We start from the raw sequence: 56,712 nt of genomic DNA, 5'->3' as shown, positions 1-56,712 counted from the left end.
CAGGCGTACCAGACGCTGGGCCATGACCCCCAGCAAGGTGGCTTTGATCAAATAATGAGCAATCCCCAGCTCCTGCAAGCGGCTGATGGCGCTGGGCGCGTCGTTGGTGTGCAGGGTCGACAGCACGAGGTGCCCGGTAAGCGCGGCCTGGATCGCCATTTCGGCGGTTTCCTGGTCGCGTATCTCGCCGATCATGATGATGTCCGGGTCCTGGCGCAGCAGGGCGCGAATGCCGCTGGCGAAGGTCAGGTCGATATTGTGCTGCACCTGCATCTGGTTGAACGCCGGCTCGACCATTTCGACCGGGTCCTCCACCGTGCACAGGTTGACCTCGCGGGTCGCCAGTCGCTTGAGCGTGGTGTAGAGGGTGCTGGTCTTGCCGGAACCGGTCGGTCCGGTGACCAGGATGATGCCATGGGCCTTGCTGGTCATGGCGTGCCAGCGCCGCTGGTCTTCGGGTGACAGGCCGAGCTGGTCGAAGTCCTTGAGCAGCACCTGGGGGTCGAAAATCCGCATCACCAGTTTCTCGCCAAAGGCCGTGGGCAAGGTCGACAGACGCAACTCCACCTCGGCGCCCGCAGGGCTTCTGGTCTTGAGGCGGCCGTCCTGGGGTTTGCGTTTTTCCGCCACGTTCATCCGGCCCAGGCTTTTCAGGCGGCTGACCACTGCCATCGTGACCTGGGGCGGGAATTGATAGACATCATGCAGCAGCCCATCGATGCGAAAGCGCACGCGGCCCTGGTCCATGCAAGGTTCGATGTGGATATCGCTGGCACGCTGGCCGAAGGCGTACTGCAACAGCCAGTCGACGATCGTGACGATATGCGCGTCGTTGGCATCCGGCTCCTGATCGCTGCCGCCGAGGTTGAGCAGTTCGACATTGGCAGGCGCCGCGATTTTCTGATCCGCGCCGCGCACCGACTTCGCCACGCGGTAGAACTCGCCCATGCAGTGCTCGATTGCCTGGGGGTTGGCGACCACGCGCTTTATCGAGCGTTTGAGCACCTGCGCCAGGCCGGCTTCCCACTCGGTGACATAAGGCTGGGCACTGGCGACGGTGACGGTGTGTGCATCCACGGCCACAGCGAGGATCGCGTGACGTTGGGCGAATGCGTGGGACATCAGCGGCACCACCGTCGCCACGTCGATCTTCAGCGGGTCGATGCGCAGATAAGGTTGTCCGGCCTGCCGGGCGAGCCATTGCGTCAGCGCTTCCAGGTCGGCGCCCTGGGCCGCGATGAGTTCCAGCGGATGCCGGTTGCCGGCGGGCGATGTCGACAGGCGCTGTGCGACGTCGGCTGCGACCAGCCCGGCCTCGACCAGAGGCGGCAGCAACGCGTGCAATTGCAAACGGTGATCAACAGACATGCAGATTTACCTGAGAAGCGCTGGACGTCTCCTCAGGCTAGTCAGGTGCTGTATTTTTGCCTCTCAGGGTGTATTGCAGGCTTTTACGCTGAACAACGCTAAGGCCCCCACATCCCCGTGGCGAGCGGGCTTGCCCTAATGCCGTTCAGTTAAGCGCAGATTCCCTGTGGCGAGCAGGCTTGTCCTGCGTTGGGCTGCACAGCAGCCCCAAAGCCAGGCGCTGAGCCGTATCAGGTACACCGCGTTTTGCTCGATTGGGGGCGCTTCGCACCCCAACGGGGGGCAAGCCCGCTCGCCACAGGGCCGTGGTTTGGTATTACAGACGCAGCAACGTTTTCCATGCCCGGTTCTGATACACCGCAATCGCCTGATGCATCCGCGCGTCCAGCGACTCATCGGTGATCGGCTGGTTGGCCAGTTGCACCAACTTGTTCAGCTCGCCGTACAGGCGGTCCAGCTCGGCAATGTCCACCACCTGACGTGCGTGATGCAGCCAGGCCTGGATGCGCTCGATGCGCGGCAGCTGCTCGGCCAGGTCTTCGGGTTGCTGCTGGTAGCGCGGCAGTTGCAGGGCGACGGCATCGTCGGCCAGCAGGCGCGGCAGCCAGTTGGTGAGTTGCGCTGCGCCCTGGCGGTTGCCGCGCACGGTGCGCTCGGCGGTCCAGGTGCGGGCCAGCAGCCAGCGCGAGGTGTTCAATGAGAACAGGCCCCAGCGCACGTCTTCGAGCTCTTCGGCGAATTGCTCCGGCGCGGCTTTGCGAATGTCTTCGTCGTCGTCACCGGCCTGTACCAGCGGGCGCCAGTCTTCGAGCAGGGCATCGAGTGCGCTGCGCAGTTCGCTGGTGGACTGGCGTGGCGCCGCCTGACCAAGGCTGCCGATCAGGGCGCGCAGTTCGCCGAGGTGATCGACCCAGTCCTGCAACAGGCGCCAATGGCCGTTGAACCGGTATTGCTCGGCCAGACGCTGGCTGCTGCCCAGCAGGTGCCACATGATCGCGGCGAAGGCGTCGTCCAGCGGCATTTCGGCGTGGATCTGCGGCGCCGGCAGGCTCAGAGAGTAGCTGCCGGCGTCGTACAGGCGGTAGCCGCGCTCGGCCTTGCTGATGTCACACGGCATCAGCGCCAGCGTGGCGGCCAGCTCGGCGGCGAGTTCCAGCAGGGCCGCCGGTTCGCCTTCGCGCAGCTCCAGTTCCAGCTCGCAGATTTCTTCTTTCTGCTTGCCGACCACCACGTGGCCCAGGTCCAGGGCGGCTTCGATCACCACCTTGGCTTTGCCACGGCCCCAGGCGATTTCGGCGCGCTCGCGCACAAAATCGGTAGTGAAGATCGGCTTGAGGGTCTTTTTGTCCAGCTCGGCCAGTTGCTCGGGCCAGCATTCGCCGTCGAGTTTCTTCACGTCGAGCTTGGCTTTGGGCAGGTTCCAGTTGTACTCGTTGCGTTCCGACAGGCCGGCGATGCTTTGGCCACGGGTCTTGAGGGTCTGGATAATCTCGTCACCGTCCTTGCGCAGGCGCAGGGCAACCTTGGCCTGGGCCAGGTCGCGCTCGGGGGTGTCGAAATACTGGTTCATCAACTCACGGCGTTCCCAGCCACTTTTGTTGCGTTTTTTCAGTAGCGGGTGCTCACGCAGCGCAGCGAGGGTTTCGCGGCTGACGCGGAGCTTGATTTCGGTTTCTTTCTGCATGGCCGGAAAATCCAGGATCGGGAGCGCAGCCGGGGAAAAGAGTGGCTGCCAAGGCCGTGCAGTGTACAGGACTGAGCCCGGCAACGCGCCGCAACGGTTTATTGTGTCGTGCAGATGGCTCTATAGTGGGCCCAATCCGTGAAGTCGAGAGGCCGAGCATGCCGTTACCTACCCTGAAAGAGCAATTCGCCGCGCTGATTGCCGCGCCATCGGTCAGTTGCACGCAGGCGTCTCTGGATCAGACCAACCGCCCGGTGATCGATCTGCTCGCCAGTTGGCTGGGCGATCTGGGCTTTGCCATCGACATCCAGCAGGTCAGCCCCGGCAAGTTCAACCTGCTGGCCACCTTCGGCAGCGGTCCCGGCGGGCTGGTGCTGGCCGGGCACAGCGACACGGTGCCGTATGATGACGCCTTGTGGCAGACCGATCCGCTCAAGCTGACGGAAGTTGACGGCCGCTGGGTAGGATTGGGCAGCTGCGACATGAAGGGTTTTTTCGCCCTGGCCATCGAAGCGGTGTTGCCGCTGCTCGACCAGCCGTTCAAACAGCCGTTGCTGATTCTCGCCACGTGCGATGAAGAGAGCTCCATGTCCGGCGCCCGGGCGTTGGCCGCAGCGGGCCGTCCGCTGGGCCGCGCAGCGGTGATCGGCGAGCCCACTGGCCTGAGGCCGATCCGCCTGCACAAGGGCGTGATGATGGAGCGCATCGACATCCTCGGCCGCAGCGGCCATTCGTCGGACCCGAGCCTGGGGCACAGCGCCCTTGAAGCCATGCACGATGCCATCGGCGAACTGCGCGGCCTGCGCCTGGCCTGGCAGCGCGAATACCGCAACCCGCAATTCAGCGTGCCGCAGCCCACCCTGAACCTGGGCTGCATCCACGGCGGCGACAACCCCAACCGCATTTGCGGCCAGTGTTCCCTGGAGTTCGATCTGCGGCCATTGCCGGGCATGGACCCTGAAGTGCTGCGTGCCGCTATCCGGCAGAAACTCGCACCTCTGGCCGAGCGCCATCACGTCCAAATCGACTACGCGCCGCTGTTTCCCGAAGTGCCACCGTTCGAACAGCCCGAAGACGCCGAACTGGTGCGGGTTGCGGAGCGTTTGACCGGCCATCGTGCCGAAGCAGTGGCGTTTGGCACCGAAGCGCCTTATCTTCAGCGCCTTGGTTGCGAAACCCTGGTGCTCGGCCCTGGTGATATCGCCTGTGCGCACCAGCCGGGCGAGTACCTCGAAATGTCACGCTTGACGCCTACAGTGCAGTTATTGCGCGAACTGATCGAACATTACTGCCTCAAACCTGCATAAATTAACCCCTGCCTGTACGTCCATAGAAGGAGAGTGAGCGTGTCGCCAAGCCTGTTCCGACGATAACCATCAGCCCGCCGTGCGCTTCCACGATCCTTCCTTTTTCGGCTGCTTTTTATTACAGGCCCAGGTGTTATGCCCGAATACGTCAATTGGCTTCGTCACGCTTCCCCTTACATCAACGCCCACCGCGATTGCACCTTTGTGGTCATGTTGCCTGGCGACGGTGTGGACCACCCCAACTTCGGCAATATCGTCCACGACCTGGTGCTGCTGCACAGCCTGGGTGTGCGGCTGGTGCTGGTGCATGGCTCGCGTCCGCAAATTGAAACCCGCCTTGAGGCGCGTGGCCTTACGTCGGCTTATCACGAAGGCATGCGCATCACCGATGCTGCCACCCTGGAATGTGTGATCGATGCGGTCGGGCACTTGCGCATCGCCATCGAGGCGCGCCTGTCCATGGACATGGCCTCATCGCCCATGCAGGGTTCACGCCTGCGCGTGGCCAGTGGCAATCTGGTCACCGCGCGGCCCATCGGCGTGCTCGACGGCGTGGACTATCACCACACCGGCGAAGTGCGCCGGGTCGACCGCAAGGGCATCAATCGCCTGCTCGACGAACGCTCCATCGTGCTGCTGTCGCCGCTGGGGTACTCGCCCACCGGCGAGATCTTCAACCTGGCCTGTGAAGATGTGGCCACCCGCGCCGCCATCGACCTGGCTGCCGACAAACTGCTGCTGTTTGGCGCCGACCTTGGTCTGATCGACGAAAATGGTCGCCTGGTGCGTGAGTTGCGTCCACAGCAAGTGCCAGCGCACCTGCAGCGGTTGGGCAGCAATTATCAGGCTGAACTGCTCGACGCTGCCGCCCAGGCTTGCCGCGGCGGCGTGGGGCGCAGCCATATCGTCAGCTACGCCGAGAACGGCGCTTTGCTCACCGAGCTGTTTACCCGCGACGGCGGCGGCACGCTGGTGGCCCAGGAGCAATTCGAACTGGTACGCGAGGCGGCAATTGAAGACGTCGGCGGTTTGCTTGACCTGATCAGCCCGCTGGAAGAGCAGGGCATTCTGGTACGCCGTTCGCGGGAAGTGCTGGAGCGCGAGATCGAGCAGTTCAGCGTGGTGGAACGCGAAGGCATGATCATCGCCTGCGCCGCGCTGTACCAGATCGCCGATTCCGACGCCGGTGAGCTGGCCTGCCTGGCGGTGAACCCGGAATACCGCCATGGCGCGCGCGGTGATGTGTTGCTCGAGCGTATCGAGGGCCGTGCCAGGGCCCAGGGCTTGAAGACCTTGTTCGTGCTTACGACGCGCACCGCGCACTGGTTCCGCGAGCGCGGCTTTGAACCCAGCAGCGTAGACCGCCTGCCTTCGGCGCGGGCGTCGCTGTACAACTATCAGCGCAATTCCAAGATCTTCGAAAAGGCGCTGTAAAAGACAGCACACATCAAAAATGTGGGAGGGGGCTTGCTCCCGATAGCCTTAGTTCAGTCACTGACGTGTTGACTGATCGAATGCCGTCGGGAGCAAGCTCCCTCCCACATTTGTTTCAATACTTCAGAACCGTGAAAGCGCGCCGATACAACAATTGCCGGCGATCAAATCGGCCGCTTGGACAACCAAAGAAATTATTAGTGACACAAAAACTGTAACAAATTGACGCCAGGATAGCGCTTAGCCATGATGGCGCCGCCTTTCTGGTCGTGAATGACGTCTGCAGTGTCCTAAACGATCTAAAAAAGCTCTGAATAATACCCTTTAGGAATTAGGTTGCGCGGCAACTCGTCTACTCTGACCGGTTCGCTGCCCTGCAAAGTCTTATTCCTGAATCGTATGAAAAAGGATGAAATAATTCTTTTTGGGTGTATGAGAAACTCATTACCCTGCACGGACCAAATCAACTGTGATTAGACGAAGGTAGTAGACACACAAGGTTACGATTGACTTGTCAGTCACTAACCGGTGCTAATCGCGCATCTGTGGATCGAGGGCGTCAGACCCGCGACCAAAGAAACACAAAAATTAGAAACGAGAGGAGCGGTACATGAAGAAGTCCACCTTGGCTGTGGCTGTAGCTTTGGGCGCAATCGCCCAGCAAGCAGGCGCTGCCGGTTTCATCGATGACAGTAAAGTAACGCTGGGTGTGCGTAACTTTTACATCAACACCGACAACCGCGACGCGGCTGCCGGCAGTGCTGCCAACAAGGCCGCTGGTGTACAGAGCAAGCAGGAAGAATGGGGCCAGGGCTTCGATCTGCGCTTCATCTCCGGCTACACCCAAGGCACCGTAGGCTTCGGTCTTGATGCCATCGGCCTGCTGGGCATTCGCCTGGATTCGGGCGGCGGCACCAACGGCGCGAGCCCGGCGACCGCTACCAGCCCTGGTTCGTACGGCGGCACCGTGTTCCCGAGCAAGTCCAATGGCGAAGCCGTTGATAACTACTCGAGCCTGGGCCTGACTGCCAAAGCCAAGATCTCCCAGACCGAACTGAAGCTGGGTACGCTGCAACCCAAGCTGCCGGTTATCGTGACCAACGACGGTCGTCTGCTGCCGCAGACCTTCCAGGGTGGCCAGATCACCACCAATGACATCAAGGACCTGACGCTGGTTGCCGGTCAGATCGAAAAGGCCAAGGGTCGTAACTCCAGCAACGTCGACAACCTGTCGATCGCTGGTGCCAACACCCGTGGCGTGAACTGGCGTGACAGCAACAAGTTCTACTACGCCGGTGGTGACTACAAGATCACCAAAGACCTGACTGCCCAGTACTACTACGGCAACCTGGAAGATTTCTACAAGCAGCACTTCCTGGGTCTGACCCACAACTGGGCAATCGGCCCGGGCGTATTGAAGTCTGACCTGCGTTACTTCCACAGCTCCGATGACGGCAAGAACGGCAGCGAAGCGGCCTACTTCTCGTCGGGCAACTACAGCGGCGTGAACTCCGGTCGTGGCAAGGTTGACAACAACCTGTACAGCGGCCTGTTCCTGTACACCATTGCCGGCCACACCTTCGGTGGTGGTTATCAGGTCAGCAACGGTAACAGCGACTTCCCTTGGTTGAACCAAGGCGACGGTTCGTCGGCTTACCTGACCACTGACATGCAGATCGCCAAGTTCGCCCGTGCTGGCGAACGTACCTGGCAGGCTCGCTACGCGTATGACTTCGCCAAGGTTGGCGTGCCTGGCCTGACCGCCGGTATCGTCTACCTCAAAGGTACTGACATCGATACCGTCAACGGCAGCCGTGCCGAGTTCACCGGTCAGTCCGAGTGGGAACGAGACATCACTGTTGCCTACGTGATCCCGGAAGGCCCGCTGAAAAACCTCGGCGTCGCCTGGAAAAACGCCATGTGGCGCAACGATGTTGCCGCAGCGCGCGATCAGGACGAAAACCGTGTAATCGTCAGCTACAGCTACGCATTCAAGTAACAGCGTAAAGCCTTGCCCGGCGCAATGCCGGGCAAGGTGTGTTGCTTCAAGTCGGGCTCAACCCCCGCAAGCCCTTCCTGAATCCCTCTTTGCAGCGTCTCAAGGCCTTCTCGAACCTTGAAATCGATGTTGATCCCCGCGTGCCTCAGCGTCCAGTGAACAGATTTTTAATATTCTTTTATCGTCTGGATAAATCGTTATTTATTCTTTTTAAATAAATGCCGAAGCATGCACAGTGGGCGCCATAAGCACTCACCAGGAGCCATGCCATGAGCCTCAGACTGGGCGATATCGCCCCCGATTTCGAACAGGATTCCAGCGCCGGTAACATTCATTTCCATGAATGGCTGGGCGACAGCTGGGGTGTGTTGTTCTCGCATCCGGCCGACTTCACGCCAGTGTGCACCACTGAGCTGGGCTTAACCGCCAAGCTCAAGGACGAATTCGCCAAGCGCGGCGTCAAGGCCATTGCCCTGTCCGTAGACCCGGTGGACTCCCACCACAAGTGGATCGAAGACATCAACGAAACCCAGCACACCGTGGTCAACTTCCCGATCCTGGCCGACGCCGACCGCAAGGTCTCGGACCTCTACGACCTGATCCACCCGAATGCCAGCGATACCCTCACCGTGCGCTCGCTGTTCGTGATCGACCCGAACAAGAAAATCCGCCTGACCATTACTTATCCGGCCAGCACCGGCCGCAATTTCCATGAAATCCTGCGGGTCATCGACTCGTTGCAGCTGACCGACAACCACAAGGTCGCCACCCCGGCCAACTGGCAGGATGGTGATGAAGTGGTGATCGTGCCGTCGCTCAAGGATGAGGAAGAGATCCAGAAGCGCTTTCCCAAGGGCTACCGCGCCGTGAAACCATACCTGCGCCTGACCCCGCAACCCAACCGCTGACACACAACCCAATGTGGGAGGGAGCAAGCCCCCTCCCACAGTTTTTGCCGCATTTCACAGCTCACAAAGCAGGGGTTTTTCAGGCCGTTTCGACGGCCTTTTTTTTCGCCTGTCTTTCCATAAATTGCATATGTATTTATGGAATAAACAAATGAAAAAATAAGATTTATAGATATATAAATCTGCTGCTAAGGTCTGTCCCATCTTGGCGCCATCGCCACACAGCGAACGCCGGCACTTGCTCAAAGGAATTCCTGCATGTTGGTCGTAACACTCGGAGGCAGTCCCAGTCAGCGTTCCCGCTCCGGGGTGCTGCTGGAAAAAACCCGTCAGTGGTTGCAAGACAAAGGCGTCGAAGTGGTGAGTTACCAGGTACGGGACTTCCCGGCCGAAGACTTGCTGCATGCGCGCTTCGACAGCCCCAAGGTGATCGACCTGTTGCAACAGGTGGCCAATGCCGACGGCCTGGTGATCGCCACGCCGGTGTACAAGGCCTCGTTCTCCGGCGCGCTGAAAACCGTGCTCGACCTGCTGCCCGAACGCGCCCTGGCGCACAAGGTAGTACTGCCGATGGCCACCGGCGGCAGCATCGCCCACATGCTGGCGGTGGACTACGCCTTGAAGCCGGTGCTGTCGGCGCTCAAGGCTCAGGAATTGCTGCACGGCATTTTCGCTGAGGACAGCCAGATCGCCTACGGCGAGGGCAGTGTCCAGGCACAACTGGTGCCGGTGCTTGAGGCGCGATTGCGCGAAGCCGTTGAGCAGCTCTACAGCGCCATGGCCCGCCGCCCAAAACCGCTGGATCCGGACGTGTTGAATGACCGTTTGTTGAGTGCTCGCTGGAGCATTTAAGCCTTACCCCGACATCCGGTAACACTCACCTTACTCAGCCGCCAACGGCCAAGCAGGTGCAGCCAACCCCCTCATCGCACTATTTGGAGAGAGCGCCATGCGCACTGTCATCTTGCGTCGTGGTCTGGTCGCACTGTTTGCTGCGGCTGTGTCCTTCGGCGTCATTGTTAACGCCCAGGCCGCCGAAACTTTGCGGATCGGCTATCAGAAATACGGCACCCTGGTACTGCTCAAGGCCAAGGGCAGCCTGGAAAAACGCCTGGCTGCCCAAGGCGTGCAGGTGCAATGGACGGAATTTCCCGGCGGTCCGCAGCTGCTTGAAGGCCTGAATGTCGGCGCCATCGACTTCGGCGTTACCGGCGAAACCCCGCCAGTGTTCGCCCAGGCGGCCGGTGCCGATCTGCTCTACGTGGCCTACGAGCCGCCGGCGCCTACCAGCGAAGCGATCCTGGTGCCCAAGGATTCCACGATCAAGTCGGTGGCCGAGCTCAAGGGCAAAAAAGTCGTGCTCAACAAAGGCTCCAACGTGCACTACCTGCTGGTGCGTGCCCTGGAAGATGCCGGGCTCAAATACACCGATGTGCAGACCGTATTCCTGCCGCCCGCCGATGCCCGCGCGGCGTTCGAGCGGGGCAGTGTCGACGCCTGGGTCATCTGGGATCCGTACCAGGCCGCCGCCGAGAAACAGCTGCAGGCGCGCACCCTGCGTGACGGCACCGGCATCGCCGACAACCACCAGTTCTACCTCGCCACCAAACCCTACGCGCAACAGCACCCGGAGGTGATCAAGGCGCTGGTGGAAGAAGTGCGCGCAGTCGGCGAATGGTCCAAGGCCAATCCGCAGGAAGTCACCGCTCAGGTGGCGCCGCTGCTTGGCCTGCCGGCCGACATCACCCTGACCTCGGTGAAACGCCAGGGCTACGGTGCGCTGTTCCTGACCCCGGAAGTGGTCGCCGCCCAGCAGAAAATCGCCGACACCTTCTACCAGCTCAAATTGATTCCCAAGCCCTTGAGCATCAAGGACGTGATCTGGACACCGCCCGCCACCGTGGCCACAGCGCCGTAATTCGATTTCTTCAGGAGACAACTCCATGAGCCTCAATATTTTCTGGTTCCTGCCTACCCACGGCGACGGCCATTACCTTGGCACCGCCGAAGGCGCGCGTGCCGTCGACCACGGCTACCTGCAGCAAGTCGCCCAGGCTGCTGACCGCCTCGGGTTCGGCGGGGTGCTTATTCCCACCGGACGTTCCTGCGAAGACTCATGGCTGGTAGCCGCCTCGCTGATCCCGGTGACCCAGCGCTTGAAATTTCTCGTCGCTCTGCGCCCCGGCATCATTTCGCCGACGGTGGCCGCGCGTCAGGCCGCAACCCTGGATCGTCTGTCCGGCGGCCGTGCGTTGTTCAACCTGGTGACCGGTGGCGACCCGGAGGAGCTGGCCGGCGACGGCCTGTTCTTGAGCCACGCAGAGCGCTACCAGGCCTCGGTGGAGTTCACTCGCATCTGGCGCCGTGTGCTGGAAGGCGAAACCGTGGATTACGACGGCGAGCACATCAGCGTCAAAGGCGCCAAGCTGCTCTACCCGCCGATCCAGCAACCGCGCCCGCCGCTGTACTTCGGCGGGTCTTCCGAAGCCGCCCAGGACTTGGCCGCCGAACAGGTGGAGATGGTGCTGACCTGGGGCGAGCCGCCGGCCGCAGTGGCAGAAAAGATCGAGCAAGTTCGCGCCAAGGCCGCCAAGCACGGGCGCACCGTGCGCTTCGGCATTCGCCTGCATGTGATCGTGCGCGAAACCAACGAAGAGGCGTGGAAAGCCGCCGACAAACTGATCTCCCACCTGGACGACGCAACCATCGCCCGCGCCCAGGCCTCCCTGGCGCGCTTCGACTCGGTGGGGCAGCAGCGCATGGCCGCCTTGCACGGTGGCAGCCGCGACAACCTCGAAGTCAGCCCCAACCTGTGGGCCGGCGTCGGCCTGGTGCGTGGCGGTGCGGGCACTGCGCTGGTGGGCGATGGCCCGACGGTTGCGGCGCGGGTCAAGGAATACGCGGACCTGGGCATCGACACCTTTATCTTCTCCGGGTACCCGCACCTGGAAGAGTCGTATCGCGTGGCTGAGCTGCTGTTCCCGCACCTGGATATCGAACGGGCCGAGCAGCCGAAAAGCACCGGCTATGTCAGCCCGTTCGGCGAAATGGTCGCCAACGACATTCTTCCCAAAGCCGCATCACAGAGCTGAGGGGACGCCATGAATGTTGAAAAATTGAGCCATCGCGTGGCGCCGTGGGTGCTGCCGATTCTGTTGCTGGCGGTGTGGCAGTTGTCGGTGTCGGCGGGCTGGTTGTCGACGCGCATTCTGCCGGCGCCCAGCGCAGTGATTGAGGCCGGGGTCAACCTGGTGCGCAGCGGCGAAATCTGGACGCACCTGGCCATCAGTGGCTGGCGGGCCGGCCTGGGCTTCGTGATCGGCGGCGGCATCGGCCTGGCGCTGGGCTTTATCACCGGTCTGTCGACCTGGGGCGAGCGTTTGCTGGACAGCTCGGTGCAGATGATCCGCAACGTGCCGCACCTGGCGCTGATTCCGTTGGTGATCCTGTGGTTCGGCATTGATGAGACGGCGAAGATTTTCCTGGTCGCCCTCGGCACGCTGTTCCCGATCTACCTCAACACCTATCACGGCATCCGCAACGTCGACCCGGCACTGGTGGAAATGTCGCGCAGCTATGGCTTGTCCGGTTTCAGCCTGTTCTGGCAGGTGATTCTGCCTGGCGCGTTGCCGTCGATCCTGGTGGGCGTGCGGTTTGCCCTGGGCTTCATGTGGTTGACGCTGATCGTGGCGGAAACCATCTCGGCCAGCTCCGGCATCGGCTACCTGGCGATGAACGCGCGGGAATTTCTACAAACCGACGTGGTGGTGCTGGCCATCGTGTTGTACGCGATCCTCGGCAAACTGGCCGACCTGGCCGCGCGTGGCCTGGAACGGGTCTGGTTGCGCTGGCACCCGGCCTATCAAGTGCATAAGGGAGGTGCGGCATGACTGCTCAACAACCTCCGCGCCTGCTCAAGGGCATCCCGCTCGCGGTGCGCAAATTGCGCAAGTCCTTTGGTGCGCGGGAAGTACTCAAAGAGATCGATCTGCATATCCCTGCCGGTCAGTTCGTCGCCGTGGTCGGTCGCAGTGGCTGCGGTAAAAGCACCTTGCTGCGCCTGCTGGCGGGCCTGGATAAAGCCAGCGGCGGCCAGTTGCTGGCCGGGTCTGCGCCGCTCGACGAGGCGATCGAAGACACGCGGCTGATGTTTCAGGAAGCGCGCCTGCTGCCGTGGAAAAAGATCATCGACAACGTGGGCCTGGGCCTCAAGGGCAACTGGCGCCCCCGGGCGTTGGACGCGCTGGAGGCGGTGGGCCTGGCCGAGCGTGCCGATGAATGGCCGGCGGCGTTGTCCGGCGGGCAGAAGCAACGGGTGGCGCTGGCCCGCGCGCTGATCCACCAACCGCGCCTGCTGCTGCTCGACGAGCCCCTGGGCGCACTGGATGCCCTGACCCGTATCGAGATGCAGCAACTGATCGAAAACCTCTGGCAAAAGCACGGCTTCACCGTGTTGCTGGTCACCCACGACGTCAGCGAAGCCGTGGCGATTGCCGACCGGGTGATCCTGATCGAAGACGGCGAAATCGGCCTGGACCTCACCGTCGACCTGCCGCGCCCGCGTGCCCGTGGTTCACATCGTCTGGCCGCACTGGAAGCCGAAGTGCTCAACCGCGTGCTGTCCTTGCCCGGCGTGCCGCCGGAACCCGAACCTGTTTCACCGCTGCCGACGCAATTGCGTTGGGCTCAATAACCCACACAGGAAAAACACCATGACTATCAAAGCCATCAACGTGCGCAACCAGTTCAAGGGCACCATCAAGGAAATCGTGGTCGGCGACGTTTTGTCGGAGATCGACGTGCAGACCGCCTCGGGCATCGTCACGTCGGTGATCACCACGCGCTCGGTCAAAGAGCTGGAACTGGTGATCGGCAGTGAAGTGATCGCCTTTGTCAAATCCACTGAGGTGTCGATTGCCAAGTTGTGAGTGCTCTTGAGGCCGTCATCGGGGGCAAGCCTCCTCCCACATTTTGAATGTGTTCACAGGTCAACGTGTGGGAGGGGGCTTGCCCCCGATGAGGCGCGCCCAGCCACCCTTACCGCTTGGGCAAGTACGCCGGCAAGTAGAGCCCCACATACGCATCAAATACCCGCATCCCTTCCTCCGCCATGCGCGGCGTAATCCGCCCATGCTGATGCACCGAGCGCGCATACACGCGGTCGCTCAACTCCAGCGCCAATGCAAACACGTCCACATCGTTGGGTAGCGTCGGCACCTCGAAGTGGCGGTTGAACACGGCCAGCATCAAATCCCCCAACTCCAGATCATGCTGACGGTCGGCCTGGGTCACTTCAGTGAGCCCGTGCTGGGTGAGGATCAACTGGCGCGCGACAGCATCATGCGCGTAGATGCTAAGCATGCGCTGCTCGACGACAGCGGACAGGTCGCGCCATTGCTTGAGCGAGTCATGCTCGATGGGGGCCTCGATGGCCGCACGGAAGGCCGCGTGCACATCCGCCGTCAACGCTTGCAGCAACGCCGGCACGCTGGCAAAAAAGTGGTACACCGACGCCGCCGGAATCTGCGCGCGCTTGGCCACACTGTAGATCGACAAACCGGCCACGCCTTCGGCGGCCAGCAACGCGCGGGCGGCATCCAGGATCGTGTCGATCCGCGCCTGGCTGCGGGCGCGGGGTTTGCGAGTGACGGTGGGGCGGGTGGACATGGAAGTCTCCTACAAGGCAGCAGGCATTGTATGAGTAGGAAGGTGTGTTGTCTGCCAGACCGCTATCGGGGGCAAGCCCCCTCCCACATTTTGAATGTGGTCACAGATCCAGTATGGGAGGGGGCTTGCCCCCGATGAATCCACCTAGGTCTCCCCGAATAAACCCAAAAAAAACGCCACTGACCGAAGTCAGCAGCGTCTTTTCAACTACCGCAACCGCTTAAACGGTATGCAGGTACCAGTTGTACTCAAGGTCGGAGATGGAGTGTTCAAACTCTTCCAGCTCGCTTTCCTTGCAGGCGACGAAAATATCGATGTATTTGGGATCGATGTACCGCGCCATCACTTCACTGTCGTCCAGCTCGCGCAAGGCATCGCGCAGGTTGTTCGGCAGGCTTTGTTCGTTCTGCTCGTAGCTGTTGCCTTCCACCGGTGCATTCGGCTCGATCTTGTTGGTCAGACCGTGGTGCACGCCCGCCAGGACCGAAGCCATCAGCAGGTAAGGGTTGGCATCGGCGCCGGCCACGCGGTGTTCGATACGCACGGCATCGGACGAACCGGTGGGCACGCGAATCGCCACGGTGCGGTTGTCCAGGCCCCAGCACGGCGAGTTCGGCACGTAGAACTGTGCGCCGAAACGACGGTAGGAGTTGACGTTCGGGCACAGGAACGCCATCTGGGCGGGCAGGGTCTCGAGCACACCGCCGATCGCGTGACGCAATGCGGCGTTCTGCTCGGGATCCTCGCTGGCAAAGATGTTCTTGCCGTCTTTGTCCAGGATCGAAATGTGTACGTGCAAACCGTTGCCAGCCTGGCCCGGGTAGGGCTTGGCCATGAAGGTGGTGTCCATCTCATGGTCGTAGGCGATGTTCTTGATCAGTCGCTTGAGCAGTACCGCGTAGTCGCAGGCCTTGATTGGGTCGGCAACGTGGTGCAGGTTCACTTCGAACTGCGCCGGGGCACTTTCCTTGACGATGGCGTCGGCCGGGATGCCTTGCTCTTTGGCACCTTCCAGAATGTCCTGGAGGCAGTCGACGTACTCGTCGAGGTCGTCGATCAGGTAGACCTGTGTCGAGTGCGGACGTTTGCCGGAGATCGGCGAGCGGGGCGGTTGGGGGCGGCCGTTCACGTTCTCCTGGTCGATCAGGTAGAACTCAAGCTCGAAGGCGGCGCAGATGGTCAGGCCAAGATCGTCGAACTTGCTTACCACCTGGCGCAGCACTTCGCGAGGATCGGCGAAGAAAGGTTCACCTTCCAGTTCGTGCATGGTCATCAGCAATTGCGCGGTCGGGCGCTTTTGCCAGGGTTCATTGCACAGGGTGTCGGGGATCGGATAACAGATTCGGTCAGCATCACCGATGTCCAGACCCAGGCCGGTGCTTTCCACCGTCGAGCCGTTGATATCCAGGGCAAATAAAGAGGCAGGCAGGTTAATGCCCTTCTCGTAAACCTTGTGGAGGCTGGTGCGTTCGATGCGCTTGCCGCGCACCACACCATTCATATCCGCAATTAGAAGGTCTACGTACAGAACCTCAGGATGATCCTTAAGGAACGCGTTCGCTTCGTTAAGCTGAACGGCACGCGGGGGTACCGACATGATGCAACACCTTTGTTGTTAAAAATATCAATCATTGATCTTTTCTGGTTTCAGTCAACCCGAACGGCATGCCGAAGTCAAGCGAGGCCTTTTTTGCCCTGAAAAAGCGCCGCGTGGCCTTTTTTGGGGCTTTTTGCGGCGCTTTTTTGGGTTTGCGCGGCTGGGGAGTCGCAGCCTAAAGCGGGCCGTGTTGTATTTTTTACGGGGGTGTTGTGTAAAAAAATGAACAAGGCTAAGCTCGATTCAAACCCATAACAGCAATAATACCGGGGTGCTTCATGTCTCGCCTTCCGCCAGTTGGCGTCTTGACCTGTATCAGACAAGTCCTGTCATCTCTCCATTTATTCCTCGCCAAGCACCGCGCACCGGCCAATATTCTTGACGCCCGGGTCTTCCTCTTTTTTGCCTCCTCGATTGCGATCACGCCGCAGATGACCGCCGCGCCGATCAAAAATTACGCACAAGGTTGGCCTGAGGAATGCAACGTTGCAGCAAATGGCAGGTAAGCTCCTACCCTGAACGAAAAAACGACGCGGATGCTGCGTCAACCAACGCCTGGCCTTTAATGGACGCCAGGAAACCCAGCCCAGAGGCATTTATGAGTAACAACCTCGACCAGCTCACCGATTGGTTGAAAGACCACAAGATCACAGAAGTCGAATGCATGATTGGCGACCTCACCGGTATCACCCGAGGCAAGATCTCGCCGACCAACAAGTTCATCGCCGAAAAAGGCATGCGCCTGCCCGAGAGCGTGCTGTTGCAGACCGTGACCGGCGACTATGTCGAAGACGACATCTATTACGAACTGCTCGACCCGGCCGACATCGACATGATCTGCCGCCCCGACCAGAACGCCGTGTTCCTCGTGCCCTGGGCCATCGAGCCCACCGCCCAGGTGATCCACGACACCTACGACAAGCAAGGCAACCCCATCGAGCTGTCGCCGCGCAACGTGCTCAAGAAAGTCCTCAAGCTCTACGCCGACAAAGGCTGGCAGCCCATCGTGGCGCCGGAGATGGAGTTCTACCTGACCAAACGCTGCGAAGACCCGGACTTCCCGCTGCAACCGCCAATTGGCCGTTCCGGGCGCCCGGAGACCGGTCGCCAGTCCTTCTCCATCGAAGCGGCCAACGAATTCGACCCGCTGTTCGAAGACGTCTACGACTGGTGCGAATTGCAGGAGCTGGACCTCGACACCCTGATCCACGAAGACGGCACCGCGCAGATGGAAATCAACTTCCGTCACGGCGACGCGCTGTCCCTGGCCGACCAGATTCTGGTGTTCAAACGCACCATGCGCGAAGCCGCGCTCAAGCACAACGTGGCCGCCACCTTCATGGCCAAACCCATGACCGGCGAGCCGGGCAGCGCGATGCACCTGCACCAGAGCATCATCGACATCGCCACCGGCAAGAACGTCTTCTCCAACGAAGACGGGACCATGAGCCAGCTGTTCCTCAATCACATCGGCGGCCTGCAGAAATTCATCCCCGAACTGCTGCCGCTGTTTGCGCCCAACGTGAACTCGTTCCGCCGCTTCCTGCCCGACACCTCGGCGCCGGTGAACGTGGAGTGGGGCGAAGAGAACCGCACCGTCGGCCTGCGTGTACCGGATGCCGGCCCGCAGAACCGTCGTGTCGAAAACCGCCTGCCAGGCGCCGACGCCAACCCGTACCTGGCGATTGCCGCCAGCCTGCTGTGTGGCTACATCGGCATGGTCGAGCAGCACAACCCCAGTGCGCCAGTGGTGGGCCGAGGCTACGAGCGACGCAACCTGCGCCTGCCGTTGACCATCGAAGACGCTCTGGAACGGATGGAAAACAGCAAGACCATCGAGAAATACCTCGGGCAGAAATTCATCACCGGCTACGTCGCGGTCAAGCGGGCCGAGCATGAAAACTTCAAGCGCGTGATCAGTTCGTGGGAGCGGGAATTCCTGCTCTTCGCCGTCTGATGCGCCGGGCGCGCTGTGCAGACGGCGCGCCCTTCACCGAACCAGGAGACCTGTATGTCCAGCAACAACCCGCAAACCCGTGAATGGCAAGCCTTGAGCAACGATCACCACCTGGCGCCGTTCAGCGACTTCAAGCAATTGAAAGAGAAAGGCCCGAGGATCATCACCAAGGCCCACGGTGTTTACCTGTGGGACAGCGAAGGCAACAAGATCCTCGACGGCATGGCCGGCCTGTGGTGCGTGGCCATCGGCTACGGCCGCGATGAGCTGGCCGACGCCGCCGCCAAACAGATGAAAGCCCTGCCGTACTACAACCTGTTCTTCCAGACCGCCCACCCGCCGGCCCTGGAATTGGCCAAGGCTATCGCCGACGTCGCGCCCGCCGGCATGAATCACGTGTTCTTCGCCGGCTCCGGCTCCGAAGGCAACGACACCATGTTGCGCATGGTCCGCCACTATTGGGCGATCAAAGGCCAGCCGAACAAGAAAACCATCATCAGCCGCAAAAATGGCTACCACGGCTCCACCGTGGCCGGCGCCAGCCTGGGCGGCATGACTTATATGCACGAGCAGGGCGACCTGCCGATCCCTGGCATTACCCACATCGCTCAGCCGTACTGGTTTGGCGAAGGCGGCGACATGAGCCCGGAGGCGTTCGGCGTGTGGGCCGCCGACCAGCTGGAAGCCAAGATCCTGGAACTGGGCGTGGACAACGTCGGCGCCTTTATTGCCGAGCCGATCCAGGGCGCGGGTGGCGTGATCGTGCCGCCTGCGACCTACTGGCCGCGCATCAAGGAAATTCTTGCGAAGTACGACATTCTGTTTGTCGCCGACGAAGTGATCTGCGGCTTCGGCCGAACCGGTGAGTGGTTCGGCAGCGACTTCTACGGGCTCAAGCCGCACATGATGACCATCGCCAAGGGCCTGACCTCGGGCTACATCCCCATGGGCGGGCTGATCGTGCACGACGACGTGGTGGCCGTGCTCAATGAAGGCGGTGATTTCAACCACGGCTTCACCTACTCCGGGCATCCGGTGGCGGCGGCGGTGGCGCTGGAAAACATCCGTATTCTGCGCGACGAGAAAATCATCCAGCGTGTGCAGGATGAAGCGGCACCCTATTTGCAGAAACGTCTGCGCGAGCTTGCGGATCATCCGTTGGTGGGCGAAGTACGCGGTGTTGGCTTGCTGGGTGCGATTGAGCTGGTGCAGGACAAGGCCACGCGCAAGCGTTATGAAGGCCGTGGCGCAGGCATGATCTGTCGTAACTTTTGCTTCAACAACGGCCTGATCATGCGTGCCGTGGGCGATACCATGATCATTTCTCCGCCGCTTGTGATCAGCCACGCGGAAATTGACGAACTGGTGACCAAGGCGCGTACCTGCCTGGACCTGACCTTGGCCCAATTGCAGGGCTAAGTGCTAGTCTCAGCACGCATCAAATAACGCAGGCTGTGGCTAATAAAGAAAAAATCGGAGCATCACCATAATGAAGGCATCAGGTTTGAAAAACGCTGGCAAGACCCTCCTCGCCTTGTCCCTGATGGGCGCAATGGCGGGCGCGGCCCAGGCAGACAGTAAAGTGCTGCACGTGTACAACTGGTCCGACTACATTGCACCGGACACCATCGCCAACTTTGAAAAAGAGTCGGGCATCAAAGTGGTGTACGACGTGTTCGACAGCAACGAAACCCTGGAAGCCAAGTTGCTGGCGGGCAAGTCCGGTTACGACATCGTCGTGCCGTCGAACAATTTCCTCGCCAAGCAGATCAAGGCCGGTGTGTACCAGGAACTGGACACGTCCAAGTTGCCCAACTACAGCAACCTGAACAAATCCCTGCTCAAAGCCGTGTCGGTCAGCGACCCGGGCAACAAGCACGCGTTCCCGTACATGTGGGGCTCCATCGGCATCGGCTACAACCCGGAGAAGGTCAAGGCTGCGCTGGGCGTGGACAAGATCGACTCGTGGGACGTGCTGCTCCAGCCCGAGAACATCGCCAAGCTGAAAAGCTGCGGCGTGAGCTTCCTCGATTCGCCCACCGAAATGCTGCCGATTGCCCTGCATTACCTGGGCCTGCCAACCGACAGCCAGAAGAAAGACGACCTCAAGCAAGCCGAAGCGCTGTTCCTCAAAATCCGTCCTTCGATCGGCTACTTCCACTCGTCCAAGTACATCTCGGACCTGGCCAACGGCAACATCTGCGTAGCCGTGGGTTACTCGGGTGACATCCAGCAGGCCAAGTCCCGCGCGGCCGAAGCCGGCGGCAAGGTCAAGGTGGCCTACGACATTCCCAAGGAAGGCGCCGGCAGCTTCTTCGACATGGTCGCCATTCCCAAGGATGCCGAAAACGTCGATGCCGCCTATAAGTTCATGAACTACCTGCTCAAGCCGGAAGTGATGGCGTCGATCACCAACAGCGTGCGTTTCCCGAACGGTAACGAGAAGGCTACCGCACTGGTCGATAAAGACATCACCAGCGACCCGGGCATCTACCCGCCAGCGGACGTGCAAGCCAAGCTGTATGCAATTGCCGACCTGCCGGCCGCTACCCAGCGCGAGATGACGCGCAGCTGGACCAAGATCAAGTCGGGCAAGTAAGCCCTGCTACCCGTGGGAGGGCACAAACGCCCTCCCGCACATTAATTAAATGAAAGAAAGTTTTGCCGGATCGGTTTATCGAAGGTAAGTTGCGCGCCGGTTTTGTTGCCGGGCAACAACTTCAGGGCCAACTATTGAAGAGGACCTCCACTTGCCAATTTCTTTATTTCGCAAAGCCTTGCTGGTGGGTGCAGGTATCACGCTGGCTGTCAGCGTGCAGGCTGCACCGACGGTGCATATTTATAACTGGTCGGACTACATCGGCCCCGACACCCTGGCCAACTTCGAAAAGGCCACCGGCATCAAGCCCGTGTACGACGTGTTTGATTCCAACGAAACCCTGGAAGGCAAGCTGCTGGCCGGACGCACCGGCTATGACGTGGTAGTGCCGTCCAACCACTTTCTCGGCAAGCAGATCAAGGCTGGGGCGTTCCAGAAGCTCGACAAGTCATTGCTGACTAATTATTCCAATCTTGACCCGGCGTTGCTCAAGCGTCTGGAAAAGAACGATCCGGGTAACCAGTATTCTGTGCCGTACCTGTGGGGCACCAACGGCATCGGTTACAACGTCGATAAAGTGAAAGAGGTGCTGGGCGTCGACCATATCGACTCCTGGGCGGTGCTGTTCGAGCCGGAAAACATGAAGAAGCTCGCCAGCTGCGGCGTGTCGTTCATGGACTCGGCCGATGAGATGCTGCCGGCGGTGCTCAACTACATGGGCCTGGATCCCAACAGCACCAACCCGGCCGACTACAAGAAGGCCGAAGAGAAGCTGCTCAAAGTGCGGCCCTACGTGACCTACTTTCATTCCTCCAAATACATCTCGGACTTGGCCAACGGCAATATCTGCGTGGCGGCCGGTTTCTCCGGCGATGTGTTCCAGGCCAAGGCCCGTGCGGCCGAGGCAGGCAAGGGCGTGAACATCGCCTACGCGATTCCCAAGGAAGGCGGCAACCTGTGGTTCGACGTGCTGGCGATTCCCAAGGACGCCACCAACGTCAAGGAAGCCCACGCCTTCATCAACTATTTGCTGCAACCTGAGGTGATCGCCCAGGTCAGTGATTACGTCGGCTACGCCAACCCTAACCCAGGGTCGGACACACTGATGGAGCAATCGATACGCACCGACGCAGCGGTTTACCCACCGCAGGCGGTTCTCGACCGGACATTCGTCAACTTCGAGCTACCCCCGAAGGTGCAACGCTTGATGACCCGTAGCTGGACCAAGGTCAAGACGGGCAAGTAGCGCTCAAACTATCCAGGGTTCGCCCGCATTGGGCGAACTGCACTCTTTTTTTGGGAGTTTCGTAAATGGCTGTTGCCTCCGGCGCCTACAAGAAAGCCCTCGAGGGCGACCAGACACCGAAGAAGGTGCTGGTCAAAATCGATCGGGTCACGAAGAAGTTCGACGAGACGATTGCCGTGGACGATGTGTCCCTGGAAATCAAGAAAGGCGAGATTTTCGCCCTGCTCGGCGGTTCGGGATCGGGCAAGTCCACCCTGCTGCGCATGCTTGCAGGTTTCGAGCGCCCGACCGAAGGCCGCATCTACCTCGACGGTGTGGACATCACCGACATGCCGCCCTATGAGCGGCCGATCAACATGATGTTCCAGTCCTACGCGCTGTTCCCGCACATGACCGTGGCGCAGAACATCGCCTTCGGCCTGCAGCAGGACAAGATCCCCAAGGCCGAAGTCGACGCCCGCGTGGCCGAGATGCTCAAGCTGGTGCAGATGAGCCAGTACGCCAAGCGCAAGCCGCACCAGTTGTCCGGCGGTCAGCGCCAGCGCGTGGCCCTGGCCCGCTCCCTGGCCAAGCGCCCGAAACTGCTGCTGCTCGATGAGCCGATGGGCGCGCTGGACAAAAAACTGCGCTCGCAGATGCAGCTCGAGCTGGTGGAGATCATCGAGCGCGTCGGCGTGACCTGCGTGATGGTCACCCACGACCAGGAAGAGGCCATGACCATGGCCGAGCGCATCGCGATCATGCACCTGGGCTGGATCGCGCAGATCGGCAGCCCGATCGATATCTACGAGACGCCTACCAGCCGTCTGGTGTGCGAATTTATCGGCAACGTCAACATCTTCGAAACCCAGGTGGTGGACGACGCCGAAGGCCACGCGGTGCTCAAATGCCCGGACCTGGACCGCGACATCTACGTGGGCTACGGCATCGCCACTGCGGTGGAAGACAAGTCGGTGACCTACGCCATCCGCCCGGAAAAACTGTTGGTCACCTCAGAGATGCCGACCTGCGAACACAACTGGTCCAGCGGCAAGGTGCACGACATCGCTTACCTGGGCGGTCACTCGGTGTTCTACGTGGAGCTGCCGAGCGGCAAGCTGGTGCAGTCCTTCGTCGCCAACGCCGAGCGCCGTGGCCAGCGCCCTACCTGGGGTGATCAGGTGTACGTGTGGTGGGAAGACGACAGCGGCGTGGTACTGCGCTCATGAACACAAAAAAACTCAAACGGCGCTTGAACCGCCTCGTCCCCAGTGGCAAGCAGGTGGTCATCGGGATTCCGTTCCTGTGGCTGTTCCTGTTTTTCGCACTGCCGTTTTTCATCGTGTTGAAAATCAGCTTTGCCGAAGCCGATGTGGCGATCCCGCCGTACACCGAGATCTACACCTACGTTGAGCAGAAGCTGCAAGTGGTGCTGAACCTGGCCAACTACAGCTTGCTGGCGGGGGATGAGCTGTACATCGCCGCCTACCTCGGCTCGCTGAAAATGGCGTTTTTCAGCACGCTGCTGTGCCTGCTGGTCGGTTACCCGATGGCCTACGCCATCGCCACCGCGCGCAAAGAGATGCAGACCGTGCTGGTGCTGCTGATCATGATGCCGACCTGGACCGCGATCCTGATCCGCGTGTATGCGTGGATGGGCATCCTCAGCAACAACGGTCTGCTCAATGGCTTCCTGATGTCCATGGGGCTGATCAGCGAGCCGCTGCAGATCCTCAACACCAACATTGCGGTGTACATCGGCGTGGTCTATTCGTACCTGCCGTTCATGATCCTGCCGCTGTACGCCAACCTGGTGAAGCACGATCAGAGCCTGCTGGAAGCCGCATCCGATCTGGGTTCGAGCACCTTCAACAGCTTCTGGAAAATCACCGTGCCGCTGTCCAAGAACGGCATCATTGCCGGTTGCATGCTGGTGTTTATCCCGGTGGTGGGCGAGTTCGTGATCCCCGAACTGCTCGGCGGCCCGGAAACCCTGATGATCGGTAAAGTGCTGTGGCAGGAATTCTTCAATAACCGTGACTGGCCGGTGGCGTCCGCCCTGGCGGTGGTGATGCTGGCGATCCTGATCGTGCCAATCATCCTGTTCAACCGCAGCCAGGCCAAAGAGCTGGAGGGCAAGATATGAAACGCTTTCGTTTCTCCAGCTTCATGCTGGTCGCAGGCTTGTTGTTCATCTACTTGCCGATGCTGATCCTGGTGATCTACTCGTTCAACGAATCCAAGCTGGTGACGGTGTGGGGCGGTTGGTCGATCAAATGGTACGTGGGCCTGCTGGACAACACCCAGTTGATGGGCTCGGTGGCGCGCTCGCTGGAAATCGCCTGCTACACGGCGGTGGCGGCGGTGGCGCTGGGTACGCTGGCGGCCTTCGTGCTGACGCGCATCAGCCAGTTCAAGGGCCGCACGCTGTTCGGCGGCCTGGTCACCGCGCCGCTGGTGATGCCCGAAGTGATCACCGGTCTGTCGCTGTTGCTGCTGTTCGTGGCGATGGCGCAGTTGATCGGCTGGCCCCAGGAACGTGGCATCGTCACCATCTGGATCGCCCACACCACCTTCTGCGCGGCGTACGTGGCGGTGGTGGTATCGGCGCGCCTGCGTGAGCTGGACCTGTCGATTGAAGAAGCGGCGATGGACCTGGGCGCGCGGCCGTGGAAGGTGTTCTTCCTGATCACCATCCCGATGATCGCGCCGTCGCTGGCGGCGGGCGGCATGATGTCGTTTGCGCTGTCGCTGGACGACCTGGTACTGGCCAGCTTCGTGTCGGGGCCGGGTTCGACCACCTTGCCGATGGAAGTGTTCTCGGCGGTGCGCCTGGGGGTCAAACCCGAGATCAACGCCGTGGCGAGTCTGATTCTGTTGGCGGTGTCGCTGGTGACGTTTCTGGTGTGGTTCTTCAGCCGGCGTGCCGAAGAGCATCGCAAGAAGGCGATCCAGCAAGCCATCGAAGAAGCGGCGGCGGATGGCTGGCAGCAGCCGGACAAGCGTCGGGCGCCGGCTCCGATTTAAAGTGTGGGAGGGGGCTTGCTCCCGAGAGCAGGGTGTCAGTCAATTGAAGTGAGACTGACCCACTGCTATCGGGAGCAAGCCCCCTCCCACCTTTAATTGCATTTCAAGTTGATTACGCTGCCCACGGCGAGGTGCGAATCACCTGCACAAAATTCGTCGGCTTGAACCCATTAATGCGTGGATGCGCATGCACCACAGCCTCGCGCTGCTGATCGTGCTCTGTCGAGCAAGTGCGGGAAAACTTAAAGGTTATGAAGTTGTACTTGAAGAAGTAATCGTTGCTGACTACCGTCAACGTGTAAGTCCTTAATGTCCATGTCGCAGAGAGTGTAGCCATTGCGGGTGAGTTCGTTATAGTAAGGGGCTATTTACTCCTTCTTGTACCAGTGAGGAAGCCTACTTGATGACTGATGCCATCGAGGTACATGCTGCTTTTATGACTAACGGTGTTGGCGCGGATGATGTTTTCTGGAAAGCGTTGAGCTATTGCAAAGCCTGTATTACCAATGCGTCCACTGGCGTAGGCGCAGCAAGTGATGGCTGGAGCAAACACCTCAGTGCGATTAAATCCACACTTAGTGAGATAGAAAATCTGCATAGAGAACAAATGGGTTCGGGATCGAAGCTGGAAACGCAGTTCTCGGACTTCGCCTCCGGCGGCTCAGGGTTGCGTAACGAGGCTAAGTATTGAAGGCAGTTCTCTTGCAGGTGGTTTAGGTGGTGCCGCTGGAGGTATCGCAATCGGAGCAGCAGGGAGTGGTGGCGGTGAAATGATGGGTGATTATCTTTATAGGCAGACGAGCCCATGATGAATGTGGACACAGGCCTCGTCGCAACAATAATGATTCTATCAATAATAATCACAATGTGCGTATCGTTTTATGTTGCTCATGCGTATACGGAAAAATTTGAATATTGGCTGCCAAATTGTTCATTTGTAGAGCAAAACAAAAAAGCTTTTTCAAGCGCGGGGCTGCTGGGGAAAACGATGCGCTGCAGCATGATTTATGTGTACTTGTTAATGCCGGGGTTAGGGGAAAGCAGAGGGCTTTTGGATATTGGGGATATAAAGTCCTTCCCTAAGAAGTTAAAATTTTTGCTGGCGATACCTTGGACTGCACAACTTGTTTTGTTGGTCGCGTTGATTGTGTTTACTCAATTCGTAGCGCCGTATAAATGAGTAACCAATGGCTCACATCAGTCCCCGCAACTCTTATAGACGAAGCGTGTTCAGCCGCCGGCTGGGGGTGACGCCGCAGCGGTTCAGGCTCAACTTCGCCGCACCGGTTTGAGGCACCGGTTTGAGAGTGCCCCCGATCAATGCCTATCGCGCTGGCAGCAGCTTGAGCGTGCCGCGCGTGTTGGCGGTGACTTCCTCGTCGGTGAAGTGCGCCTGTTCGTAACCGCCCTCGATGTAGGTTTGTGCCTGGTCGCTGTAATGCGCGTCGAACGGCACGCCGCTTTGCCCGACCGGGTTGATGGTGAGGGCGTGGGCGGCGTCGGCGAAGTCGATCAGGCGGCGGGTGGAGGGGCCGTAGGTGACGGGCCAGGGCGCCGGGCCGATATTGGCTGACTGGTTGTTCGGTACTTCGTGGGTGCCGGGCGCGGCGAACGGGCCGACGTTGACGATCTGGTCCAGCGGCTGTTGCGAGCCCAGCGGATGGCCGTGGGTCAGGGTGTGCGCCTTGCCCCATTGCCACTGTGTCGGGTCGTCGCCGAATGTAGCCTTGAGATGGCTCAGGCTGTTGTCCCACGCGCGCTTGACGGTGTCGGCGCGCTTGCCGTCCCACCAGGGCGAGTCCGCGGACGCAGCCAGGCGCGGCAGCGCGGCGTCGATCACGCGGGTGCTGAGCAGGGTCTTGAACAGTGCGTCGCCAAGTTTGGGGTGGAAGGCCGCCTCGGCCAGGTTGAACAGGAACTGGTTGAACAACGTGGCACTGGTGGAATCGAGCGGATAATCGCCTTTCCACGCCGCCAGTTGCTCCACCAGCTGCAACTGGGCCGGGTCCTTGACCACCTCACGCAGCACCGGTAACAACGGCGCCAGCAGGCGCGGGCCGAACGCCGTGGTGGTGCCCAGTTGCAGAGCCTGGCTGTTGGTGACGTTCCACTTCACGCTGTTGTCGCTCAACTGCGCATTCAACTGCTGGCCACGGTCGGGCAGGTTGTAATAACCAGGGATTTCCATGCCGGTGGGCGATACCGGCTGGGCATTGGCGGACACCACGTAACCCCGCGCCGGGTTCTCTTCCTGCGGGTTGGCACTGAACGGGTAGAAGCCCAGTTTGTCGCCTTCCGGTGTGCTGCCGTCAAGGATCATCCCGGCATTCACGCCCGGCGGCCGCATCGGCAATTGCGCCGCCGCCCACCAGCCGATGTCGCCCTTGGCATTGGCCCACACGATGTTCAGGCCCGGCGCCGACACTTTGGAAGATGCCGCGCGCGCCTTGGCCAGGGTGTCGGCGCGGTTGAGTTCGTAGAAGCCTTCGAGGCTGCGGTTGTCGGTGTCGAGAAACGCCCACCACATGGCAATCGGCGTCGTGCCGCTGTTATCGCCGAGCACACTGTTGATGATCGGGCCGTGGGGCGAGCGGCGCAGGGTGAGGGTGACCGGCTCCTGGCCCTTGACTGCAATCTGCTGTTCGCTGCGGGTCATGTCGACCCATTGGCCGTGGTACCAGACCTGGTTGGGGTTGTCCGGGTTGGTCTTCTCGGCGATCAGGTCGAGGTCATCGTTCTGGAACATGGTCAGGCTCCAGCCGAAGTCCAGGTTATGCCCCAGAAACGCCATCGGCGACAGCGCGTTGTGGTAGCCGTACAGCTCAAAGCCCGGCGCCGACAGCTGCGCCTCGTACCACACCGCCGGCACCGAAAAACGAATATGCGGGTCGCCCGCCAGCAACGGCTTGCCGCTCTGGGTGCGGCTGCCACTGATGGCCCAGGCGTTGCTGCCTTCGAACTGCGGCAAACCATTGTCGGCCAGGGCCTGATCGCTCAACCGGGCAAGGGCGCCGAGGTGTTGCCAGTCGCTGTCTGCCAGGTTCAGGGCGCCCCTGGGCTGCCAGTCGAGGTCGAAGACCTTCAGGTAGTCGCTGCCCAACCGGTCGTGGATATAGGTCAGCAACGGCTCGGTACGAAACGCGGCGGCAAAGCTGTAGGCCATGTACCCGGCAACACTGACGCTGTCCTCGGCGGTGAACGGCCGCTTGGCAATGCCCAGCACGTCGAACTCCAGGGGGCTGGGGTGGCCGGCCTGATACTGGTTGATGCCGTCGAGGTAGGCTTGCAGGGCTTTCCAGGTCGCGGACTCGTGGTCCATGTGCGCCACGTAGTCAGCGGCGCGCTCGCGAATGCGCAGGCTGCGAAACAGCTTGTCGGTCTCCAGCAGTTTGGGCCCCAGCACCTCGGCCAGTTCGCCACGGGCCAGGCGCCGCATCATCTCCATCTGGAACAGCCGGTCCTGGGCCTGCACATAGCCGAGGGCGCGATACAGATCGGCCTCGTTGCCGGCGCGAATGTGCGGCACGCCACGCTCGTCATAGCGCACCGTGACCGAGCCTTGCAGGTTGGCCAGCGTCTGCGTGCCCTGGCGGGTCGGTTGTTTGCTGTAGACATAGCCGCCAACGCCGGCCATGACGGCGACGATCAGCAGGGCAAGCACGATCAGGCTGCGTTTCATGGACGGTCCTTGGTCAGTCGCCTTCAAAGGTCATCGAAGTCTAATGGGTTTGGCGATGAAATGCCGATTGCCGCCTCGACAGCCGAGGTTCAAGTGGCCCGCGCCCCGCTGGGGCACTATGGCGCGGGATACTTTCGAGCTTTTTTGCCATGACCTGCGCCCTGCAACCGTTACCCGCCCCGCTGCGTCCCGAGGTTGCCTATACCGGCTGCCTGGAAGCCCCCTCGCTGATTGCAGGTTTTTTGCGGCACCCGCCGGTGGGTTTTGACGCGCAGGTTTCCCATCAGGGCCTGCCGTACTTCTTCACCCCCTTCGACCTGCTGACCACCGCCGACGACAGCTTCGTGGAACGTGTGCGCGGCTGGCCAGGCTACGGGCTCTGGCATGCCTGGCTGCGGATCGACAGCTGCTTTGTGGGCACCACCGTCAGCGAATATGCGCCGTTCCCCCAGGACGTGTCGCCCCAGGACCTTGCCCAATGGTTGCAGCATGAATGCGCGCCGCAACGTGCGCTCACCATCGTCAAGGACGTGCCGTGCCAATCGCCGCTGCTGAGCGAGGCCGACAACCACTACGCGCAACTCCTGATCGATGACTGCACACGTCGCGGCTTCATCAGTCTGGAAGGCCAGGCGCTGGCGTATGTGCCGATCAACTTCAGCAGCGTCGACGACTACCTCGCGCGTCTGTCCTACAGCCGTCGCCGCAATATCCGACGCAAACTGCGCAGCCGTGAGGCGCTGCACATCGAAGTGCTGCAAACCGGCGACGCGCGCTTCAACGACGACGCCTGGCTGGCACGCCTCTACGGGCTGTACCGCGCGGTATACGACCAGAGCGAGATCCATTTTGACCTGCTCACCCCGGCGTTCTTTACCGAACTGCTGCGCGACGCCCATAGCCATGGGCGTGTGTTCTGTTACTGGCACTGCGACGAACTGGTCGGCTACAACCTGTGCTACGTGCAGGACGGCAAGCTGCTAGACAAGTACATCGGCCTCAACTACCCGCTGGCGCTGGACTTCAACCTGTACGTGGTCAGCTGGTTCGTGAACCTGGAATACGCCATTGCCCAGGGCCTGGATTTTTACGTGGCGGGCTGGACCGACCCTGAGATCAAGGCCAGCCTCGGCGCCAGCTTCACCTTCACCCTCCATCTGGTGTGGGTGCGCAACCCGCTGCTGCGCAAGCTGGGCAACCGCTGGCGTCATCACTTTGAAAGCGACACCCAATGGCATCAGGAACACACGTCATGAAGGCCCTGACACCGCTGATCCTCGATTTTGACGGGGCCGTGAGTGACATTTCCGACGCGGTGCACCTGCCGTTGCAGGCCTGGCAGGAAACCATCCGCTTCGGCTGCCGCTGGAGGCAATTCCACGCGCTGGAAAAAGCCCTCGATACGCGAATGCCCGACGAGCATGGCTGTGTGTTCACCGGCAGCGGCGACTATCACCACCTCAGTCATCTGCTGCTCAAGCGCCTGCCCACGCAGCAGAAATTCCAGCTGATCATCTGCGACAACCACCCCGATAACATGCGCTACCCGTTCGGCATCCACTGCGGTTCATGGGTGTACTGGGCCAGCCGTCTGCCGCAGGTCGAGCATGTGCATGTGCTGGGTATCGGCTCGCAGGACATTGGCCTGGGCCACGCCTGGGAAAATCACTGGTCGCCGCTGCTCAAGGGCAAGCTGACCTACTGGAACGTCAACGTCGATACGCGCTGGATGAACTGGGTGGGCTGTGGCCGCGGCAATCGCGCCTTCAGCCATGCCGATGCGCTGATGAGCGCGTTTCTGGCGCAGTTTGATCGAGCGCTGCCGGTGTACCTGTCCATCGACAAGGACGTGCTGAGCCCGGACGTGGTGAACACCAATTGGGATCAGGGTGAGTTTCTGGAGCATCACCTGGCGGCATTGATCGAGGTCTGTCAGGGCCGGATTATCGGCGCCGACATCACTGGCGACGTGTCCGAATACCATTATCAGAGTGCGTTCAAGCGTTGGTTGAGTGCGTCGGACGGCCAGGTGGCGCTACCGCCGGACCAGGTGCGGATCTGGCAACAGCAACAGAACGCGCTGAATGCGCGGCTGGTCCGGCAGATTCATCAAGGTTGGGCTGCGCGGTAACCCTCAGGAGGGCGAGGTTTCCAGCGCCGTCTCGCCCGTCTTGGCCTCGGGGCTTTCCTGGCGCGCCAGACACAGAATGCCCGCCACGATCAGCAGGCCTCCGATGACCTTGGGAAGGGTCAGCGTGTCGTTGAACAGCCACACCGACACCAGCGTCACGCTGATCAGCTCCAGGTAGGACGCCGCGAACGCCGGGCCGATGGGCGCGTGTTTCATCAAGGTCATCCAGGTGAAGAACGCACCGATATAGCCGACAAACGCGCCGTAGATCCAGGGGTGACCAAACACGCGGACCAGCCAGGCCACATCCATCGCCAGGGGTTCGGCGTGGATCGAGGCGTACTTGAAACTGACCTGGGCCAGGGTGTCGAAAAAGATCAGCGAGAGAAAACCAAGGATATAAAAACGTTTCATCAGCCGAACCCCACAACGACAGTGCCCAGGGCGATCAGCAGGATGCCGATCAAGCGCCATTTGGTCAGGCTTTCTTTGAACCACAGGCGACCGGCAATCATGATCACCACGATATTGAACGAGCCCAGCATCACCGCCACCGACAACGGCACCAGCGACAGAAAGGCCAGCCACAGCACGAACTCGATCACGTAGAGGCCGATGCCGATCCAGAACCAGTGGCGCGCCAGCATGTGGCGCCAGTGGGCCATGCCGGAAAATTCCGCGCTGTGGGTGGCGGCGGCCTTGAAGGCCAGTTGGCCGGACGTATCAACGATGACGTTGAGAATCCAGAGGATGAAAGTCAGTTGGCTCATGGGGTCTGTGCGGTGGTCTGGGAGCGGCCAACATACCGCAGCCGGACGCCGCGGTTTTCGAAGTTCGCCGGCGCAACAGCCTACGTTCAGGTTGCCTGTTCAGGGCGCAACAGGGGCCGAACTCCACGAGCAATAGCAGCCCACCGCGAGGGTGTGGGTGGCGTTGACCTCGCGGCCGTCCTCCAGCGCCTGCAGGATCGGTTCGATAAAACTGTTACTGGCGTTGCACGTGAGCCCTTCGCTGTACGGCCCGAAATAGGCGAGCTTGCCGCTGCGGTCCCAGATACCCACGGCCGGGCTGGCCGGTATCTGCTCGGCGCCGGGCAGCGCGTCGAGGGCTTTGAGCGCCAGCAGGTTGGCGGGCAACTGGCCATGGCTGCCGGGCTTTTGCACGGCATAGAACTCGACGCCCCTGGGCGCGTAGTGCTCGATCAGGTCGCCCAGGTGCTGCTGGTTGCCGACCGTGCACGGGCAGGCCGGGTCCCAGAAGTGCACCAGGCGAATCGGGCCGGGGCCGGCAAGTTCGGCGGGCAGGCGCAGCGCATCGCCAGAGAATACCGCCGTGTGTGCGCTGAAGGCGCGCAGGTAGCGGCCCTGAAACCAGGCATACGCCGCCCACAGCACGCCGGTGCAGAGGACCAGCAACAGGCCGGCGAACAGGGCGGAACGGTAGGGCTGTCGCATTCGGATCGATCCTCAAGGGTCGCGTAGCTTGCCATGCCTGCCTCGACAGATGAATATCGCAGCTCGATCTTCATCTTCACCGTGAGTCTGGAACCCTTTATGCCTGTCACCTTTGACCCCGATCACCTGCGCGCGAGTCTGCGCCCGCTGGTGGATGCGCAACCGCTGTCAGCCGAGGCGCGGGTGTACCAGCGTTTCTACGGGCTCGACTTGCCTTCGCGCAAGGTGGTGAGCCGTCTGGGGCGCTTCGAGGTGGACGGCTTCGAGGTGGTGGCGCAGGTATGGTGGCCGCCGGTGCCGGTGGCGACGATGTTTTTGTTTCATGGCTTCTATGACCACATGGGGCTGTATCGGCATGTGGTGGACTGGGCGCTGGAACAGGGTTTTGTGGTGATCGCCTGCGACCTGCCCGGGCACGGTCTGTCCAGCGGCACGCGTGCCAGCATCGATGATTTCGCGGTGTATCAGCATGTGGTGCATGGGTTGTTCGAGCAGGCCCAGGCGTTGCACTTGCCGCAGCCCTGGCATCTGTTCGGGCAAAGCACCGGCGGCGCGGTGGTGGTGGACCACTTGCTCAGCCACGGCGCCGACAGTCCGGCCCAGGGCAAGGTCCTGCTGCTGTCCCCGTTGGTGCGCCCGCGCGCCTGGGGCTGGTCGCAGCTCAGCTATTACCTGCTGCGGCCATTCGTCAAAGGCATCGCGCGGCGGTTCAGCGAGAACACCCACGACCCCGAATTCAAACCGTTTCTTGAAGCCGATCCGCTGCAACCCCGGCAACTGCCCACCGCCTGGGTGGGAGCGCTGGTGCAATGGATCAAGCGCATCGAAGCGGCGCCACGCAGCGCAAGGCGAGTGGTGATTGTGCAGGGCGAGGAAGACATGACGGTAGACTGGCAGCACAACCTGCAGGTGCTGCGCAGCAAGTTCGAGCAACCCGAGGTGCTGATGCTGGCCAAGGGGAGGCATCACCTGGCCAATGAGATTGCGCCGATTCGCGAAGCGTACTTCCGCTATTTGACGGACCACCTGAAGTAATCCAGCTCGCAATGTGGGAGGGGGCTTGCTCCCGATAGCGGTGCATCAGTCGCCCTGGTGTCGACTGGCACTCTGTTATCGGGAGCAAGCCCCCTCCCACATTTTTTACGGTGTCAGGCTTGAAGTGCTTTGGCCCACCGCCAATCCTGCCCGGATCGCCGCCAGCGCCGCCTGGTAATACGCCTTGCCCTGCGGTGACTCTGCAAAGGTCGCGAATTCTTCCAGCTCCGGGTCGGACAAATCCCGATAGACGTACAGCAAGGTGTTGTTCAGGTCCTTATCGATCTGCTGCATCAGCCGTTCGCGTTGTCCGTTCAACATGCCCTGGGCCTGCCCGCCGCCGAGCAAGCCGGGGATCATTTGGCTGAGGCTGTCGGCCGCCACGCCGGCAATCGCCAGGCTGACTTCCGCACCGGCTTCACGGGCGGGCAACGCCTGGGCCAGGTGGCCGATGATCAGGCTGCGGGTGGCGTCGGCCTGGATTTTCGGCAGGCCCTGGGCGTTTTTCGCCAGTTGGTCACGGCGCGTGGCGAGCAACTCGGCGGCGACGATCTTGCGGCCCAGCGGCGACTGGAAAAAACTCAGCGCCGGTTGCGGGTCGGCCAGGTGCTTGCGCAATTGCGCCTCGGCCCGCTGGTCCATGGCCTGGGCTGCGAAGCGTTTGTTGCTGTTGTCCACCAGCGCCTGGTACACCGCCGGCGGCAGGCTGTTGCGGTAGCGCTGCTGGGCGGCGCTGAGGGCGTCATTGAAATGCGCACGTTGTTCGGCCCAGCCGGCAACCTTGTACAACTGGTCATGGCTGTCTGCCCAGGCGGGCAACACGCAGAACATCAGCAAGGAAAAAAACAAACGACGCATAAGGACTCCTGTCAGTCGGCCACTATTGTCCGTGTCGGGCGTAGGATTTGTCGAGAAGTCCTATCAGTCACCTGACTAAAGTGTGTTCAGTCGCTCGACGGCGCTGTCGAATTCCCAGGCGTATGGATACTATGCGCGCCATGCAAATACCCCTCGATCACCCCTTGCTGCAACGCATTGTCGACGACCTGGCCGAAAAAGGCTGGTCGCAGCAGCACGCCTTCCTGCCCGAGGTTCTGACCCTGGAGTTGGCGGCTGAGTGCCGTAAACGTGCGGCCGAAGGTGAGCTGGCGCCTGCGGCCGTGGGGCGCGGCCCGACGCAGGAGATTCGTGAGGGGATTCGCGGTGACCATATCCAGTGGCTGGAGGAGGGCGACGCCGCCGTCTGCGACACTTACATGGCCGTGATGGACAGCCTGCGCCTGGCCATGAACCGTGGCCTGTTCCTGGGCCTGGAAGATTTCGAAAGCCATTTTGCGATGTACCCGCCCGGCGCATTTTATCTCAGGCATGTAGACCGTTTTCGCGACGATGATCGGCGCATGGTATCGGCCGTTATCTACCTGAATGACGCCTGGCTGCCCGAGCACGGCGGCCAGTTGCGCATGTACCTCAAGGGCGGCACCGAACACGATGTGGTGCCCACCGGCGGCAGCCTGGTGGTGTTCCTGTCGGGCGAAGTGCCCCACGAAGTGTTGCCCGCCACGCGCGAACGGCTGTCGCTTACGGGCTGGTTTCGCCGGCGGGGCAATGAGCCTTTCTAAGCATTGACTCGGCCGGGACCCAGCGCTTATCAAAAAATAATGTGCTGATTCAAAACTTGAAATTTCAGGTAACCACATCTTTGTGGCGAGCGGGCTTGCCCCGCGTTGGGCTGCGCAGCAGCCCCAAAATCATGCGCAGTGCCGTGTCAGGCACACCGCGTTTTCCTTGATTGGCGGCGCTGCGCACCCCAACGCGGGGCAAGCCCGCTCGCCACAACAAGCCCGCTCGCCACAGAGGCTCCAGCGCCTTGCACATTCACCGTGTGTTACTCAGGCTTTAACCATTTCTGCCACATCGCCTTCAACCGGCCATCGGCCTTCACCCGATGCAACGCGTTGTCCAGGCTCACCTTGAACGCCGGGTTGCCCTTCTGAAACGGAATCGCCAGCTCGGGTTTCTCGCTGTACGCCTCGCTGAAATCGAAACGATCCTCAAGCTCGGCAGTCATAGCGATATGGTTGATGGCCACGTCGTACTTGCCGGTTTCCACGCCCGACAGTATGTCGGCGTCATCGGTGGTGATGAACGAGGGGCGCAGGTCCATCTCCTTGGCCAGTTGTTCGCCCAGCTCCACTTCAAAACCGGTGAGCTTGTCGCCGTCCTTGAAGTTGTAAGGCGGCGTATTGGCTTGCAGGACGATGCGCAGTTCACCGCGATCGTTGATATCGTCGATCAACTCGGCGTGAGCCAAGGGACTCAAGAGGGGTAGCAACAGTAACAGGCCAGGCGAGAAGCGCATGGTCACTCCTAGATTCGAATGTGCGAGGCGCCGATCAGCATCGCTTTGTCAGGGTGTCGAGTGCCTTGGACAGCAATATGTCGCGAAGTTGTCCTGAACCTACAGATTTCATACAAAACTGGAGAAGCGAATGAAAGCCCTTATGTCTCGTACCGCCCTGGCCAGCCTGCTGCTGGGTGCATCGATGTTGGCTGGCGCCGCTGACGGCATCCCGCGCAGCGCGCCACCCGAGGGTGCCAAGGTGTTTATCGTCTCGCCCAAGGACGGCGCCACCGTCGACAAGACCTTCACCGTCAAGTTCGGCATGGAAGGCTTGACGCTGGCTCCGGCCACCGAGCAGGCCGCCGGCACCGGTCACCATCACCTGCTGATCGATCAGAAGGAATTGCCGGACGCCAAGCTGCCGATCCCGGCCACCGACACCGTGATCCATTACGGCAAGGCCCAGACCGAAACCGAACTGACCCTCACCCCGGGCAAGCACACCTTGCAACTGGTGGCGGGCGACAAGCTGCACATGCAGTTCAACCCGACCGTGGTGTCCAAGGTCATCACCGTTAACGTCAAGTAAGCGTTGTTCGGCTAAAAAAAATGGGAGACCCCTGCGGGTCTCCCATTTTTTGTGCGGCGTGAAACGTCAGAACAATACGCGACTGCGGATAGTGCCGGAGATGTGCTGCAGCTTCTCCTGCGCCAGGTCCGAGTACTCGGCATCGACGTCGATCACCACGTAGCCGACCTTCTCGTTGGTCTGCAGGAACTGACCGGAGATGTTGATGCCGTTTTCTGCAAACACCTTGTTGATCTCCATCATCACACCTGGAATGTTCTGGTGGATGTGCAGCAGGCGGTGCTTGCCAGGGTGAGCCGGCAGGGCCACTTCCGGGAAGTTCACCGACGACACCGAGGTACCGTTGTCGCTGTACTTGACCAGCTTCTCGGCCACTTCCAGACCGATGTTGGCCTGGGCTTCGGCGGTGGAACCGCCGATGTGCGGGGTCAGGATCACGTTGTCCAGGCCACGCAGCGGGCTTTCGAAGATGTCGTCGTTGGAGCGCGGCTCCACCGGGAACACGTCGATGGCGGCGCCGATCAGGTGCTTGTCCTTGATCGCGTCGGCCAGGGCGTCCAGCTTGACCACAGTGCCGCGCGCGGCGTTGATCAGGATCCCGCCTTTCTTGATTGCGCGGATTTCCTTCTCGCCCATCATCCACTGGGTCTCGGACGTTTCCGGTACGTGCAGGGTGACGATATCGGACATGCCCAGCAGCTCGTTCAGGCTCGACACCTGAGTGGCGTTGCCCAATGGCAGCTTGGTCAGGGTGTCGTAGAAGAACACCTGCATGCCCAGGCCTTCGGCCAGCACCGACAGCTGCGTACCAATCGAGCCGTAGCCGATGATGCCCAGCTTCTTGCCACGGATCTCGAAGGAGTTGGCCGCGCTCTTGATCCAGCCGCCACGGTGGCAGGAAGCGTTCTTCTCGGGGATACCGCGCAACAGCAGGATGGCCTCGGCCAGCACCAGCTCCGCAACGGAACGGGTGTTGGAGTACGGTGCGTTGAACACCGCGATGCCGCGCTCGCGCGCAGCGTTCAGATCCACCTGGTTGGTGCCGATGCAGAAACAGCCGACCGCCACGAGTTTCTTGGCGTGATCGAAGATCTCTTCGGTCAGCTGAGTGCGGGAGCGAATGCCGATAAAGTGCGCGTCGGCGATCTTTTCCTTCAGTTGGGCTTCCGGCAGAGAACTGGTGATGTACTCAATGCTGGTGTACCCGGCGGCCTTCAGGACGTCGACGGCCGATGGGTGGACGCCTTCCAGAAGAAGGAACTTGATCTTGCTCTTATCGAGAGAAGTCTTGCTCATCTGCGTAAACCTGTATCCCGGAGAAAAATGGCAGGGAATCGAATAGCCGGATATGCCCTGATTCACCAATACTGTTCCCGTTTGACGGCGTCTGTTGCCGTCATGCTGCGTTGCCGCTCCTCCCCATAGCCAGCTATGAGTCGTCGCGGCGCCTTGCCTGACGACAACAGCCACTCGCCAAACAGAAACGTATTGGTAAATCAGGGCACAGAGCTGACCCGGACGGCAGGAAAGCCGTCACCGCAGAAACGCCCTTTGGGTCTGTCCTGCGGGGGCGGTATGCTAGCATACGCACCCCGCTAAACACCTATTCCTGCGACGTGAAGCGTTCTCAGGATGACCATGAATTGTTCGAGAGTTCTGTCGATGACCCAGGTTGCCCTGATTGATGAGCTGAAGACCCTGGTTGAGCCCGGCAAGGTGCTGACCGATGCCGACTCCCTGGAAACCTACGGCAAGGACTGGACCAAGCATTTCGCCCCGGCGCCCACCGCCATCGTCTTTCCCAAGACCATCGAACAGGTGCAGGCCATCGTTCGTTGGGCCAATGAGCGCAAGGTCGCGCTGGTGCCGTCCGGCGGGCGTACCGGGCTGTCGGCGGCGGCGGTGGCGGCCAATGGCGAGGTGGTGGTGTCGTTCGACTACATGAACCAGATTCTCGACGTGAACCTCACCGACCGCACCGCCGTCTGCCAGCCGGGCGTGGTCACCAAGCAATTGCAGAACGTCGCCGAGGAAAACGGCCTGTATTACCCGGTGGACTTCGCCTCGTCCGGTTCCAGCCAGATTGGCGGCAACATCGGCACCAATGCCGGCGGAATCAAGGTGATTCGCTACGGCATGACCCGCAACTGGGTGGCCGGCATGAAGGTCGTCACCGGCAAGGGCGATGTGCTGGAACTGAACCGCGACCTGATCAAGAACGCCACCGGCTATGACATGCGCCAGCTGTTCATCGGCGCCGAAGGTACCCTGGGGTTTGTGGTCGAGGCCACCATGCGCCTGGACCGAGCGCCCAAAAACCTCACGGCCATGGTCCTGGGCACCACCGACTTCGACTCGATCATGCCGGTGCTGCACGCCTTCCAGGGCAAGCTGGACCTGACCGCCTTCGAGTTCTTTTCCGACAAGGCCCTGGCCAAGGTCATGGGCCGTGGCGACGTGCCCGCCCCATTCGAGACCGATTGCCCGTTCTACGCGTTGCTGGAATTCGAAGCCACCACCGAAGACGTCGCCAACCATGCTTTGGAAACCTTCGAGCACTGCGTGGAGCAGGGCTGGGTGCTGGACGGCGTGATGAGCCAGAGCGACACCCAACTGCATAACCTGTGGAAACTGCGCGAGTACATCTCCGAGACCATTTCCCACTGGACGCCGTACAAGAACGACATCTCGGTGACGGTCTCCAAGGTCCCGGCCTTCCTCAAGGAAATCGATGCGATCGTTGGCGAGCACTACCCCGACTTCGAAATCGTCTGGTTCGGCCACATCGGCGACGGCAATCTGCACCTGAACATCCTCAAGCCGGAAAACCTGAGCAAGGATGAGTTCTTCGCCAAGTGCGCCACCGTGAACAAGTGGGTGTTCGAAACCGTGCAGAAGTACAACGGCTCGATCTCCGCCGAACACGGCGTGGGCATGACCAAGCGCGATTACCTGGCCTACAGCCGCTCACCGGTTGAAATCGAATACATGAAGGCCGTGAAAGCGGTATTCGACCCGAACGGGATCATGAACCCCGGCAAGATCTTCGCTGTTTAAACGCACCTGAAGGAGTCGTTCCATGAGCTACCAGCACAAGTATATCGACGGCACCAATATCCACTTCCCGTTGGGCAAAGTGGTGTGCATCGGGCGTAACTACGCCGAACATGCCAAGGAACTGAACAACCCGGTGCCCACCGAACCGCTGCTGTTCATCAAACCGGGCAGTTGCGTGGTCGGGCTGGAGGGCGGTTTCGCCATCCCCACCGAGCGCGGCTCGGTGCACTACGAGGCGGAAATCGCGGTGCTGATCGGCAAGCCCCTGTCCAACAACCCCAACCGTGAAGAAGTGCTGGACGCCATCTCCGGCTTCGCCCCGGCCCTGGACCTGACGCTTCGCGACAAGCAGGCCGAACTCAAATCCCAGGGTTTGCCCTGGGAAATCGCCAAGTCGTTCGACGGCGCGGCGGTGATTGCCCCCTTCGTGGTGAGCAGCACGTACCCGGACGTCACCGACATCGGCATCCGCCTGACCATCAATGGCGAAGTGCGCCAAGACGGCAACAGCGCGCTGATGCTCAACCCGATCATCCCGATGATCCAGCACATGGCCGGCTGCTTCTCGCTGCAGGCTGGCGACGTCATCCTCACCGGCACTCCCGCCGGCGTGGGCCCGCTGAATGTGGGCGATGAACTGGTGCTGGAACTGGCGGGCGGCACCCGCTTCGAAAGCGTCGTTCGCTAAAAGCTTGGTCAAAACCTGTGGGAGGCTCCGCAAATCTTCGCCTTAGCGCTGTCGTGCAGCAAACCGGAGCCTCTATAGCAAGCGCGCCCGTTGTGACAAGCGGGCTTGCTGTGGCGAGCGGGCTTGCCCCGCGTTGGGGTGCGAAGCGCCCCCAATCAACAAAAGCGCGGTACACCTGACACTGCGCAGCGCATAGTTTTGGGGCTGCTGCGCAGCCCAACGCGGGGCAAGCCCGCTCGCCACAGCACTACCGTCTTTGCATTTTTTTCACACGCCGTCTGGATAATCCTCGCTTCTAACGCGCAGCCCTTCGCATCCTGTGCTATTCCCTACCGCTGACTTTCCGGAAAAGCGACCCATGGCCGTGCCTCTGCCTACCTCCAAATCCACGCTTCGCCCCCGCCGTTTCATGCGCTGGTATTCCTGGGTATTCCTGGCCGCTGCGGTTCTGTATGGCGTGGCCTGGGCCATGCATTGGGACGACCGGGGCGTGCTGTGGGTGCTGGAACGCTTCGAATCCCCGGCAGAACGCCAGCAAAGCATCTGGCTGCCGGACTATCACGCGGTGATCGATGCCAAATTGCTGCCCGGGATGGAAGGGGATGAGGCGTCGGACGTCTCCTACAATCCGCACAGCAAAACGCTGTTTTCGGTGATGGGCAAGAACCCGTTTCTGGTCGAGCTGAGCCTGCAAGGCGACGTTCTGCGCAAGATGCCGCTCAATGGCTGGAACAACCCGGAAGCCGTGACGGTGATGGAAAACGGCCTGATTGCCGTGGTCGACGAGCGTCAGCACAGCCTTACCATCGTCAGGATCGATGCGGGTACCACTGCGCTGAACAAAGCCGATTTCCCCAGTTATGACCTGGGCCCGTCCAAGGACCAGAACAAGGCCTTTGAAGCCGTCGCCTGGGACCCGCGCAACCAGCAACTGGTGCTCGGCGAAGAGCGCCCGCCTGCGCTGTTCACCTGGAAAAGCGATGGCAGCCAGACCCTGGTCGGCGCCAAGCAGAAGCTGAGCAGCAACGAACTGGATGTACGCAACCTCTCGGCCCTGGCGGTCGACCCGCGTACCGGCCACCTGCTGGTGCTGTCAGCCGACTCGCACCTGCTGCTGGAGCTGGACGAGCATGGTAAGCAAGTCAGCTTCATGACCCTGCTCGGTGGTTTCAACGGCCTGAAGAACACCATTCCCCGTGCCGAAGGGGTGACCATGGATGACGAGGGCAACCTCTACATGGTCAGTGAGCCCAACCTGTTCTACCGTTTCGAAAAGCATCAATAACCGGCGGATTGCGTCGGTTTGATCCCTGTAAACGGCATTCGCCAGACAGCCGGGCGCGTTTAAGTTTAAATTCAGGCGAACTTGATATCTATTCGCCAGTTTTTTTCTCCGAGCCCGCCCCGATGCGTCGACTTGCCCGTCCCAAACCTGCTTTTCTCATCCTGTTGTTGATCGCCCTGGTGGCCGGCGTGGTCGTCGCCCAGCAGTTTCGCCTGTTCGAACGGGCCTGGTTCAACTGGCAAGTGTGGCGCCAACCGGCCGACCAGCGCTCCATCGGCCTGAACGACTACCAGGTCACCCTCGAAGCGCAGAAAATCGAGGGCCTGGACGACGATGTCTCGGCGCTCACCTACGACCCGGTGCGCAAAAGCCTGTTTACCGTGACCAACAAAAACGCCGAACTGATCGAGCTGTCCCTGGACGGCAGGATCCTGCGGCGTATTGCGCTGGTAGGGTTTGGCGATGCCGAGGCGGTGGAGTTCATCAGCGACAACATCTACGTGATCAGCGATGAGCGCCAGCAACGGCTGATCAAGGTGCACGTGGACGATGACACGCAATTTCTCGACGCGGCCGACGCCGAGCAAATGACCCTGGGCGTGCACATGGGCAGCAACAAGGGCTTTGAAGGCCTGGCCTACGACTCGGTGGGCAAGCGCCTGTTCGTCGCCAAGGAGCGCGACCCGATGCTGATCTACGAGGTCCACGGGTTTCCCCATTTCAAAGCGGAAAAAACCTACTCGGTGCACGTGATCAATAACCCCAAGCGCGATGCCGGGCTGTTCGTGCGCGACCTGTCGAGCCTGCAGTACGACGAGCGCAGCGGCCATTTGCTGGCGCTGTCGGATGAGTCGTTTCTGGTGTTGGAGCTGGATATCGACGGTCGCCCATTGAGCACCTTGTCGTTGCTCAATGGACGCCATGGATTGAAGAAACGCGTGCCCCAGGCCGAAGGGATCGCCATGGACGACCAGGGCAGCCTGTACCTGGTGAGCGAACCGAACCTGTTTTATGTATTCAAGAAACCGGACGCTTGAACCGCTGAAGATCCAATGTGGGAGGGGGCAAGCCCTCTCCCACATTTAGCGACTGTGTCAGGCTTTGAGGGTTTTCACGCCTTCAGGAGTGCCCAGCAACAACACATCCGCCGGGCGAGCAGCGAACAGGCCGTTGGTGACCACGCCGACAATGGCATTGATCTGCGTTTCCAGCGCCACCGGATCAGTGATCTGCATATTGAACACGTCAATGATGATGTTGCCGTTGTCGGTCAGCACGCCTTCGCGGTACACCGGGTCGCCGCCCAGCTTCACCAGCTCGCGGGCCACGTGGCTGCGGGCCATGGGGATCACTTCCACCGGCAGCGGGAAGGCGCCGAGCACCGGCACCAGCTTGCTGGCATCGGCGATGCAGATAAAGGTTTTGGCCACGGCTGCGACGATTTTCTCGCGGGTCAGGGCTGCCCCGCCGCCCTTGATCAGGTTCAGGTGCTCGTCGCTCTCATCGGCGCCGTCGATGTAGAACTCCAGGTCGCTAACGGTGTTGAGCTCGTACACAGGAATGCCATGGCCCTTGAGGCGCGCGGCGGTGGCTTCGGAGCTGGCCACGGCGCCGTCGAACGCGCCCTTGTGCAGGGCTAGCGCATCGATAAAGCAGTTGGCGGTGGAGCCGGTGCCGACACCGACGACGCTTTTGTCGTCGAGTCTGGGAAGGATTAAATCGACGGCGGCCTGGGCCACTGCCTGTTTGAGTTGATCCTGGGTCATGCGGGCTCCGGAACGGGCGGGGAGTTATCGAGGGCGGCGAGTATAACCCAACAAAACCTCGGGATTCGTGTGGTCGTACGGCCAAAGGCCGGGTTAGACTCATCGGTCCTGTCCCACTCGCCCAGTGATTGCCGCCGATGCTTGAAGACTACGTCAAAAAGATCCTCACCTCGCGCGTTTACGACGTTGCCGTAGAAACCCCGTTGCAGATCGCCCCGCAGCTTTGCGAACGCCTGGACAACAAGGTCTGGCTCAAACGCGAAGACTTGCAGCCGGTGTTCTCGTTCAAGATTCGCGGCGCCTACAACAAGCTCACCCAGCTCGGCAGCGAGGAGCGCGCGCGCGGCGTGGTCACCGCGTCGGCGGGCAACCACGCCCAGGGCCTGGCCCTGGCGGCCAAGGTGCTGGGGGTCAAAGCCACTATCGTGATGCCCAAGACTACGCCCGAGATCAAGGTCGAAGGCGTGCGCTCCCGGGGCGGCATCGTGGTGCTGCACGGCGACTCCTTCCCGGAGGCGCTGGCCTACTCGCTCAAGCTGGTCGACGAACAAGGCTACGTCTACATCCACCCCTACGATGATCCGCACACCATTGCCGGGCAGGGCACCGTGGCGATGGAAATCCTGCGCCAGCACCCTGGGCCTTTGGACGCGATTTTCGTGCCGGTGGGCGGCGGCGGGCTGATCGCCGGCATCGCGGCGTACGTGAAATACCTGCGCCCGGAGATCAAGGTCATCGGCGTCGAGCCGGACGATTCCAACTGCCTGCAAGAGGCCATGGCCGCCGGCGAACGCGTGGTGCTGCCGACCGTGGGCCTGTTTGCCGATGGCGTGGCGGTGGCGCAGATCGGCCATTACACCTTCGAGATCTGCAAGGATTATGTGGATGAAGTGATCACCGTCAGCACCGATGAAATCTGCGCGGCGATCAAGGACATCTACGACGACACCCGCTCCATCACCGAGCCGGCCGGCGCGCTGGGCGTGGCCGGCATCAAGAAATACGTGGAGACCCGCGGCGTCAGCGGGCAGACGTTCGTTGCCATCGACTCCGGCGCCAACGTCAACTTCGACCGCCTGCGCCATGTGGCCGAGCGCGCCGAACTGGGCGAGGGCCGCGAAGCCATCATCGCCGTGACCATCCCCGAACGGCCGGGCAGCTTCAAGGCGTTCTGCGAGGCTGTGGGCAAGCGCCAGATCACCGAGTTCAACTACCGCTACCACTCCGGCAGCGAGGCGCACATCTTTGTCGGCGTGCAGACCCACCCGGACAACGACCCGCGCAGCGCACTGATCGCCAGCCTCACCCAGCAGGGTTTCCCGGTGGTGGACTTGACCGAAAACGAACTGGCCAAATTGCACATTCGCCATATGGTCGGCGGGCATGCGGCGCACGTCAGCAATGAATTGGTGTTCCGTTTCGAGTTCCCGGAGCGGCCGGGGGCCTTGTTCAACTTCCTTAATAAACTGGGCGGGCGCTGGAACATCTCGATGTTTCACTACCGTAACCACGGTGCGGCAGACGGCCGTGTGGTCGCCGGCCTGCAAGTGCCGGCGGACGAGCGTCACCTGGTGCCGGCGGCCCTTGAGGCGATTGGCTACCCGTACTGGGATGAAAGCGAGAACCCGGCCTACACACTCTTCCTCGGTTAGCGACTACGCTGCAGGCGCAACCTTTTAAGGAATACGAGCGATGGAAACCCTGATCACCCTGAAAGTTATCCACATTGCTGCCACGGTATTGCTGTTGCTCAGCGGTATTGGCCTGGCGCTGCTGGCCTGGCGCAAACGCAGCGCAGGCCCGGCGGTGACCCTGCAACGCCCGTGGGTGTTTGTATGGTTATTGATGGGTGTGTGCGTGGTGAGCATGCCGTTCACCGGCTGGTGGCTGGCACACCTGACGGGCTGGCCGCTGGGGCAAACCTGGATTCTGGGCTCGAGTATTGTGTATACCGTGGCCGCGCTGGCCTGGTTCTGGCTGGTGGCGCGGCTCAATCGCTTGCGCAGGGGCGAGGGTGGCAGCCTGAACTTCACGCGGGTGCTGGCGGTGGTCAGCCTGGTGGGGTTTGTGGTGATTGCCGGGTTGATGGGGGCCAAGCCGGTTTGAGATTTTTTGTGGCGAGCGGGCTTGCCCTAATGCCGTTCAGTTAAGCGCAGACTCCTTGTGGCGAGCAGGCTTGTCCTGCGTTGGGCTGCGCAGCAGCCCCAAATCCAGACGCTGAGCCGTATCAGGTACACCGCGTTTTGCTTGATTGGGGGCGCTTCGCACCCCAACGCGGGGCAAGCCCGCTCGCCACAGGAGCAATATTAGCCGCGCAGGGTAATTACCGGCCAGCCACGCTTCTCGGCCTCAGCCCGCAGATTCGGGTCCGGGTCCACCGCCACCGGGTGTGTCACCTGCTCCAGCAGCGGCAAATCATTCATCGAATCACTGTAGAAATAGCTGTCTTCCAGGCTGTAGCCCGTCTCTTCCAGCCAACGGTTCAAGCGCGTCACCTTGCCTTCGCGAAAGCACGGTACGTCGGTGCTGCGCCCGGTGTAACGCCCATCAACCTCTTCGCATTCAGTAGCGATCAGCGTCTCGACCCCCAGCAGTTCGGCAATCGGCGCGGTGACGAAGCGGTTGGTCGCGGTGATGATCACCAGCTTGTCGCCAGCGGCGCGGTGCCTGGCCAGCAGCTGTTCCGCCAGCGGCAGCATCAGTGGCGTGATGCAGTCGCGCATGAAGTCGCGATGCCATTCATCCAACTGGGCCCGCTCGGTACGGCCGAGGATTTCCAGGCTGAAGTTGAGGTAGGCGGCATTGTCGAGCCGGCCGGCCAGGTAGTCTTGATAGAACTCATCGTTACGCGCCTTGTAGGCCACCGCGTCGAGAATCCCGCGCTCGCAGAGGTAATCGCCCCAGGCGTGGTCGCTGTCACCGCCGAGAAGCGTGTTGTCCAAGTCGAATAAAGCCAGGCGCATTGCAGTTACTCGCTGAAAAGTCTGTAAAAAGGCGTCCAGAATACGGACTTTTCACAAGAGTGCACATAAGCTAAGAAGCCTCGTTGCCGCTTGATCAACCTTTGTGGAACAATGCGGCGACATGCGTTTGCGAGGTTGTTGCCGTGATCGACCCCGATGGTTTCCGTCCTAATGTCGGGATTATTCTTACGAATGATGCCGGACAGGTGCTATGGGCTCGCCGAATCAACCAGGATGCCTGGCAGTTTCCTCAAGGCGGAATCAACCCCGACGAATCCCCTGAAGACGCCTTGTACCGCGAGTTGAACGAAGAAGTGGGCCTTGAACGCGAAGATGTGCAAATTCTGGCCTGCACCCGTGGCTGGTTGCGCTATCGTTTGCCGCAACGCCTGGTGCGTACCCACAGCCAACCGCTGTGCATCGGCCAGAAGCAGAAATGGTTTCTTTTGCGCCTGATCTCCAACGAGCAACGGGTGCGGATGGATTTGACCGGTAAACCGGAGTTCGATGGCTGGCGCTGGGTCAGCTATTGGTACCCGTTGGGCCAGGTGGTGACATTCAAGCGCGAAGTGTATCGTCGCGCGCTCAAAGAGCTTGCCCCGCGCCTTTTATCGCGCGACTGACGACGGAGTTCGACCCCGAGCCATGCTCAATACGCTGCGCAAGATCGTCCAGGAAGTTAACTCCGCCAAGGATCTCAAGGCGGCGTTGGGGATTATTGTGTTGCGCGTCAAGGAAGCCATGGGCAGCCAGGTCTGCTCGGTCTACCTGCTGGACCCCGAGACCAACCGGTTTGTGCTGATGGCCACCGAGGGCCTGAACAAGCGCTCCATCGGCAAGGTCAGCATGGCGCCCAACGAGGGGCTGGTGGGCCTGGTGGGGACGCGTGAAGAACCCCTCAACCTTGAGCACGCAGCCGATCACCCCCGTTACCGCTACTTTGCCGAAACCGGCGAAGAGCGCTACGCGTCCTTCCTCGGCGCACCGATCATTCACCACCGCCGCGTCGTCGGCGTGTTGGTTATCCAGCAAAAGGAACGTCGTCAGTTCGATGAAGGGGAAGAAGCCTTCCTCGTGACCATGAGCGCGCAGCTCGCCGGGGTTATCGCCCACGCTGAGGCGACGGGCTCGATTCGCGGCCTGGGCCGTGAGGGCAAGGGTATCCAGGAGGCCAAGTTCATTGGCGTGCCGGGTTCGCCGGGCGCAGCGGTCGGTACGGCCGTGGTCATGTTGCCGCCGGCCGACCTCGATGTGGTGCCGGACAAGACCGTCAAGGACATTGACGCCGAAATCAAACTGTTCAAGACCGCCCTGGAAGGCGTGCGCGCCGACATGCGCAACCTGTCGACCAAGCTGGCCACCCAACTGCGCCCCGAAGAGCGTGCGCTGTTCGACGTGTACCAGATGATGCTCGACGACGCGTCCCTGGGTAACGAAGTCAAGACCGTGATCAAGACCGGCCAGTGGGCCCAGGGCGCACTGCGCCAGGTGGTCACCGATCACGTCAACCGTTTCGAATTGATGGACGACGCCTACCTGCGCGAACGCGCTTCGGATGTGCGCGACCTCGGTCGCCGTCTGCTGGCCTACCTGCAGGAAGACCGCACCACCAATCTGGTCTACCCCGACAACACCATCCTGATCAGTGAAGAACTGACCGCCACCATGCTCGGCGAAGTGCCGGAGGGCAAGTTGGTGGGCCTGGTGTCGGTACTGGGTTCGGGTAACTCCCACGTCGCGATCCTGGCCCGGGCCATGGGTATCCCGACGGTGATGGGCCTGGTGGAACTGCCGTATTCCAAGGTCGACGGCATCGACATGATCGTCGATGGCCATCGCGGTGAAGTCTTCACCAACCCCAGCGAGCTGTTGCGCAAGCAGTACGCCGAAGTGGTGGAAGAAGAGAAACAACTGGCGCTGGGCCTCGATTCGCTGCGCGAACTGCCGTGCGTGACCCTCGACGGCCACCGCGTGCCGCTGCTGGTGAACACCGGCCTGCTGGCCGACGTTGCCCGCGCGCAACAGCGCGGTGCCGAAGGCGTTGGGCTGTACCGTACCGAAGTGCCGTTCATGATCAACCAGCGATTCCCGAGCGAGAAGGAACAGCTGGCGATCTACCGCGAGCAACTGCAAGCGTTTCACCCGTTGCCGGTGACCATGCGCAGCCTCGATATCGGCGGCGATAAATCCCTGTCGTATTTCCCGATCAAGGAAGACAACCCCTTCCTCGGTTGGCGCGGCATCCGCGTGACCCTCGACCACCCGGAAATTTTCCTGGTGCAGACGCGCGCCATGCTCAAGGCCAGCGAAGGCCTGAACAACCTGCGCATCCTGCTGCCGATGATCTCCGGCACCCACGAGCTGGAAGAGGCGCTGCACCTCATCCACCGTGCCTGGGGCGAAGTGCGCGACGAAGGCTCGGACGTGCCGATGCCGCCGATTGGCGTGATGATCGAAATCCCGGCGGCGGTGTACCAGGCCAAGGAGCTGGCGCGGCAGGTGGACTTCCTGTCGGTCGGCTCCAACGACCTTACCCAATACCTGCTGGCCGTGGACCGCAACAACCCGCGCGTGGCCGACCTCTACGACTACCTGCACCCGGCGGTGCTGCAAGCCCTGCAACATGTGGTGCGCGACGCCCATGCCGAGGGCAAGCCGGTGAGCATCTGCGGCGAAATGGCCGGCGACCCGGCAGCGGCGGTGCTGTTGATGGCGATGGGTTTTGACAGCCTGTCGATGAACGCCACCAACTTGCCGAAGGTGAAGTGGATGCTGCGTCAGGTGGAACTGGGCATGGCCAAAGAGCTGCTGGCCGAGTTGATGACCATCGACAATCCGCAAGTTATCCACAGCTCGCTGCAACTGGCGCTGAAAAACCTGGGGCTGACGCGGATGATCAACCCGGGTTCTGCCAAGACGCTCTGAATGCTGCAGACGATCCAAATGTGAGAGGGGGCTCGCTCCCGATAGCTGAGTGTCAGTCAACCACTACTTGACTGATAGACCGCTACCGGGAGCAAGCCTCCTCCCACATTGAATCTGTTTTGGGATTAGAGGTTGAGTTCGATTTCACCCAACCGCCCACCCTGCGGGCCGAAACTGCGCTCCACCATGCGCCGCGTACCGTCGGCATTCACAATCAGCGCTGTACTCACCCGCGTTCCGTAACTGGCGCTGGCGATAAACACGCTGGATAACAGACTCTCGGTGGCCAACCCCACGCCGGTATCCGGCAACTGCGCAAACGGTGCGGTCTGCGGGTCGCTCATGATCGCCAGCAAGGCTTGCGGCTGTGGGTCTTCCAGCAACTCGCGCAGCGCCGCTCTGGCCTTGAGCAACTTCGGCCAGGGTGTGTCCAGGCCGGCATTGGACAAACCATAAACCCCAGGCTTCAAGCGGGTCGGCTGGCTCTCGTTGGCGTTGTAGTGCCACATCTCGTCCCGCGTACCCAGCAGCAGGTTAAACCCGGCATATTCAATCGAACGGCGATTAACTTCGGCCAAATATTGGTCAATGGGCTGCGAACCACTGAGAAACCGTGCCACCAGCTCACCGCGTGAGGTGCGTGCCGGCGGCTGGTGCGGCTCGCGGATATTGGTCAGGGCTGCAAAGCGCCCGTCGGCACTGATTCCCAGCCAGGTGCCGCCGGCTTCCTGGTCACGGCCGGCGTAAACATCAGGCGCGTCCGGCCATTGGGCCAGCGGCAGAGTGGGGCGTGCGTAGAATTCATCGCGGTTGGCCGCGACGATCAGCGGCTGGGCATGGCCCGGCCGCCAGGCGAAGACAATCAGGCACATCGGGTGATTCCCTGTTGTGTTTTTGGCCACTCTACCCACACAACCGCAGGCGTTCCATGACAACGCAGTTGGGCCGCGCACCTTCCATCCGTTAACATGCCGGGCTGTTGGGTGTGTATGTGAACTTCCTGATTTGATCTGGCCGCTGTAACGCAGGCTTAATCGCGCATCGGCATGGTCCGGTGCGTCATGACTAACTGTATTTAACGAGGAGTCGCAATGCTGCCTTACCCGCAGATCGACCCGGTGGCCCTGGCCATTGGTCCGCTGAAAATCCACTGGTACGGGTTGATGTACCTCGTCGGCATCGGCGGTGCCTGGTTCCTGGCGTCCCGGCGCCTGAACCGCTTCGACCCGACCTGGACCAAGGAAAAGCTCTCCGACCTGATCTTCTGGTTGTCGATGGGCGTGATCGTCGGCGGGCGACTGGGGTACGTGTTGTTCTACGATCTGCCGGCGTACGTCGCCAACCCGACGCTGATCTTCGAGGTGTGGAAGGGCGGCATGGCGTTCCACGGCGGCTTTATCGGCGTGATGATCGCCGCCTGGTGGTTTGGCCGCCGCAACGGCAAGTCGTTTTTCCAACTGATGGACTTCGTCGCGCCGATGGTGCCGATTGGCCTGGGCGCCGGGCGTATCGGTAACTTCATCAACGCCGAATTGTGGGGCAAGCCGACCGACGTACCGTGGGCCATGGTGTTCCCGCCGTTCAGCGACCCGGCGCAACTGCCGCGCCACCCGTCGCAGTTGTACCAGTTCGCGTTGGAAGGTGTGGCACTGTTCCTTATCCTTTATATCTTCTCGCGCAAGCCACGCCCGACCATGGCCGTTTCGGGGATGTTCGCGCTGTTCTACGGGATCTTCCGCTTCATCGTCGAGTTCGTGCGGGTGCCGGACGCCCAGTTGGGCTACCTGGCGTGGGGCTGGTTGACCATGGGGCAAGTGCTGAGCCTGCCGATGATCATCGCCGGCCTGGGCATGCTGTGGTGGGCCTACAACCGCCCGCAAGGCATCAAGAACGCCGCGCTTTAAATACGAGTGCCGAGGCGCGCCTCGGCTTCAACGATACAGGTAAGCACATGAAGCAATATCTCGAACTGCTGAACGACGTCGTGACCAATGGCCTGACCAAGGGCGACCGCACCGGCACCGGCACCAAAGCCGTGTTCGCCCGTCAGTATCGGCATAATCTGGCCGACGGCTTCCCGCTGCTGACCACCAAGAAGTTGCACTTCAAAAGCATCGCCAACGAACTGATCTGGATGTTGAGCGGCAACACCAACATCAAGTGGCTCAATGAAAACGGCGTAAAAATCTGGGACGAATGGGCCACCGAAGACGGCGACCTCGGCCCGGTGTACGGCGAGCAGTGGACCGCCTGGCCGACCAAAGACGGCGGCACCATCAACCAGATCGACTACATGGTGCACACGCTCAAGACCAACCCCAACAGCCGCCGCATCCTGTTTCACGGCTGGAACGTCGAGTACCTGCCCGACGAAACCCAAAGCCCTCAGGAAAACGCGCGCAACGGCAAGCAGGCCCTGCCGCCGTGCCACCTGCTGTACCAGGCATTCGTGCATGACGGCCACCTGTCGATGCAGTTGTATATCCGCAGCTCCGACGTGTTCCTCGGCCTGCCGTACAACACCGCCGCGCTGGCGTTGCTCACCCACATGCTGGCCCAGCAGTGCGACCTGATCCCTCACGAGATCATCGTCACCACCGGCGACACCCACGCCTACAGCAACCACATGGAGCAGATCCGCACCCAGCTGGCGCGCACGCCGAAGAAGCTGCCGGAGCTGGTGATCAAGCGCAAGCCTGCGTCGATCTACGATTACAGGTTTGAAGATTTCGAGATCGTGGGCTACGACGCCGATCCGAGCATCAAGGCTGACGTCGCGATCTAAGCGTCGTTCTCGGTCAAGTGTGGGAGGGGGCTTGCTCCCGATAGCGGTGTGTCATTCAAGCATCTGTTGACTGACGCTCTGCAATCGGGAGCAAGCCACTCCCACATTTGGATCTGGTGTTAACCCTGGCGGTATCAGTGCCCGTGGCTGCGGCCCACGTGTGAAGGCTCCGCTTCGCTGGCCTGCACACTCCCGCTTACCTCCAGCCGCTGCAGAATCCCGCATTCCGGGCCGCCGCCACAGCGCTGGCGCAGGTCGAGCAGCTGTTCCTGCAACGCCAGCAGCCCGTCGATCCGTGCTTTCACATGGTGGATGTGCTCATCAATCAACGCATTCACGTTTTCGCACTGATCCTGGGGGCTGTCGCGCAGGCCAAGCAGGCTGCGGATTTCTTCGAGGGTCATGTCCAGGCTGCGGCAGTTGCGGATGAAGATCAGCCGCTCGGTGTGCGCCTGGGTGTATACGCGGTAGTTGGCATCGGTGCGCGCCGGGGGCGGCAGCAGGCCTTCCTTCTCGTAGTAGCGGATAGTTTCCACCGCGCAGTCGGTGTGTTTGGCCAATTCGCCGATCTTCATTGCAGCAATCTCCAAATAGGTGCTTGACCCTATAGTGGCTACAGGGTCTTTACTTGGCAACAGGCACCTTATAAGGACGCGACAGAATGAGCGATTCTCTGCACACCCACGATCATGCACCCAAAAAACTCACGCCCGTGCACAACCATGGCGGCGCCTGCTGTTCCAGTGAGCCGGCGCCGTCGCGGGTGCAACTGAGCGAGGCACCCACGGCGGGCTCGCGCCTGAGCACCTTTCGTATCGAAGCGATGGACTGCCCCACCGAGCAGACGCTGATCCAGAACAAACTGGGCAAGCTGGCCGGCGTGCAGCAGCTGGAATTCAACCTGATCAACCGTATCCTCGGCGTCACCCATGACCTGCCGAGCACCGCGCCGATCGTCGAGGCGATCAAGTCCCTGGGGATGCAGGCCGATCCGATTGAAGAGGGCACGCCGGCCGCCGAGCCGCCGGCGAAAAAACACTGGTGGCCGCTGGCGTTGTCCGGCGTCGGTGCGCTGGGCGCCGAGGTGCTGCATTTTTCCGGCGTGGCGCCGACCTGGCTGATTGCGCTGGTGGCATTGGTTTCGATCCTCAGCGGCGGCCTCACCACCTACAAAAAGGGCTGGATCGCCCTGAAGAACCTCAACCTCAACATCAACGCGCTGATGAGCATCGCGGTGACCGGCGCCGTGTTGATCGGTCAGTGGCCGGAAGCGGCGATGGTGATGTTCCTGTTCACCGTGGCCGAGTTGATCGAAGCCAAGTCTCTGGACCGTGCGCGCAATGCCATCAGCGGCTTGATGCAGATGACTCCGGAGCAGGCGACGGTGCAGCAGGCGGACGGCAGCTGGGTCGAAAAGGAAGTCAAAGGTATCGATCTCGGCGCCATCGTGCGGGTTAAACCCGGCGAGCGCATTGGCCTGGACGGTGAAGTCACCGCCGGCCAGTCTACTATCGACCAGGCACCGATCACCGGTGAAAGCCTGCCCATTGAAAAGACCGTGGGCGACAAGGTCTTCGCCGGCACCATCAATCAGGCCGGCTCTCTGGAATACAAGGTGACGGCCGCGGCCAACAACTCCACGCTGGCGCGGATCATCCACGCCGTGGAACAGGCCCAGGGCGCCCGCGCGCCGACCCAACGCTTTGTCGACAGCTTTTCGAAGATCTACACCCCCGTGGTGTTCCTGTTTGCCCTGGGCGTGGCGATCATCCCGCCGTTGTTCATGGCCGGCGTCTGGGTCGACTGGATCTACCGTGCCCTGGTGCTGCTGGTGGTGGCCTGCCCCTGCGCGCTGGTGATTTCCACCCCGGTGACCATCGTCAGTGGCCTGGCGGCGGCGGCGCGCAAGGGTATCCTGATCAAGGGCGGCGTGTACCTGGAGGGCGGTTACAAACTCGACTACCTGGCCCTGGACAAGACCGGCACCATTACCCACGGCAAGCCGGCGCAAACCGATTACCTGGCGCTGTTCCCCACCGTCGAAGACAGCGCCCCCGCGCTTGCCGCCAGCCTGGCCGGGCGTTCCGATCACCCGGTGTCGCTGGCAATCGCTAATGCGGCTGTGGATAAGAAACTGCCGGTGCACGTTGTGGATAACTTCGAAGCTCTGGCCGGTCGCGGGGTGCGCGGCGATATCAATGGCCAGACCTACCACCTGGGCAACCATCGCCTGGTGGAAGACCTGGGCCTGTGCTCGCCCGAACTGGAAGAAAAGCTGTTCGCCCTGGAGAAACAAGGCAAGTCCGTGGTGCTGCTGCTCGACGCGTCCGGCCCGCTTGCGCTGTTCGCCGTGGCCGATACGGTGAAAGACAGCAGCCGCGAAGCCATCCGGCAATTGCACGAGCTGGGCATCAAGACCCTGATGCTCACCGGCGACAACACCTACACAGCGCAGGCGATTGCCGCCCAGGTCGGGATCGACCAGGCCCAGGGCGACCTGTTGCCCACCGACAAGCTGCAAGCCATCGAAACCCTCTACCAGCAGGGCCACCGCGTCGGCATGGTCGGCGACGGCATCAACGACGCCCCGGCCCTGGCCCGCGCCGAAATCGGCTTTGCCATGGCGGCAGCCGGCACCGACACCGCCATCGAAACCGCCGACGTCGCGCTGATGGACGATGACTTGCGCAAGATCCCGGCATTCATTCGTTTGTCGCGACAAACCTCGCGTATCCTCAAGCAGAACATCGCCCTGGCGCTGGTGATCAAGGCGATCTTCCTGGCCGTCACCTTCCTTGGCATGGCCACCATGTGGATGGCGGTGTTCGCCGACATGGGCGTGAGCCTGCTGGTGGTGTTCAATGGCCTGCGCCTGTTGCGCAAATAAACGATGAGGGGCGGGTGTGCTGAGTGCCGAGCTGAAAGCGTTTTTCATGGTCGCCCGCCTGGGCAGCATCACCCAGGCGGCAAAAAAGCTCGGCCTGAGCCAGCCCACCGTCACCACCCAGATCCGTCATCTGGAAAGCCAGTACGGCATTGAGCTGTTCTACCGTGGCGGGCGCCGCCTGACGGTCAGCGACGACGGCGCGCGGATGCTGCCGATGGTCAAGGCGCTGTTGCAGCAGGAAGCGGATATCGAGTTTTTCCTGCGCAACAACGGCCAGGTGCAGGGCGCGCTGAGAATTGCCGCCACGGCGCCGTACTACATTCTTGACCTGGTCAAAGCCTTCCGCGAGCGCCTGCCGCTGGTGGACGTGTCGGTGGAAATCGGCAACTCGCAGCAGGTGCTTGAAGCGCTGGATGACTACCGCGTCGACGTCGCCGCGTCTTCGCAGCTGCTGGAAGACCCACGGCTGATTCGTCGCGTATTGGGCAGCGACCCGCTGGTGCTGGCGGTGCATCGCAATCATCCGCTGGCTGCGCTCGATCATGTGCCGCTGACGGCGCTGGCCGGGCACACCTTGTTGATGCGCGAAGCAGGCTCCACCACGCGCCGACTGACCGAAGAAATGTTGCAGGGCGCTGGCGTGAGTTACGGCCCGCTGCTGGAAATCGGCAGCCGCGAATCGATCCGCGAGGCGGTGCTGCGCAATATCGGTATCAGCATCATTGCGCGACAGGAAGTGCCCCATGACCCGCAATTGCGCGTGCTGACCATCGAGAATGCGCCGCAGATTCCGGAGTATCTGTACTGCCTCAAGGAGAGGAAGGGCGCGCGCTTGCCGGCGGCGTTTCTGGGGTTGGCGCAGGAAATGTCGCCGCTCTGAGGTTTTGTGGTGGCCCAGACAACTCATTCCTTAAGCCCTACCCAAACCCACCAATACCACTATCACCGGGTTTTGCCTTCCTGCCACACCCGCGACGCATTGCCCCCCTAGCATGGCCTTCATCCGTTTGATGAGGTGCCCCCATGAACACAGCCCTGAACAACCCCGGTGCGCCGATGCGCGTGCGCGGTATCCAGAAACGCTTCGGTGCCTTCACCGCGCTGGACAACGTGTCCCTGGACGTCGCCGCCGGCGAGCTGGTGTGCCTGCTGGGCCCGTCCGGTTGCGGTAAGACCACCTTGCTGCGCTGCATCGCCGGCCTTGAGCGCCAGGACAGCGGTGAGCTTTACCTGGGCGAGCGCGACGTATCGCTGTTGCCGCCCCAGGCACGGGACTACGGCATTCTGTTCCAGTCCTACGCGCTGTTTCCCAACCTCACCGTCGAAGCGAACATCGGCTACGGCCTCACCGGCAGCGGCCGCGATGACGTGCGCCAGCGCGTCGGCCAGATGCTCGAACTGGTGGACCTGGTCGGCAGTGAAAAGAAATACCCCGGGCAACTCTCCGGCGGCCAGCAGCAACGCGTGGCCCTGGCCCGCGCCCTGGCCCCGGCGCCGTCGTTGCTGTTGCTGGACGAACCCATGTCGGCGCTCGACGCCCGGGTGCGCGAGCACCTGTGCACCGAGCTGCGCCAACTGCAACGGCGGCTGGGCGTCACCACGCTGATGGTCACCCATAACCAGGACGAAGCCATGTTGATGGCCGACCGCATTGCCGTGATGAACAACGGCAAGGTCGAGCAATACGCGACACCCCAGGCGATCTACGACCGTCCGGCCACGCCGTTCGTGGCCGAGTTTGTCGGCCAGGGCAACTGGCTGCCGTTCAGCCGCAACAGTGCCAGCCACGCTCAGGTCGGCGGGTTGAACATGCGCCTGGCCGACGACGCGGGCGTGGCCACCTCCGGGCGGCTGTTCTGCCGCCCGGAAGCCATCAGCGTCAACCCGCCTGTGCACGAAGAAAACCTGTTTCCGGCCAAGGTGCGCGAGATCACGTTCCTCGGCAACCGCTGCCGCATGAGCTTCGAGCTGGAGCACTTGCCCGGCCACCCGCTGCTGGCCGAACTGGCCCCGGAAGCCATGCCGCGCCTGGGCGCCCAGCACATTTGGGTGGCCCTGCCACCGCGCAGCCTGCAGGTGTTCGCCTGAGATGGCGGCGGTCATGACGTTACCGCGCCAGGTGTCCCGCGCTGAAATGGGCGACCGCCTGTTCGTGCTCGGCGGCAAGCTGGTGTGGTTGCTGCTGCTGGGCGTTGCGGTCCTGCTGCCATTGCTGGCGATCTTCTGGCGCGGCTTCAGCAGCGAGGCCGGGCAGGGCGGCGGGCTGGTAGCGGCGCGGGAACTGGTCACCAGCGACAACTTCCACTGGTTGCTGGGCAATAGCCTGAAAGTCTCCCTCAGCGTGGCGGCGAT

At 61.3% G+C, this 56,712-nt stretch carries 53 protein-coding genes and 2 pseudogenes (2 of these 55 running past the window's edge); 40 read left to right on the top strand and 15 right to left on the bottom strand.

Going from position 1 to position 56,712, the window contains the following annotated elements; genetic code table 11:
* Together JOE32_RS16165 and JOE32_RS16160 are read right to left on the bottom strand one after the other, a co-directional pair.
* Positions 1–1,368, bottom strand: a pseudogene (locus tag JOE32_RS16165) (ATPase, T2SS/T4P/T4SS family) (it extends 308 nt beyond the left edge of the window).
* A 316-nt stretch (positions 1,369–1,684) separates the two neighbouring features.
* Positions 1,685–3,052, bottom strand: coding sequence for a CYTH domain-containing protein (locus JOE32_RS16160; protein ID WP_209986162.1), 1,368 nt, complete (start codon positions 3,050–3,052; stop codon positions 1,685–1,687).
* Between the two features lie 158 nt (positions 3,053–3,210).
* Here JOE32_RS16160 and argE point away from each other — a divergent pair, with 158 nt between their 5' ends.
* The 10 genes from argE (at position 3,211) to JOE32_RS16110 (ending at position 13,628) form a co-directional block, all read left to right on the top strand.
* Positions 3,211–4,359, top strand: a complete 1,149-nt coding sequence (argE, locus tag JOE32_RS16155; RefSeq protein WP_209986159.1) for an acetylornithine deacetylase — start codon at positions 3,211–3,213, stop codon at positions 4,357–4,359.
* A 135-nt stretch (positions 4,360–4,494) separates the two neighbouring features.
* Positions 4,495–5,793 (top strand): amino-acid N-acetyltransferase, encoded by a 1,299-nt coding sequence (argA, locus tag JOE32_RS16150; protein ID WP_209986156.1) that lies wholly within the window; start codon positions 4,495–4,497, stop codon positions 5,791–5,793.
* 610 nt (positions 5,794–6,403) lie between these two features.
* Positions 6,404–7,792 carry an OprD family porin gene (locus JOE32_RS16145; protein ID WP_209986151.1) on the top strand — a complete coding sequence of 463 codons (1,389 nt, stop codon included), beginning with the start codon at positions 6,404–6,406 and terminating at the stop codon, positions 7,790–7,792.
* A 269-nt stretch (positions 7,793–8,061) separates the two neighbouring features.
* Positions 8,062–8,700 (top strand): peroxiredoxin, encoded by a 639-nt coding sequence (locus tag JOE32_RS16140; RefSeq protein WP_209986148.1) that lies wholly within the window; start codon positions 8,062–8,064, stop codon positions 8,698–8,700.
* Between the two features lie 258 nt (positions 8,701–8,958).
* The gene (gene ssuE, locus JOE32_RS16135) at positions 8,959–9,552 is read left to right on the top strand and encodes an NADPH-dependent FMN reductase (protein ID WP_209986144.1); all 594 of its coding nucleotides are present in this window, start codon (positions 8,959–8,961) and stop codon (positions 9,550–9,552) included.
* 97 nt (positions 9,553–9,649) lie between these two features.
* On the top strand, positions 9,650–10,618 hold the full coding sequence (locus JOE32_RS16130; protein WP_209986141.1) for a sulfonate ABC transporter substrate-binding protein: 969 nt from the start codon (positions 9,650–9,652) through the stop codon (positions 10,616–10,618).
* A gap of 25 nt (positions 10,619–10,643) precedes the next feature.
* Positions 10,644–11,792, top strand: a complete 1,149-nt coding sequence (gene ssuD / locus JOE32_RS16125; protein ID WP_209986138.1) for an FMNH2-dependent alkanesulfonate monooxygenase — start codon at positions 10,644–10,646, stop codon at positions 11,790–11,792.
* 9 nt (positions 11,793–11,801) lie between these two features.
* Positions 11,802–12,590 (top strand): aliphatic sulfonate ABC transporter permease SsuC, encoded by a 789-nt coding sequence (gene ssuC / locus JOE32_RS16120; RefSeq protein ID WP_209986136.1) that lies wholly within the window; start codon positions 11,802–11,804, stop codon positions 12,588–12,590.
* Entirely contained in the window at positions 12,587–13,393 is an 807-nt protein-coding gene (ssuB, locus tag JOE32_RS16115; protein WP_209986133.1) for an aliphatic sulfonates ABC transporter ATP-binding protein, read from the top strand. Before ssuC ends, ssuB begins: the two co-directional genes overlap by 4 nt.
* A 19-nt stretch (positions 13,394–13,412) precedes the next feature.
* On the top strand, positions 13,413–13,628 hold the full coding sequence (locus tag JOE32_RS16110) for a TOBE domain-containing protein (RefSeq protein WP_003176783.1): 216 nt from the start codon (positions 13,413–13,415) through the stop codon (positions 13,626–13,628).
* Positions 13,629–13,737: 109 nt separating this feature from the next.
* On the opposite strand, the gene JOE32_RS16105 is transcribed toward JOE32_RS16110, so the two are convergent.
* Both JOE32_RS16105 and JOE32_RS16100 read right to left on the bottom strand, forming a co-directional pair.
* Complete coding sequence (locus JOE32_RS16105) at positions 13,738–14,367, bottom strand: TetR/AcrR family transcriptional regulator (protein WP_209986129.1); 630 nt, start codon at positions 14,365–14,367, stop codon at positions 13,738–13,740.
* A 220-nt stretch (positions 14,368–14,587) separates the two neighbouring features.
* Positions 14,588–15,964 (bottom strand): glutamine synthetase family protein, encoded by a 1,377-nt coding sequence (locus tag JOE32_RS16100; protein WP_003234758.1) that lies wholly within the window; start codon positions 15,962–15,964, stop codon positions 14,588–14,590.
* A gap of 278 nt (positions 15,965–16,242) precedes the next feature.
* On the opposite strand from JOE32_RS16100, the gene JOE32_RS16095 reads away from it, so the two are divergent.
* From JOE32_RS16095 to JOE32_RS16045, 11 genes and pseudogenes are all read left to right on the top strand, one after another.
* Positions 16,243–16,470 carry a hypothetical protein gene (locus JOE32_RS16095; protein WP_209986126.1) on the top strand — a complete coding sequence of 76 codons (228 nt, stop codon included), beginning with the start codon at positions 16,243–16,245 and terminating at the stop codon, positions 16,468–16,470.
* Positions 16,471–16,562: 92 nt separating this feature from the next.
* On the top strand, positions 16,563–17,921 hold the full coding sequence (locus JOE32_RS16090; RefSeq protein ID WP_057006451.1) for a glutamine synthetase family protein: 1,359 nt from the start codon (positions 16,563–16,565) through the stop codon (positions 17,919–17,921).
* A gap of 54 nt (positions 17,922–17,975) precedes the next feature.
* Positions 17,976–19,340 (top strand): aspartate aminotransferase family protein, encoded by a 1,365-nt coding sequence (locus JOE32_RS16085; protein ID WP_209986123.1) that lies wholly within the window; start codon positions 17,976–17,978, stop codon positions 19,338–19,340.
* A gap of 85 nt (positions 19,341–19,425) precedes the next feature.
* Complete coding sequence (locus JOE32_RS16080; protein ID WP_209990556.1) at positions 19,426–20,520, top strand: polyamine ABC transporter substrate-binding protein; 1,095 nt, start codon at positions 19,426–19,428, stop codon at positions 20,518–20,520.
* A gap of 151 nt (positions 20,521–20,671) precedes the next feature.
* On the top strand, positions 20,672–21,766 hold the full coding sequence (locus tag JOE32_RS16075; protein ID WP_209986121.1) for a polyamine ABC transporter substrate-binding protein: 1,095 nt from the start codon (positions 20,672–20,674) through the stop codon (positions 21,764–21,766).
* A gap of 65 nt (positions 21,767–21,831) precedes the next feature.
* Positions 21,832–22,974, top strand: coding sequence for a polyamine ABC transporter ATP-binding protein (potA, locus tag JOE32_RS16070; protein WP_057006455.1), 1,143 nt, complete (start codon positions 21,832–21,834; stop codon positions 22,972–22,974).
* Positions 22,971–23,891 carry an ABC transporter permease subunit gene (locus JOE32_RS16065; protein WP_057006456.1) on the top strand — a complete coding sequence of 307 codons (921 nt, stop codon included), beginning with the start codon at positions 22,971–22,973 and terminating at the stop codon, positions 23,889–23,891. The genes potA and JOE32_RS16065 overlap by 4 nt, the downstream gene beginning before the upstream one ends.
* Positions 23,888–24,772, top strand: coding sequence for an ABC transporter permease subunit (locus JOE32_RS16060; RefSeq protein ID WP_209986118.1), 885 nt, complete (start codon positions 23,888–23,890; stop codon positions 24,770–24,772). The genes JOE32_RS16065 and JOE32_RS16060 overlap by 4 nt, the downstream gene beginning before the upstream one ends.
* Positions 24,773–24,983: 211 nt before the next feature.
* Positions 24,984–25,067, top strand: a pseudogene (locus JOE32_RS25030) (Hcp1 family type VI secretion system effector); the annotation flags it as partial.
* Between the two features lie 108 nt (positions 25,068–25,175).
* A complete protein-coding gene (locus JOE32_RS16050) occupies positions 25,176–25,463 on the top strand; it encodes a hypothetical protein (protein ID WP_245229036.1) in 288 nt (95 codons plus the stop codon).
* A 114-nt stretch (positions 25,464–25,577) separates the two neighbouring features.
* Positions 25,578–25,952, top strand: coding sequence for a hypothetical protein (locus JOE32_RS16045; RefSeq protein WP_209986113.1), 375 nt, complete (start codon positions 25,578–25,580; stop codon positions 25,950–25,952).
* Positions 25,953–26,096: 144 nt separating this feature from the next.
* Here JOE32_RS16045 and JOE32_RS16040 read toward each other — a convergent pair whose 3' ends face one another.
* The gene (locus tag JOE32_RS16040) at positions 26,097–28,451 is read right to left on the bottom strand and encodes a penicillin acylase family protein (protein WP_209986110.1); all 2,355 of its coding nucleotides are present in this window, start codon (positions 28,449–28,451) and stop codon (positions 26,097–26,099) included.
* 149 nt (positions 28,452–28,600) lie between these two features.
* Here JOE32_RS16040 and JOE32_RS16035 point away from each other — a divergent pair, with 149 nt between their 5' ends.
* Positions 28,601–29,707, top strand: coding sequence for a GNAT family N-acetyltransferase (locus tag JOE32_RS16035; protein WP_209986093.1), 1,107 nt, complete (start codon positions 28,601–28,603; stop codon positions 29,705–29,707).
* Complete coding sequence (locus JOE32_RS16030; RefSeq protein WP_209986090.1) at positions 29,704–30,582, top strand: hypothetical protein; 879 nt, start codon at positions 29,704–29,706, stop codon at positions 30,580–30,582. The genes JOE32_RS16035 and JOE32_RS16030 overlap by 4 nt, the downstream gene beginning before the upstream one ends.
* A gap of 3 nt (positions 30,583–30,585) precedes the next feature.
* Here JOE32_RS16030 and JOE32_RS16025 read toward each other — a convergent pair whose 3' ends face one another.
* From JOE32_RS16025 to JOE32_RS16015, 3 genes are all read right to left on the bottom strand, one after another.
* On the bottom strand, positions 30,586–30,996 hold the full coding sequence (locus JOE32_RS16025) for an EamA family transporter (RefSeq protein WP_209986087.1): 411 nt from the start codon (positions 30,994–30,996) through the stop codon (positions 30,586–30,588).
* Complete coding sequence (locus JOE32_RS16020) at positions 30,996–31,352, bottom strand: EamA family transporter (protein ID WP_209986083.1); 357 nt, start codon at positions 31,350–31,352, stop codon at positions 30,996–30,998. Before JOE32_RS16020 ends, JOE32_RS16025 begins: the two co-directional genes overlap by 1 nt.
* 99 nt (positions 31,353–31,451) lie before the next feature.
* On the bottom strand, positions 31,452–32,036 hold the full coding sequence (locus JOE32_RS16015; protein WP_209986080.1) for a DUF6436 domain-containing protein: 585 nt from the start codon (positions 32,034–32,036) through the stop codon (positions 31,452–31,454).
* A gap of 99 nt (positions 32,037–32,135) precedes the next feature.
* Between JOE32_RS16015 and JOE32_RS16010 the strand changes: the two genes are divergently transcribed.
* A complete protein-coding gene (locus tag JOE32_RS16010) occupies positions 32,136–33,071 on the top strand; it encodes an alpha/beta hydrolase (protein WP_209986077.1) in 936 nt (311 codons plus the stop codon).
* Between the two features lie 105 nt (positions 33,072–33,176).
* Here JOE32_RS16010 and JOE32_RS16005 read toward each other — a convergent pair whose 3' ends face one another.
* On the bottom strand, positions 33,177–33,929 hold the full coding sequence (locus tag JOE32_RS16005) for a DUF2059 domain-containing protein (RefSeq protein WP_209986074.1): 753 nt from the start codon (positions 33,927–33,929) through the stop codon (positions 33,177–33,179).
* Between the two features lie 131 nt (positions 33,930–34,060).
* Here JOE32_RS16005 and JOE32_RS16000 point away from each other — a divergent pair, with 131 nt between their 5' ends.
* Positions 34,061–34,693 (top strand): 2OG-Fe(II) oxygenase, encoded by a 633-nt coding sequence (locus tag JOE32_RS16000; RefSeq protein ID WP_209986070.1) that lies wholly within the window; start codon positions 34,061–34,063, stop codon positions 34,691–34,693.
* A gap of 266 nt (positions 34,694–34,959) precedes the next feature.
* On the opposite strand, the gene JOE32_RS15995 is transcribed toward JOE32_RS16000, so the two are convergent.
* Positions 34,960–35,433 (bottom strand): transporter substrate-binding domain-containing protein, encoded by a 474-nt coding sequence (locus JOE32_RS15995; protein ID WP_209986068.1) that lies wholly within the window; start codon positions 35,431–35,433, stop codon positions 34,960–34,962.
* Positions 35,434–35,563: 130 nt separating this feature from the next.
* Here JOE32_RS15995 and JOE32_RS15990 point away from each other — a divergent pair, with 130 nt between their 5' ends.
* Positions 35,564–36,004 (top strand): DUF4399 domain-containing protein, encoded by a 441-nt coding sequence (locus tag JOE32_RS15990; protein ID WP_209986065.1) that lies wholly within the window; start codon positions 35,564–35,566, stop codon positions 36,002–36,004.
* Positions 36,005–36,070: 66 nt separating this feature from the next.
* On the opposite strand, the gene serA is transcribed toward JOE32_RS15990, so the two are convergent.
* The gene (serA, locus tag JOE32_RS15985; RefSeq protein WP_209986063.1) at positions 36,071–37,300 is read right to left on the bottom strand and encodes a phosphoglycerate dehydrogenase; all 1,230 of its coding nucleotides are present in this window, start codon (positions 37,298–37,300) and stop codon (positions 36,071–36,073) included.
* Positions 37,301–37,666: 366 nt separating this feature from the next.
* Here serA and JOE32_RS15980 point away from each other — a divergent pair, with 366 nt between their 5' ends.
* From JOE32_RS15980 to JOE32_RS15965, 4 genes are all read left to right on the top strand, one after another.
* Entirely contained in the window at positions 37,667–39,061 is a 1,395-nt protein-coding gene (locus JOE32_RS15980) for an FAD-binding oxidoreductase (protein ID WP_209986057.1), read from the top strand.
* Positions 39,062–39,083: 22 nt separating this feature from the next.
* Entirely contained in the window at positions 39,084–39,749 is a 666-nt protein-coding gene (locus JOE32_RS15975; RefSeq protein WP_057006468.1) for a fumarylacetoacetate hydrolase family protein, read from the top strand.
* A gap of 358 nt (positions 39,750–40,107) precedes the next feature.
* Positions 40,108–41,034: an SdiA-regulated domain-containing protein gene (locus tag JOE32_RS15970; RefSeq protein WP_209986055.1), complete on the top strand. Its 927-nt coding sequence runs from the start codon at positions 40,108–40,110 to the stop codon at positions 41,032–41,034.
* Positions 41,035–41,156: 122 nt separating this feature from the next.
* Positions 41,157–42,071, top strand: a complete 915-nt coding sequence (locus tag JOE32_RS15965) for an SdiA-regulated domain-containing protein (protein ID WP_209986052.1) — start codon at positions 41,157–41,159, stop codon at positions 42,069–42,071.
* Positions 42,072–42,128: 57 nt separating this feature from the next.
* Here JOE32_RS15965 and rpiA read toward each other — a convergent pair whose 3' ends face one another.
* Positions 42,129–42,800, bottom strand: coding sequence for a ribose-5-phosphate isomerase RpiA (rpiA, locus tag JOE32_RS15960; protein ID WP_209986049.1), 672 nt, complete (start codon positions 42,798–42,800; stop codon positions 42,129–42,131).
* Positions 42,801–42,937: 137 nt separating this feature from the next.
* On the opposite strand from rpiA, the gene ilvA reads away from it, so the two are divergent.
* Complete coding sequence (gene ilvA / locus JOE32_RS15955) at positions 42,938–44,452, top strand: threonine ammonia-lyase, biosynthetic (RefSeq protein WP_209986046.1); 1,515 nt, start codon at positions 42,938–42,940, stop codon at positions 44,450–44,452.
* Between the two features lie 40 nt (positions 44,453–44,492).
* On the top strand, positions 44,493–44,906 hold the full coding sequence (locus JOE32_RS15950) for a DUF2269 family protein (RefSeq protein WP_209986043.1): 414 nt from the start codon (positions 44,493–44,495) through the stop codon (positions 44,904–44,906).
* Positions 44,907–45,106: 200 nt separating this feature from the next.
* On the opposite strand, the gene JOE32_RS15945 is transcribed toward JOE32_RS15950, so the two are convergent.
* Positions 45,107–45,763 carry an HAD family hydrolase gene (locus tag JOE32_RS15945; RefSeq protein WP_209986040.1) on the bottom strand — a complete coding sequence of 219 codons (657 nt, stop codon included), beginning with the start codon at positions 45,761–45,763 and terminating at the stop codon, positions 45,107–45,109.
* Between the two features lie 143 nt (positions 45,764–45,906).
* Here JOE32_RS15945 and JOE32_RS15940 point away from each other — a divergent pair, with 143 nt between their 5' ends.
* Both JOE32_RS15940 and ptsP read left to right on the top strand, forming a co-directional pair.
* Positions 45,907–46,386, top strand: a complete 480-nt coding sequence (locus JOE32_RS15940) for an RNA pyrophosphohydrolase (RefSeq protein WP_003234706.1) — start codon at positions 45,907–45,909, stop codon at positions 46,384–46,386.
* Between the two features lie 22 nt (positions 46,387–46,408).
* The gene (gene ptsP, locus JOE32_RS15935) at positions 46,409–48,688 is read left to right on the top strand and encodes a phosphoenolpyruvate--protein phosphotransferase (protein ID WP_209986037.1); all 2,280 of its coding nucleotides are present in this window, start codon (positions 46,409–46,411) and stop codon (positions 48,686–48,688) included.
* A gap of 125 nt (positions 48,689–48,813) precedes the next feature.
* Here the strand turns inward: ptsP and JOE32_RS15930 are convergent, their stop codons facing one another.
* Positions 48,814–49,560: an NRDE family protein gene (locus tag JOE32_RS15930; RefSeq protein WP_209986034.1), complete on the bottom strand. Its 747-nt coding sequence runs from the start codon at positions 49,558–49,560 to the stop codon at positions 48,814–48,816.
* A 219-nt stretch (positions 49,561–49,779) separates the two neighbouring features.
* On the opposite strand from JOE32_RS15930, the gene lgt reads away from it, so the two are divergent.
* Complete coding sequence (lgt, locus tag JOE32_RS15925) at positions 49,780–50,592, top strand: prolipoprotein diacylglyceryl transferase (RefSeq protein ID WP_003234701.1); 813 nt, start codon at positions 49,780–49,782, stop codon at positions 50,590–50,592.
* Positions 50,593–50,639: 47 nt separating this feature from the next.
* Positions 50,640–51,473 carry a thymidylate synthase gene (locus JOE32_RS15920; protein WP_122307967.1) on the top strand — a complete coding sequence of 278 codons (834 nt, stop codon included), beginning with the start codon at positions 50,640–50,642 and terminating at the stop codon, positions 51,471–51,473.
* A gap of 134 nt (positions 51,474–51,607) precedes the next feature.
* On the opposite strand, the gene cadR is transcribed toward JOE32_RS15920, so the two are convergent.
* The gene (cadR, locus tag JOE32_RS15915) at positions 51,608–52,048 is read right to left on the bottom strand and encodes a Cd(II)/Pb(II)-responsive transcriptional regulator (RefSeq protein WP_209986031.1); all 441 of its coding nucleotides are present in this window, start codon (positions 52,046–52,048) and stop codon (positions 51,608–51,610) included.
* 86 nt (positions 52,049–52,134) lie between these two features.
* On the opposite strand from cadR, the gene JOE32_RS15910 reads away from it, so the two are divergent.
* The 4 genes from JOE32_RS15910 to JOE32_RS15895 all read left to right on the top strand — a co-directional run.
* Entirely contained in the window at positions 52,135–54,360 is a 2,226-nt protein-coding gene (locus JOE32_RS15910) for a heavy metal translocating P-type ATPase (protein WP_209986027.1), read from the top strand.
* A gap of 16 nt (positions 54,361–54,376) precedes the next feature.
* Positions 54,377–55,240 (top strand): LysR family transcriptional regulator, encoded by an 864-nt coding sequence (locus JOE32_RS15905; RefSeq protein WP_209986024.1) that lies wholly within the window; start codon positions 54,377–54,379, stop codon positions 55,238–55,240.
* A 143-nt stretch (positions 55,241–55,383) separates the two neighbouring features.
* On the top strand, positions 55,384–56,448 hold the full coding sequence (locus JOE32_RS15900) for a putative 2-aminoethylphosphonate ABC transporter ATP-binding protein (RefSeq protein WP_209986022.1): 1,065 nt from the start codon (positions 55,384–55,386) through the stop codon (positions 56,446–56,448).
* Between the two features lies 1 nt (position 56,449).
* On the top strand, positions 56,450–56,712 hold the start of the coding sequence (locus JOE32_RS15895; RefSeq protein WP_209986018.1) for a putative 2-aminoethylphosphonate ABC transporter permease subunit. Its footprint extends 1,444 nt past the window's final position; only the first 263 of its 1,707 coding nucleotides appear in the window; the start codon lies at positions 56,450–56,452; its stop codon lies off the right edge, out of view.

Source organism: Pseudomonas sp. PvP025 (genome assembly GCF_017832155.1).
Taxonomy (GTDB): Bacteria; Pseudomonadota; Gammaproteobacteria; order Pseudomonadales; family Pseudomonadaceae; genus Aquipseudomonas.
Note: the sequence above shows the minus strand (reverse complement) of the source record. Positions and strands in the feature narration are given on the sequence as shown.

Bases quoted from the DNA above. Each gene is read 5' to 3' on its own strand.
- JOE32_RS16160 (WP_209986162.1), bottom strand. From the start codon at position 3,052: ATGCAGAAAGAAACCGAAATCAAGCTCCGCGTCAGCCGCGAAACCCTC.
- argE (WP_209986159.1), top strand. From the start codon at position 3,211: ATGCCGTTACCTACCCTGAAAGAGCAATTCGCCGCGCTGATTGCCGCG.
- argA (WP_209986156.1), top strand. From the start codon at position 4,495: ATGCCCGAATACGTCAATTGGCTTCGTCACGCTTCCCCTTACATCAAC.
- JOE32_RS16145 (WP_209986151.1), top strand. From the start codon at position 6,404: ATGAAGAAGTCCACCTTGGCTGTGGCTGTAGCTTTGGGCGCAATCGCC.
- JOE32_RS16140 (WP_209986148.1), top strand. From the start codon at position 8,062: ATGAGCCTCAGACTGGGCGATATCGCCCCCGATTTCGAACAGGATTCC.
- ssuE (WP_209986144.1), top strand. From the start codon at position 8,959: ATGTTGGTCGTAACACTCGGAGGCAGTCCCAGTCAGCGTTCCCGCTCC.
- JOE32_RS16130 (WP_209986141.1), top strand. From the start codon at position 9,650: ATGCGCACTGTCATCTTGCGTCGTGGTCTGGTCGCACTGTTTGCTGCG.
- ssuD (WP_209986138.1), top strand. From the start codon at position 10,644: ATGAGCCTCAATATTTTCTGGTTCCTGCCTACCCACGGCGACGGCCAT.
- ssuC (WP_209986136.1), top strand. From the start codon at position 11,802: ATGAATGTTGAAAAATTGAGCCATCGCGTGGCGCCGTGGGTGCTGCCG.
- ssuB (WP_209986133.1), top strand. From the start codon at position 12,587: ATGACTGCTCAACAACCTCCGCGCCTGCTCAAGGGCATCCCGCTCGCG.
- JOE32_RS16110 (WP_003176783.1), top strand. From the start codon at position 13,413: ATGACTATCAAAGCCATCAACGTGCGCAACCAGTTCAAGGGCACCATC.
- JOE32_RS16105 (WP_209986129.1), bottom strand. From the start codon at position 14,367: ATGTCCACCCGCCCCACCGTCACTCGCAAACCCCGCGCCCGCAGCCAG.
- JOE32_RS16100 (WP_003234758.1), bottom strand. From the start codon at position 15,964: ATGTCGGTACCCCCGCGTGCCGTTCAGCTTAACGAAGCGAACGCGTTC.
- JOE32_RS16095 (WP_209986126.1), top strand. From the start codon at position 16,243: ATGTCTCGCCTTCCGCCAGTTGGCGTCTTGACCTGTATCAGACAAGTC.
- JOE32_RS16090 (WP_057006451.1), top strand. From the start codon at position 16,563: ATGAGTAACAACCTCGACCAGCTCACCGATTGGTTGAAAGACCACAAG.
- JOE32_RS16085 (WP_209986123.1), top strand. From the start codon at position 17,976: ATGTCCAGCAACAACCCGCAAACCCGTGAATGGCAAGCCTTGAGCAAC.
- potA (WP_057006455.1), top strand. From the start codon at position 21,832: ATGGCTGTTGCCTCCGGCGCCTACAAGAAAGCCCTCGAGGGCGACCAG.
- JOE32_RS16065 (WP_057006456.1), top strand. From the start codon at position 22,971: ATGAACACAAAAAAACTCAAACGGCGCTTGAACCGCCTCGTCCCCAGT.
- JOE32_RS16060 (WP_209986118.1), top strand. From the start codon at position 23,888: ATGAAACGCTTTCGTTTCTCCAGCTTCATGCTGGTCGCAGGCTTGTTG.
- JOE32_RS16050 (WP_245229036.1), top strand. From the start codon at position 25,176: ATGACTGATGCCATCGAGGTACATGCTGCTTTTATGACTAACGGTGTT.
- JOE32_RS16045 (WP_209986113.1), top strand. From the start codon at position 25,578: ATGATGAATGTGGACACAGGCCTCGTCGCAACAATAATGATTCTATCA.
- JOE32_RS16040 (WP_209986110.1), bottom strand. From the start codon at position 28,451: ATGAAACGCAGCCTGATCGTGCTTGCCCTGCTGATCGTCGCCGTCATG.
- JOE32_RS16035 (WP_209986093.1), top strand. From the start codon at position 28,601: ATGACCTGCGCCCTGCAACCGTTACCCGCCCCGCTGCGTCCCGAGGTT.
- JOE32_RS16030 (WP_209986090.1), top strand. From the start codon at position 29,704: ATGAAGGCCCTGACACCGCTGATCCTCGATTTTGACGGGGCCGTGAGT.
- JOE32_RS16025 (WP_209986087.1), bottom strand. From the start codon at position 30,996: ATGAAACGTTTTTATATCCTTGGTTTTCTCTCGCTGATCTTTTTCGAC.
- JOE32_RS16020 (WP_209986083.1), bottom strand. From the start codon at position 31,352: ATGAGCCAACTGACTTTCATCCTCTGGATTCTCAACGTCATCGTTGAT.
- JOE32_RS16015 (WP_209986080.1), bottom strand. From the start codon at position 32,036: ATGCGACAGCCCTACCGTTCCGCCCTGTTCGCCGGCCTGTTGCTGGTC.
- JOE32_RS16010 (WP_209986077.1), top strand. From the start codon at position 32,136: ATGCCTGTCACCTTTGACCCCGATCACCTGCGCGCGAGTCTGCGCCCG.
- JOE32_RS16005 (WP_209986074.1), bottom strand. From the start codon at position 33,929: ATGCGTCGTTTGTTTTTTTCCTTGCTGATGTTCTGCGTGTTGCCCGCC.
- JOE32_RS16000 (WP_209986070.1), top strand. From the start codon at position 34,061: ATGCGCGCCATGCAAATACCCCTCGATCACCCCTTGCTGCAACGCATT.
- JOE32_RS15995 (WP_209986068.1), bottom strand. From the start codon at position 35,433: ATGCGCTTCTCGCCTGGCCTGTTACTGTTGCTACCCCTCTTGAGTCCC.
- JOE32_RS15990 (WP_209986065.1), top strand. From the start codon at position 35,564: ATGAAAGCCCTTATGTCTCGTACCGCCCTGGCCAGCCTGCTGCTGGGT.
- serA (WP_209986063.1), bottom strand. From the start codon at position 37,300: ATGAGCAAGACTTCTCTCGATAAGAGCAAGATCAAGTTCCTTCTTCTG.
- JOE32_RS15980 (WP_209986057.1), top strand. From the start codon at position 37,667: ATGACCCAGGTTGCCCTGATTGATGAGCTGAAGACCCTGGTTGAGCCC.
- JOE32_RS15975 (WP_057006468.1), top strand. From the start codon at position 39,084: ATGAGCTACCAGCACAAGTATATCGACGGCACCAATATCCACTTCCCG.
- JOE32_RS15970 (WP_209986055.1), top strand. From the start codon at position 40,108: ATGGCCGTGCCTCTGCCTACCTCCAAATCCACGCTTCGCCCCCGCCGT.
- JOE32_RS15965 (WP_209986052.1), top strand. From the start codon at position 41,157: ATGCGTCGACTTGCCCGTCCCAAACCTGCTTTTCTCATCCTGTTGTTG.
- rpiA (WP_209986049.1), bottom strand. From the start codon at position 42,800: ATGACCCAGGATCAACTCAAACAGGCAGTGGCCCAGGCCGCCGTCGAT.
- ilvA (WP_209986046.1), top strand. From the start codon at position 42,938: ATGCTTGAAGACTACGTCAAAAAGATCCTCACCTCGCGCGTTTACGAC.
- JOE32_RS15950 (WP_209986043.1), top strand. From the start codon at position 44,493: ATGGAAACCCTGATCACCCTGAAAGTTATCCACATTGCTGCCACGGTA.
- JOE32_RS15945 (WP_209986040.1), bottom strand. From the start codon at position 45,763: ATGCGCCTGGCTTTATTCGACTTGGACAACACGCTTCTCGGCGGTGAC.
- ptsP (WP_209986037.1), top strand. From the start codon at position 46,409: ATGCTCAATACGCTGCGCAAGATCGTCCAGGAAGTTAACTCCGCCAAG.
- JOE32_RS15930 (WP_209986034.1), bottom strand. From the start codon at position 49,560: ATGTGCCTGATTGTCTTCGCCTGGCGGCCGGGCCATGCCCAGCCGCTG.
- lgt (WP_003234701.1), top strand. From the start codon at position 49,780: ATGCTGCCTTACCCGCAGATCGACCCGGTGGCCCTGGCCATTGGTCCG.
- JOE32_RS15920 (WP_122307967.1), top strand. From the start codon at position 50,640: ATGAAGCAATATCTCGAACTGCTGAACGACGTCGTGACCAATGGCCTG.
- cadR (WP_209986031.1), bottom strand. From the start codon at position 52,048: ATGAAGATCGGCGAATTGGCCAAACACACCGACTGCGCGGTGGAAACT.
- JOE32_RS15910 (WP_209986027.1), top strand. From the start codon at position 52,135: ATGAGCGATTCTCTGCACACCCACGATCATGCACCCAAAAAACTCACG.
- JOE32_RS15900 (WP_209986022.1), top strand. From the start codon at position 55,384: ATGAACACAGCCCTGAACAACCCCGGTGCGCCGATGCGCGTGCGCGGT.